This is a genomic window from Ruegeria sp. CE9 (assembly GCF_056537425.1).
Window position 1 is genome coordinate 168,131 of record NZ_JBQFRO010000004.1, and the last position, 57,671, is coordinate 225,801.

55 protein-coding genes (2 of these 55 running past the window's edge) are annotated in these 57,671 nt (G+C 55.6%); 28 read left to right on the plus strand and 27 right to left on the minus strand.

Going from position 1 to position 57,671, the window contains the following annotated elements; genetic code table 11:
- The 6 genes in view from ACR0B3_RS10170 to ACR0B3_RS10195 are tightly spaced (at most 59 nt apart) and all read left to right on the plus strand, a layout consistent with a single transcriptional unit that may run on beyond the window.
- Nucleotides 1-129, plus strand: the 3' portion of a protein-coding gene (locus tag ACR0B3_RS10170) for a DeoR/GlpR family DNA-binding transcription regulator (protein ID WP_480808955.1). 726 nt of this gene lie to the left of the window's left edge; 129 of the gene's 855 nt are visible here — the last part of the coding sequence; its start codon lies beyond the left edge, outside the window; it ends in the stop codon at nt 127-129.
- A 13-nt stretch (nt 130-142) separates the two neighbouring features.
- The gene (phnD, locus tag ACR0B3_RS10175) at nt 143-1,117 is read left to right on the plus strand and encodes a phosphate/phosphite/phosphonate ABC transporter substrate-binding protein (RefSeq protein WP_170686282.1); all 975 of its coding nucleotides are present in this window, start codon (nt 143-145) and stop codon (nt 1,115-1,117) included.
- A 59-nt stretch (nt 1,118-1,176) separates the two neighbouring features.
- A complete protein-coding gene (gene phnC / locus ACR0B3_RS10180; RefSeq protein ID WP_480808956.1) occupies nt 1,177-1,971 on the plus strand; it encodes a phosphonate ABC transporter ATP-binding protein in 795 nt (264 codons plus the stop codon).
- Nucleotides 1,968-2,783 carry a phosphonate ABC transporter, permease protein PhnE gene (gene phnE, locus ACR0B3_RS10185; protein WP_170686284.1) on the plus strand — a complete coding sequence of 272 codons (816 nt, stop codon included), beginning with the start codon at nt 1,968-1,970 and terminating at the stop codon, nt 2,781-2,783. The genes phnC and phnE (ACR0B3_RS10185) overlap by 4 nt, the downstream gene beginning before the upstream one ends.
- Nucleotides 2,783-3,598, plus strand: a complete 816-nt coding sequence (phnE, locus tag ACR0B3_RS10190) for a phosphonate ABC transporter, permease protein PhnE (RefSeq protein WP_170686285.1) — start codon at nt 2,783-2,785, stop codon at nt 3,596-3,598. The genes phnE (ACR0B3_RS10185) and phnE (ACR0B3_RS10190) overlap by 1 nt, the downstream gene beginning before the upstream one ends.
- Nucleotides 3,562-4,500 carry an HAD-IIA family hydrolase gene (locus tag ACR0B3_RS10195; RefSeq protein WP_480808957.1) on the plus strand — a complete coding sequence of 313 codons (939 nt, stop codon included), beginning with the start codon at nt 3,562-3,564 and terminating at the stop codon, nt 4,498-4,500. Before phnE (ACR0B3_RS10190) ends, ACR0B3_RS10195 begins: the two co-directional genes overlap by 37 nt.
- A 73-nt stretch (nt 4,501-4,573) precedes the next feature.
- Here ACR0B3_RS10195 and ACR0B3_RS10200 read toward each other — a convergent pair whose 3' ends face one another.
- The 9 genes from ACR0B3_RS10200 to ACR0B3_RS10240 form a co-directional block, all read right to left on the minus strand.
- Nucleotides 4,574-8,992, minus strand: coding sequence for a serine/threonine-protein kinase (locus ACR0B3_RS10200; protein WP_480808958.1), 4,419 nt, complete (start codon nt 8,990-8,992; stop codon nt 4,574-4,576).
- 15 nt (nt 8,993-9,007) lie between these two features.
- Complete coding sequence (locus ACR0B3_RS10205) at nt 9,008-9,472, minus strand: hypothetical protein (RefSeq protein WP_480808959.1); 465 nt, start codon at nt 9,470-9,472, stop codon at nt 9,008-9,010.
- A gap of 113 nt (nt 9,473-9,585) precedes the next feature.
- Entirely contained in the window at nt 9,586-10,476 is an 891-nt protein-coding gene (locus ACR0B3_RS10210) for an adenylate/guanylate cyclase domain-containing protein (RefSeq protein WP_480808960.1), read from the minus strand.
- 118 nt (nt 10,477-10,594) lie between these two features.
- Nucleotides 10,595-11,347 carry an ABC transporter ATP-binding protein gene (locus ACR0B3_RS10215; protein ID WP_480808961.1) on the minus strand — a complete coding sequence of 251 codons (753 nt, stop codon included), beginning with the start codon at nt 11,345-11,347 and terminating at the stop codon, nt 10,595-10,597.
- A 1-nt stretch (nt 11,348) separates the two neighbouring features.
- Complete coding sequence (locus tag ACR0B3_RS10220; protein WP_480808962.1) at nt 11,349-12,197, minus strand: ABC transporter ATP-binding protein; 849 nt, start codon at nt 12,195-12,197, stop codon at nt 11,349-11,351.
- Nucleotides 12,194-13,105 carry an ABC transporter permease gene (locus ACR0B3_RS10225; protein ID WP_170723951.1) on the minus strand — a complete coding sequence of 304 codons (912 nt, stop codon included), beginning with the start codon at nt 13,103-13,105 and terminating at the stop codon, nt 12,194-12,196. The genes ACR0B3_RS10220 and ACR0B3_RS10225 overlap by 4 nt, the downstream gene beginning before the upstream one ends.
- A complete protein-coding gene (locus ACR0B3_RS10230) occupies nt 13,102-14,160 on the minus strand; it encodes an ABC transporter permease (protein ID WP_170686290.1) in 1,059 nt (352 codons plus the stop codon). The genes ACR0B3_RS10225 and ACR0B3_RS10230 overlap by 4 nt, the downstream gene beginning before the upstream one ends.
- Complete coding sequence (locus ACR0B3_RS10235; RefSeq protein ID WP_480808963.1) at nt 14,161-15,756, minus strand: ABC transporter substrate-binding protein; 1,596 nt, start codon at nt 15,754-15,756, stop codon at nt 14,161-14,163.
- Between the two features lie 35 nt (nt 15,757-15,791).
- A complete protein-coding gene (locus tag ACR0B3_RS10240) occupies nt 15,792-16,847 on the minus strand; it encodes a dipeptidase (protein ID WP_480808964.1) in 1,056 nt (351 codons plus the stop codon).
- Nucleotides 16,848-16,962: 115 nt separating this feature from the next.
- On the opposite strand from ACR0B3_RS10240, the gene ACR0B3_RS10245 reads away from it, so the two are divergent.
- On the plus strand, nt 16,963-17,880 hold the full coding sequence (locus ACR0B3_RS10245; RefSeq protein ID WP_170686293.1) for a LysR family transcriptional regulator: 918 nt from the start codon (nt 16,963-16,965) through the stop codon (nt 17,878-17,880).
- Nucleotides 17,881-17,992: 112 nt separating this feature from the next.
- On the opposite strand, the gene ACR0B3_RS10250 is transcribed toward ACR0B3_RS10245, so the two are convergent.
- Together ACR0B3_RS10250 and ACR0B3_RS10255 are read right to left on the minus strand one after the other, a co-directional pair.
- Nucleotides 17,993-18,862 (minus strand): amidohydrolase family protein, encoded by an 870-nt coding sequence (locus ACR0B3_RS10250; RefSeq protein ID WP_480808965.1) that lies wholly within the window; start codon nt 18,860-18,862, stop codon nt 17,993-17,995.
- Entirely contained in the window at nt 18,859-19,872 is a 1,014-nt protein-coding gene (locus ACR0B3_RS10255) for an ester cyclase (protein ID WP_480808966.1), read from the minus strand. Before ACR0B3_RS10255 ends, ACR0B3_RS10250 begins: the two co-directional genes overlap by 4 nt.
- A gap of 155 nt (nt 19,873-20,027) precedes the next feature.
- Between ACR0B3_RS10255 and ACR0B3_RS10260 the strand changes: the two genes are divergently transcribed.
- The 15 genes from ACR0B3_RS10260 to ACR0B3_RS10330 all read left to right on the plus strand — a co-directional run bounded on the left by ACR0B3_RS10260 (nt 20,028) and on the right by ACR0B3_RS10330 (nt 34,679).
- Entirely contained in the window at nt 20,028-21,074 is a 1,047-nt protein-coding gene (locus ACR0B3_RS10260; RefSeq protein ID WP_170686296.1) for a sn-glycerol-3-phosphate ABC transporter ATP-binding protein UgpC, read from the plus strand.
- Nucleotides 21,075-21,147: 73 nt separating this feature from the next.
- Nucleotides 21,148-22,359: an ABC transporter substrate-binding protein gene (locus ACR0B3_RS10265; RefSeq protein ID WP_480808967.1), complete on the plus strand. Its 1,212-nt coding sequence runs from the start codon at nt 21,148-21,150 to the stop codon at nt 22,357-22,359.
- Between the two features lie 67 nt (nt 22,360-22,426).
- The gene (locus ACR0B3_RS10270; protein WP_480808968.1) at nt 22,427-23,449 is read left to right on the plus strand and encodes a carbohydrate ABC transporter permease; all 1,023 of its coding nucleotides are present in this window, start codon (nt 22,427-22,429) and stop codon (nt 23,447-23,449) included.
- A gap of 1 nt (nt 23,450) precedes the next feature.
- Nucleotides 23,451-24,605, plus strand: coding sequence for a carbohydrate ABC transporter permease (locus ACR0B3_RS10275; protein ID WP_480808969.1), 1,155 nt, complete (start codon nt 23,451-23,453; stop codon nt 24,603-24,605).
- Between the two features lie 128 nt (nt 24,606-24,733).
- Complete coding sequence (locus ACR0B3_RS10280) at nt 24,734-25,264, plus strand: ester cyclase (RefSeq protein WP_480808970.1); 531 nt, start codon at nt 24,734-24,736, stop codon at nt 25,262-25,264.
- 10 nt (nt 25,265-25,274) lie between these two features.
- A complete protein-coding gene (hisD, locus tag ACR0B3_RS10285) occupies nt 25,275-26,606 on the plus strand; it encodes a histidinol dehydrogenase (protein WP_480808971.1) in 1,332 nt (443 codons plus the stop codon).
- A complete protein-coding gene (locus ACR0B3_RS10290; RefSeq protein WP_480808972.1) occupies nt 26,603-27,655 on the plus strand; it encodes an ester cyclase in 1,053 nt (350 codons plus the stop codon). Before hisD ends, ACR0B3_RS10290 begins: the two co-directional genes overlap by 4 nt.
- Entirely contained in the window at nt 27,655-28,419 is a 765-nt protein-coding gene (locus tag ACR0B3_RS10295; protein WP_480808973.1) for an SDR family NAD(P)-dependent oxidoreductase, read from the plus strand. The genes ACR0B3_RS10290 and ACR0B3_RS10295 overlap by 1 nt, the downstream gene beginning before the upstream one ends.
- A complete protein-coding gene (locus ACR0B3_RS10300) occupies nt 28,419-29,459 on the plus strand; it encodes a LacI family DNA-binding transcriptional regulator (RefSeq protein ID WP_480808974.1) in 1,041 nt (346 codons plus the stop codon). The genes ACR0B3_RS10295 and ACR0B3_RS10300 overlap by 1 nt, the downstream gene beginning before the upstream one ends.
- On the plus strand, nt 29,459-30,448 hold the full coding sequence (locus ACR0B3_RS10305; RefSeq protein ID WP_480808975.1) for a nuclear transport factor 2 family protein: 990 nt from the start codon (nt 29,459-29,461) through the stop codon (nt 30,446-30,448). The genes ACR0B3_RS10300 and ACR0B3_RS10305 overlap by 1 nt, the downstream gene beginning before the upstream one ends.
- 154 nt (nt 30,449-30,602) lie before the next feature.
- Nucleotides 30,603-31,562, plus strand: a complete 960-nt coding sequence (locus ACR0B3_RS10310) for a cupin domain-containing protein (RefSeq protein ID WP_480808976.1) — start codon at nt 30,603-30,605, stop codon at nt 31,560-31,562.
- Nucleotides 31,559-32,161: a class I SAM-dependent methyltransferase gene (locus ACR0B3_RS10315; RefSeq protein ID WP_480808977.1), complete on the plus strand. Its 603-nt coding sequence runs from the start codon at nt 31,559-31,561 to the stop codon at nt 32,159-32,161. The genes ACR0B3_RS10310 and ACR0B3_RS10315 overlap by 4 nt, the downstream gene beginning before the upstream one ends.
- A 9-nt stretch (nt 32,162-32,170) precedes the next feature.
- Entirely contained in the window at nt 32,171-33,295 is a 1,125-nt protein-coding gene (locus ACR0B3_RS10320; protein ID WP_480808978.1) for a cobalamin-independent methionine synthase II family protein, read from the plus strand.
- Nucleotides 33,292-33,987 carry an alpha/beta fold hydrolase gene (locus tag ACR0B3_RS10325; RefSeq protein ID WP_480808979.1) on the plus strand — a complete coding sequence of 232 codons (696 nt, stop codon included), beginning with the start codon at nt 33,292-33,294 and terminating at the stop codon, nt 33,985-33,987. The genes ACR0B3_RS10320 and ACR0B3_RS10325 overlap by 4 nt, the downstream gene beginning before the upstream one ends.
- Nucleotides 33,984-34,679, plus strand: a complete 696-nt coding sequence (locus ACR0B3_RS10330; RefSeq protein WP_480808980.1) for an RraA family protein — start codon at nt 33,984-33,986, stop codon at nt 34,677-34,679. The genes ACR0B3_RS10325 and ACR0B3_RS10330 overlap by 4 nt, the downstream gene beginning before the upstream one ends.
- 85 nt (nt 34,680-34,764) lie before the next feature.
- Here ACR0B3_RS10330 and ACR0B3_RS10335 read toward each other — a convergent pair whose 3' ends face one another.
- The gene (locus tag ACR0B3_RS10335) at nt 34,765-35,478 is read right to left on the minus strand and encodes a response regulator (protein WP_480808981.1); all 714 of its coding nucleotides are present in this window, start codon (nt 35,476-35,478) and stop codon (nt 34,765-34,767) included.
- Nucleotides 35,471-37,702, minus strand: coding sequence for an ATP-binding protein (locus ACR0B3_RS10340; RefSeq protein WP_480808982.1), 2,232 nt, complete (start codon nt 37,700-37,702; stop codon nt 35,471-35,473). The genes ACR0B3_RS10335 and ACR0B3_RS10340 overlap by 8 nt, the downstream gene beginning before the upstream one ends.
- A gap of 260 nt (nt 37,703-37,962) precedes the next feature.
- Between ACR0B3_RS10340 and ACR0B3_RS10345 the strand changes: the two genes are divergently transcribed.
- The 4 genes from ACR0B3_RS10345 to ACR0B3_RS10360 all read left to right on the plus strand — a co-directional run bounded on the left by ACR0B3_RS10345 (nt 37,963) and on the right by ACR0B3_RS10360 (nt 41,214).
- Nucleotides 37,963-38,802, plus strand: a complete 840-nt coding sequence (locus ACR0B3_RS10345; protein ID WP_480808983.1) for an alpha/beta fold hydrolase — start codon at nt 37,963-37,965, stop codon at nt 38,800-38,802.
- 78 nt (nt 38,803-38,880) lie between these two features.
- Entirely contained in the window at nt 38,881-39,711 is an 831-nt protein-coding gene (locus ACR0B3_RS10350; protein ID WP_480808984.1) for a class I SAM-dependent methyltransferase, read from the plus strand.
- Between the two features lie 117 nt (nt 39,712-39,828).
- Nucleotides 39,829-40,188 carry a group I truncated hemoglobin gene (locus tag ACR0B3_RS10355; RefSeq protein ID WP_170723931.1) on the plus strand — a complete coding sequence of 120 codons (360 nt, stop codon included), beginning with the start codon at nt 39,829-39,831 and terminating at the stop codon, nt 40,186-40,188.
- A gap of 3 nt (nt 40,189-40,191) precedes the next feature.
- Nucleotides 40,192-41,214, plus strand: a complete 1,023-nt coding sequence (locus ACR0B3_RS10360) for an adenylate/guanylate cyclase domain-containing protein (protein WP_170686315.1) — start codon at nt 40,192-40,194, stop codon at nt 41,212-41,214.
- An 81-nt stretch (nt 41,215-41,295) separates the two neighbouring features.
- Here ACR0B3_RS10360 and ACR0B3_RS10365 read toward each other — a convergent pair whose 3' ends face one another.
- The 3 genes from ACR0B3_RS10365 to ACR0B3_RS10375 form a co-directional block, all read right to left on the minus strand.
- Nucleotides 41,296-42,927 carry an FAD-binding oxidoreductase gene (locus ACR0B3_RS10365; RefSeq protein WP_480808985.1) on the minus strand — a complete coding sequence of 544 codons (1,632 nt, stop codon included), beginning with the start codon at nt 42,925-42,927 and terminating at the stop codon, nt 41,296-41,298.
- A gap of 29 nt (nt 42,928-42,956) precedes the next feature.
- Complete coding sequence (locus ACR0B3_RS10370) at nt 42,957-43,433, minus strand: nuclear transport factor 2 family protein (RefSeq protein WP_480808986.1); 477 nt, start codon at nt 43,431-43,433, stop codon at nt 42,957-42,959.
- 81 nt (nt 43,434-43,514) lie between these two features.
- Nucleotides 43,515-44,135 carry a glutathione S-transferase family protein gene (locus tag ACR0B3_RS10375; protein WP_480808987.1) on the minus strand — a complete coding sequence of 207 codons (621 nt, stop codon included), beginning with the start codon at nt 44,133-44,135 and terminating at the stop codon, nt 43,515-43,517.
- Between the two features lie 115 nt (nt 44,136-44,250).
- Here ACR0B3_RS10375 and ACR0B3_RS10380 point away from each other — a divergent pair, with 115 nt between their 5' ends.
- Complete coding sequence (locus ACR0B3_RS10380; RefSeq protein WP_480808988.1) at nt 44,251-45,150, plus strand: LysR family transcriptional regulator; 900 nt, start codon at nt 44,251-44,253, stop codon at nt 45,148-45,150.
- Between the two features lie 7 nt (nt 45,151-45,157).
- On the opposite strand, the gene ACR0B3_RS10385 is transcribed toward ACR0B3_RS10380, so the two are convergent.
- From ACR0B3_RS10385 to ACR0B3_RS10425, 9 genes are all read right to left on the minus strand, one after another.
- The gene (locus ACR0B3_RS10385) at nt 45,158-46,261 is read right to left on the minus strand and encodes a Gfo/Idh/MocA family protein (protein WP_480808989.1); all 1,104 of its coding nucleotides are present in this window, start codon (nt 46,259-46,261) and stop codon (nt 45,158-45,160) included.
- The gene (locus ACR0B3_RS10390; protein WP_480808990.1) at nt 46,258-47,334 is read right to left on the minus strand and encodes a Gfo/Idh/MocA family protein; all 1,077 of its coding nucleotides are present in this window, start codon (nt 47,332-47,334) and stop codon (nt 46,258-46,260) included. Before ACR0B3_RS10390 ends, ACR0B3_RS10385 begins: the two co-directional genes overlap by 4 nt.
- A 15-nt stretch (nt 47,335-47,349) precedes the next feature.
- Entirely contained in the window at nt 47,350-48,357 is a 1,008-nt protein-coding gene (locus tag ACR0B3_RS10395) for an ABC transporter permease (RefSeq protein WP_480808991.1), read from the minus strand.
- The gene (locus ACR0B3_RS10400; protein ID WP_480808992.1) at nt 48,354-49,292 is read right to left on the minus strand and encodes an ABC transporter permease; all 939 of its coding nucleotides are present in this window, start codon (nt 49,290-49,292) and stop codon (nt 48,354-48,356) included. The genes ACR0B3_RS10395 and ACR0B3_RS10400 overlap by 4 nt, the downstream gene beginning before the upstream one ends.
- On the minus strand, nt 49,289-50,773 hold the full coding sequence (locus ACR0B3_RS10405; protein WP_480808993.1) for a sugar ABC transporter ATP-binding protein: 1,485 nt from the start codon (nt 50,771-50,773) through the stop codon (nt 49,289-49,291). Before ACR0B3_RS10405 ends, ACR0B3_RS10400 begins: the two co-directional genes overlap by 4 nt.
- Nucleotides 50,774-50,848: 75 nt before the next feature.
- On the minus strand, nt 50,849-51,877 hold the full coding sequence (locus tag ACR0B3_RS10410; protein WP_480808994.1) for an ABC transporter substrate-binding protein: 1,029 nt from the start codon (nt 51,875-51,877) through the stop codon (nt 50,849-50,851).
- A gap of 53 nt (nt 51,878-51,930) precedes the next feature.
- Entirely contained in the window at nt 51,931-52,845 is a 915-nt protein-coding gene (locus ACR0B3_RS10415) for a sugar phosphate isomerase/epimerase family protein (protein ID WP_480808995.1), read from the minus strand.
- Nucleotides 52,846-52,855: 10 nt separating this feature from the next.
- Nucleotides 52,856-54,010: a Gfo/Idh/MocA family protein gene (locus tag ACR0B3_RS10420; protein WP_480808996.1), complete on the minus strand. Its 1,155-nt coding sequence runs from the start codon at nt 54,008-54,010 to the stop codon at nt 52,856-52,858.
- A 12-nt stretch (nt 54,011-54,022) separates the two neighbouring features.
- Complete coding sequence (locus ACR0B3_RS10425; RefSeq protein ID WP_480808997.1) at nt 54,023-54,751, minus strand: SDR family NAD(P)-dependent oxidoreductase; 729 nt, start codon at nt 54,749-54,751, stop codon at nt 54,023-54,025.
- A 21-nt stretch (nt 54,752-54,772) separates the two neighbouring features.
- Here ACR0B3_RS10425 and ACR0B3_RS10430 point away from each other — a divergent pair, with 21 nt between their 5' ends.
- Nucleotides 54,773-55,981, plus strand: coding sequence for a LacI family DNA-binding transcriptional regulator (locus ACR0B3_RS10430; protein ID WP_480808998.1), 1,209 nt, complete (start codon nt 54,773-54,775; stop codon nt 55,979-55,981).
- Between the two features lies 1 nt (nt 55,982).
- On the opposite strand, the gene ACR0B3_RS10435 is transcribed toward ACR0B3_RS10430, so the two are convergent.
- Both ACR0B3_RS10435 and ACR0B3_RS10440 read right to left on the minus strand, forming a co-directional pair.
- On the minus strand, nt 55,983-56,762 hold the full coding sequence (locus ACR0B3_RS10435) for an SDR family oxidoreductase (protein ID WP_480808999.1): 780 nt from the start codon (nt 56,760-56,762) through the stop codon (nt 55,983-55,985).
- Nucleotides 56,759-57,671, minus strand: the 3' portion of a protein-coding gene (locus ACR0B3_RS10440) for a LacI family DNA-binding transcriptional regulator (RefSeq protein WP_480809000.1). Its footprint extends 125 nt past the window's final position; 913 of the gene's 1,038 nt are visible here — the last part of the coding sequence; its start codon lies off the right edge, out of view; it ends in the stop codon at nt 56,759-56,761. Before ACR0B3_RS10440 ends, ACR0B3_RS10435 begins: the two co-directional genes overlap by 4 nt.

Genomic DNA, 57,671 nt, shown 5'->3' on the forward strand with positions numbered 1-57,671 from the left:
TCGATTTTGACAGATACCGAACCAACAGGCGACCTGTTGCGCGCGATCAGTAGTGCCGGAGTGAAGATCGACGTCGCCAAGCAATCCTTACAAAGAATTACGAACCGTGGACAGGTTAGCCACGCATGACTGGGAGGAAGAAATGAATTTGGATATCAAACTACTAATCGGGGCTTCGGCCATCGCGCTTTTGTCACTCTCTGGAACGGCATCAGCGCAGGATTGCCCGCGCGGTGATCTGGATGAGCGGTTTTGTGATGCAGATGGCGATCTGATCGCGGACATCCCCACCGATCCTTCTGAACAGATTGATCCTGACACGTTGATCTTCGCTTATACCCCGGTTGAAGACCCTGCCGTTTATAAGACGGCCTGGTCTGATTTCCTGGATCACCTGAAGGCGGAAACCGGCAAGGACGTTGTCTTCTTTCCGGTTCAGAACAACGCAGCCCAGATCGAGGCCATGCGTTCGGGGCGGTTGCACATCGCGGGTTTCAATACTGGTTCCAACCCGCTGGCCGTAAACTGTGCCGGTTTCCGGCCGTTCACGATCATGGCCTCAAAGGATGGCAATTTCGGGTATGAGATGGAGATCATCACCTATCCCGGCTCTGGCATCGAAAAGGTCGAGGATATCAAGGGCAAGCAACTGGCCTTCACCTCTCCGACGTCGAACTCTGGCTTCAAGGCGCCTTCTGCCATTCTGAAAAGCGACTTTGATCTGCTTCCAGAGCGCGATTTTGAACCAGTTTACTCTGGCAAGCACGACAACTCGATCCTTGGTGTCGCCAACAAGGACTATCTAGCGGCTTCAATTGCGAACTCGGTCAAATCCCGGATGATCTCGCGCGATGTGATCAACGAAGACGACGTGATTACGATATACAAATCGCAGACCTTCCCAACCACGGGCTTTGGCACCGTGTACAATCTGACACCAGAGCTGCAGGAGAAAATTCGCAATGCGTTCTTCAGTTTCGATTGGGAAGGAACTACGCTTGAGGCTGAATTCTCAAAATCGAATGAGGGTCAGTTCCTTGAGATGACCTACCAGGAATTCTGGGACGTCATCCGCAAGATTGACGCAGCAAACGGTGTTTCTTACGCCTGCCAGTAATCGATCCCTTATCCAACGGGCCCTGAGGGGCCCGTTACCACCCGAACCAGGGGCATTAAATGCTGCGGCTTCAAAAGCTTACAAAAACTTATAAAACTGGCGATCAGGCCCTGAAGGCAATCGATCTTGAGGTTCCCAAAGGTCAGGTTCTGGCGCTGATCGGCCCGTCCGGCGCGGGCAAATCCACTATGATACGGTGTATCAATCGTTTGGTTGAACCGACCAGCGGCGAAGTTCTTCTGGGCGATGTGGACTTGGTCAAACTCGGCTCGGGCGCGCTGCGGAAAGCACGTCGTGAAATGGGGATGATCTTTCAGGAATACGCACTGGTCGAACGGCTGACGGTTATGGAAAACGTGCTGTCCGGGCGATTGGGCTATGTCGGGTTCTGGCGCAGCTTTCTGCGGCGCTATCCGCAATCCGATGTGGACGAAGCATTCCGCCTGCTGGATCGCGTCGGGCTGTTGCACATGGCCGACAAACGCGCGGACGAGTTGTCAGGTGGCCAACGTCAACGCGTCGGTATCTGCCGCGCCTTGATCCAGAATCCCAAGCTTTTGTTGGTGGACGAGCCGACCGCCTCGCTGGACCCGAAGACTAGCCGTCAGATCATGCGGTTGATCACAGAACTCTGCCAAGAACGCGGACTGGCCGCGATTATTAACATTCATGACGTGGCGCTTGCGCAGATGTTCGTACCACGTGTCGTTGGCCTGCGCTTCGGCGAGATCGTATTTGACGGCCTGCCCTCGGGTCTAACACCCGACAAGCTGACCGAGATTTACGGCGAAGAAGATTGGGAAGCGACCATCGAGAAAGTCGATGAAGACGAAGAGATCGAGGCCGCAGAATGAGCCATCCCGAACTTGACGACCTGCTGGGCAAAGGCTGGCGCAAACCTGCCTTTGTCAAGAACCCAGTGCTCCGCTGGACATTGATCTTTGGGTTCGTCGCCTACTTGGTCGCAGCTTTCATGACAATCACAGTCGATTGGGGCCGGGTCTATGAAGGGCTGGACCGTGGCTGGGCCTTTGTCCTTGCCTTCACCAGCCCTGATTTCACATCGCGCTGGAGCGATATCTGGAGCGGTCTTTTGGAAAGCATCGTGATGACGGTCGCCGCCTCTGTCGTGGGCATTCTGATATCTATCCCTATCGGTCTTGGGGCTGCACGCAACATTGCACCGCTTCCCGTGTATGTCATCTGCCGGGGCATCGTCGCCATCAGCCGCGCCTTGCAAGAGATTATCGTCGCCATTCTATTGGTGGCCATCTTCGGCTTTGGGCCTTTGGCTGGTTTCTTGACGCTCTCCTTTGCGACCATCGGCTTCCTCTCCAAGCTTTTGGCGGAAGACATCGAAGCCATGGACAAAGTGCAGGCCGAGGCGATCAAAGCCTCGGGCGCGCGTTGGATGCAATGGATCAACTATGGTGTGCAGCCGCAGGTCATGCCCCGACTGGTCGGGCTGTCAATGTACAGGATCGACATCAACTTTCGCGAAAGTGCAATTCTTGGACTTGTTGGAGCTGGAGGCATTGGGGCGACGTTGAATACGGCGTTTGACCGCTATGAGTACGATACCGCAGCAGCCATTCTGATCCTGATCATCGGGATTGTTATGGCGCTTGAATACCTCTCGGGCATTATCCGCGCGAGGGTTCAGTAATGCCGGTCATCGAAACAGATAATGCTCCGATCTGGCGCAAACGGACGACTGGTCAAAGTCTGGTGCGCTGGTTCTGCTGGCTTTTAGGAGTCGCGGTCTTTGTCTATTGCTGGCAAATCATTTCAGCCTCGACCACATGGTTCTTTGTCTGGGATGCGCCCCGCATAGCGAACGATATCTGGACCCGGGCAACACCGCCGAAATGGGATTACATCACCCAACTAGGACGCCCGATCTGGGATACGCTAAACATCGCCACATTGGGGACGATCATCGCGCTCATTCTTGCGGTTCCGGTTGCTTTTCTGGCGGCGCGCAATACGACACCATCTGCTTTGCTGGTTCGTCCGATCGCTTTGTTGATTATCGTTTCGACCCGGTCGATCAACTCGTTGATCTGGGCCCTTCTTTTGATCGCAATCATCGGCCCCGGAGTGTTCGCGGGCGTCATTGCCATCGCGATCCGTTCAATCGGATTTTGCGCCAAGCTTCTGTATGAAGCCATCGAGGAAATCGATCACACTCAGGTCGAAGCAATCACCGCCACGGGCGCATCACGCTGGCAGGTCATGGCCTACGGTATCGTGCCACAAATCTTGCCTGCCTTTGCGGGCATCGCGGTCTTCCGCTGGGATATCAACATTCGCGAGTCCACGGTACTGGGACTTGTGGGCGCAGGCGGCATCGGGCTGCAACTATCAGCCTCGCTGAACGTTCTGGCCTGGCCGCAGGTCAGCCTGATCCTGATCGTCATTCTGATTGCTGTCATGATCAGCGAATGGGTCTCTGCCAAAGTGCGAGGGGCAATCATTTGACCGGCTTCTCGGCCCAAGAGGCGTTCGAGGCTTACGAGGCCGTTCGTCATCGGCTTCCGGTCGCAGACGCGGACGCTCAACCCTATCGTTTTGCGGAAACGCTTGAGCAAATTGCTGAAGGCTTTGATGTCTTCCTTCTAGATGCCTTTGGTGTTCTCAATATCGGTGAAACAGCAATCCCCGGCACGGCTGATCGTATCAAGGCCTTGAAAGCCATGGGCAAGCGGGTCCTCGTTGTCTCGAACGCCGCGGGCAAGTCGCATGACGCGCTTGTCGAGAAATACAGTCGGCTAGGTTACGATTTCGAGCCCGAAGACGTTATTACAAGCCGCGCAACGCTTTTGGCGGGTCTGAATAGTAAACCTGAAATGCATTGGGGATTGATGGCTGCACCCAGCGCAGGTCTTCGCGATTTCGAAGACTTGAAACTAACCTATCTAGAAGAGGATTCCGCGCCCTACGCTAACGTAGATGGGTTTTTAATGATTGGTTCTTCAACGTGGACCGGGCCGCGTCAGGCCCTTCTGGAAGCCGCCCTGCAAAAGCGCCCGCGACCTGTGTTTGTTGGAAACCCTGACATTGTTGCACCTCGTGAGCACGGGTTTTCGACTGAACCTGGGCAATTCGCCCATCGCCTTGCTGATCGAACCGGAATAGTTCCTCAGTTCTTTGGGAAACCATTCGGAAACATCTTTGACCTCGCCTTTGCGCGCCTTGGTCATGTCGACAAATCTCGGGTTCTTATGGTCGGCGACAGCCTGCACACTGACATCCTGGGCGCGCAGGCTGCTGGGATCGCGTCTGCGCTGATTTCAGGCTATGGTTTTTTCGCAGGTCAAGACGTCGAAACGGCGATCGCTCGCGCAAAGATCATACCGGACTTTGTGGTAAATCGACCATGAATTTTGGAACGCTCAAACGCTATTACTAAAGCAGTTGCATCGCCACAGAGCCTCTCTGAGAAACCCCCAGTGTTCAGTCGGCAAATGCGTCGCAAGTCGACGTCGGCTCGCCACTCCCCAAGTACTGAACCCGACGACCTTCATCGAAGGTCGGGCTGCCCAGCGCGCAAGCTATTTCCAAGCTTAGCCCAGTCCAGACCCGAACGTCCCCAGCTTCGCTTGAGGTTGCAAAAGACCTGCGATCAGGCGCAAGCGCGATGCGCCAGGTTGGGGCTTGGTGTATCTTTTCAACGGGCATGAGCCGACGATTTGTGGCCGTATCCCACCAATGCAATTGCCCAGACCGGTCAATCGCGACCAAAGTTGCTTCGTCTGCCATAAAGGCAATATCCGTGGCTCCACCTTTGTGCCCACCATAAGCGGCCAATTCTTTGCCACTCTCGATATCCCAGACTTTGACCACCTCGTCGCTCGATGCTGATGCGACGCGTTTACCATCGCTGCTGAAGGCCACGCTCCAAAGCGTATTATCATCCGCCGAAATCTGCCTGATCAACTGACCATCAGCAATCGACCAAACATAAACTTTGCCATCTGCGGTGGCCGCTGCCAACAATCGTCGATCATCAGAGATCGCTATCCGGTTTGCTGCAATAACTGCGGGCTCAAAATGTCTGACCACATCTGCGTCTGAAGTACTGAATTGGTATACCCCGTCACCGGTCGCCACAAAAAACTCTGACGCTCCCCCTTGGATGATGGACCAAACAGGTGTCCGACCCAGATCGAGCTGGCTTTTCAGTTGCATGGAATCCATGTTCCAGATTTTGATTTGGCCTTCTCGATCACCCGTTACCAAAAGGCTTCCGTCCTGTGAGAAGGCGATGGCCCAGATTTGGCTACCGTGCCCCTGCAACAGCGTGGGTTTCATGATCGAACCCAGCTTCCGAACCCAGATGTTTCCTTCGCTGTCGCCTACAGCGATGGATTTACCATCTGGGGCATAAGCAATCCCAAGCGCTTTTGCATCGGCCGGTATCGTAAACCTGTCCTTGTCGCTGGTATCCGGTCCGATCCGCCACAGTCTTACCTGCTGATCTCGGCCCAAAGTCGCAAGTAGCGGGGATTGTCTAGCAGGTTCCAGATCAACAATTCTTTGACTGTGCGCCTGCACAACCTCGCCGATTTGTTCCAAATCCGAACCCTCCATTCTGAGCGTCCCATCGGCCCCAGCCCCAACAAGGATGTTGTCTGGTCCTGCAAATGTCGCAGCTACAATATCCGGGCTGGCAGCAAAGCGATCGACAATCGGAAAGCCCGCGGGAAAGCCAATGGTTGTTATTCTTCCATTCGAGTGAGAAACAGCGATCGCATTGCTGTCACTGCTGAATGACAAATGATCAGGGTCCGGCCCTAACGGTCCACCCGGTATCAGCGAAAAGGCAGGCGTCGCTTTGGAATCGATCCACCCAAATATGGCGCCGTCGACATTCGCGGCGATCAGTCCTTCGGAAGCCGGCGAAAATGTCACTTTCTTGAAGCCAAGTGGCGTCGTCACCAGTGGATCTCCGATTTGCATTCCGTTCGACACGCTCCAAAGGCGCACAGTCCCGTCCCCTGTCGCTGAGGCAATGCGCTCTCCTGTGGCATCGAAAGCCACACCAAAGGCCACGTCATTATCTGAAAACAACGTCGTGATCGGGCCATAGTGACCTGGGTCAACATTCCAGAGCCGAACATCGCCATCAGTCGCCGCAGACGCCAGAAGCTCACCGTCAGGAGAGAAGGCGACATCCCTGATACCGCCTGTGTGACCAATCAACTGGGCCAGAATGGCACCACCGGGTTCGGTACTGTGAACCATGATGCGCCCATCGCGCAACCCGACTGCAATCCGCGAACCAGACCCATCGATCGCCATCGTCTGGGCATCCCCAACATTAAAAGGACTTCCCAAAGGGATAAGTCCGCCCTCACCCAGCTTTTGCCGCGCCAGAAGCATCGCCGACCGCGCCTCTGATGTGGAACCTGCAGATTCTGCGCGTACGATTGCTTCGGCACTTAGGGACAAGGCGAGCAATGGGTCCGTGCTCGATAAACCATTTGCTGCAGCGCCAAGCGCCCTCGCAAACCTTTCGTTGGCTTCAGCAGTTGCAGCCACGGCGAGCAGGCGGTTTTTCTCAGCCATGCCCGATGCGCGTATTGCCAAAAACGACGCAACAGTCGCTCCTATGGCCAGTAAGGCAAGGGCGGCGACGGCAACTTGGTTGACATGGCGGCGGCGGCGGCGGCGCAAATTGGAGGCCGCCTTTGCCTGATCTCGCGCGCTCCGTGCCGCACCCAGAAATTCTCGCTCAAGTTCACCCAGTATGTTTTCGTTCTTCGCCGACCACTCTTCGGCAGCCAAAAGCCGTGTGCCGCGATACAATAAATCCTGTTCACAATTTTCAACATCCCACTCTGCGGCATCATGCTGGATGCGCTGACGCATGCGCAAATCATCCCGGCTCGCTTCAATCCATGATTTGAGACGTGGCCAGGTTCTTAGCAGCGCTTCATGTGCGATCTGGACATTTTTGTCATCCAACGTCAGCAGCCGCGCATCCGTCAAAGCGTCGACAACCCGCCGCGTTGTGGTCGGGTCGGTATCGCGCTCGATCTCATCAATGGGCAACAGGCGTCGTGTGTCAGGTGTTCCCTCGCCGGGAGTAACCAAACGCAGGAACAATCGCCGGGTTGCTTCTTGCTGATCATCGTCGAAAGCATCCGTAAAAAGTGTTTCAGCCGTCTGGCTGATGGCCCCTGCGACGCCGCCAGACTGGCGATACCCATCCAGTGACATAACGGCCCCTTTGCGGCGGCTCCATGTTTCATAGAGAGCGTGCGCAACAAGAGGAAGCGAACCTGCTTCGCGGCCTGCTTCATCAACGATCGCATCGATGAGCGATCTATCCATATGCAAGCCGGCGGTATGGGCCGGCTCGCTGATTGCACGGCGAAGTTCGGGCCGCGTCATCGGCCCGACCAGAAACTGGTTTTCCGTGATCCGGTCTGCAAGCCAAGGTATTTCCGCGCAGGACGCATAAAAATCCGCCCGGATTGTCAGAACGATGCGCACGCGGCTATCCGCCGGATCGGTCATGGCAGACAAAGCCTCGATAAATTTGCTCCTGCGTTCCTGTTTGACCAGCGTGAAAAGCTCTTCAAACTGGTCGATGCAAATCAGCAACTCTCCTTCATTCGCGGTGGCTAAACGCCGCGCCGCGCTTGGATAAGCGATAAAATCATTCAGTGAGACCTGAGCGGTAAGATGGGAATTGTCGCCTATCAGCTGAAAGTACAAATCAGTCATCGGGTCACGGCCAGGCGTGAACACACAGACGCGCCAGTCCTCGCTGCCGGATATCGCATTCGCAGCAATCGCTGGGAGCAGACCAGCACGCAAAACGGACGATTTACCACTGCCGGAAGATCCACCCAAAACCAGTATCCGGCTCTGCTGAAGCCGCGATACAAGCCCTTCAACCAGATCTTCACGGCCAAAGAAGTAGTCGGCATCCTCAGGTTGGAACGCCGCAAGCCCTTTGTAAGGGCATTCCACTCGGCTTTCCGAGATTTGTGTCACCGCCTCGGATGCCGCCTCACGCCGGTCGCGATCCAGTGCGTCATTCATCGCACTGCGCCAAGATACCATATCCAGAAAACGCGCCTGCGGGTCCAATGCCATACCGTGTTCTATGCAGTCGCGCCACATCTCCGGAAGTCCGGCAAGATATTCAGTCACACGGTGAAACGGAGGTGGCGCCTTGCCGGTCAATACGTGCCACATCAACGCGCTGGCTGAATATATGTCGGTCATCGGTGTCACGGGTTGCCCGTGCTCAGATTGCTCCGGCGCCTGATACAGCGGTGTGCCGGCCATCATGGTCGCGCCAGTGACACCGATCGCCAGATCCTTTGCAATCCCCAGATCGGCCAGAAAGACACGCTCATCCAACCCGACCAAAGCGTCCGGGTGAGCCATGCTTTCACTGTCTTTCGATCGCTTTACACGTTGCAAAAGGATATTCGCGGGTTTGACGTCCCGATGCACAACATTGGCCTCGTGCACAGCAGTCAGGCCATCTGCCAGCGCATCGATCAAGATTTCCACACCTTCTCGTTTGGCCAATGCAGAGGGACTCAAACGCTTCAAACGGTCCGCCAATGTGCCTCTGTCAGCATAGTCCATAACAAAATAGGGTCGCCCGTCTTCCAACCGCCCGACATCATGAACCGACACAACGCGCGGAGACCGAATACGCCGCAATAAGCGCGCTTCCTCAAGAAAATGGCTGATGACCTTTTCGTTGCTCACAAGGTTCGAATGAAGGATTTTCAGCGTTACCGGAACTTCCAGTTCATCATCTCGCGCCAAGACAACCGCCGCGAACCCACCGCTCGCGATTTCACGCTCGACAGCGTAACGACCGATGAACGCGGGAAAGCTCATGTTGGTCTTTGCGCTTTAGAAGTGTTCTTGCACATCCACGCAATGATACTTGGTTGCATCCAGTATGTTGTGATCCCTATCTGCAGCTGTCACGCACAGTGTTGTGCCACCGTCGCGCGCTGCGGTAGAGGCCGCCTCCTTCGTCACATAGCTTGGGTAATCAGCATGCCTGTGCCACCGGCCTTGAACGACATTGAAGTCACTTTGGGCATTCTTGCCGACTTGTTCGACCGAATAGCTTTCGCCCCACCACGCGTGGAAATGGTTCTTCGATACATCTGGTGTGAAATTCGATTCATATGTCACGATCAGTTCGTCGCCATCTTTGGCAACCGAAGAGATCTGAACTTCGCACCCATCCACCGGGCAAGCATTGGGCATCTCTGACTGTGCAGACGCGTTAGCTCCAAACATCAGTGAAGCCGTCCCGAGGATCAGAACGCCCCGACGCCATTGGTTTGCCGAAAATTTCAATAACATCATTCCCTCCCAATCTTGGTTGAAATCCACAATTGGCGCCGATTCTAGCACAATCATGTGTTTCTTTCTGAGACTTTCGCCACAGAAGCTAAAATCCAAGGTTTCGATAGGGCCTATCGACGGACGACTTCAAACTCCAAAGGCCGCGCATCAGCGTGCAATATAGGAAGCGCGGGCGAGATAAGACCGCTATCAGCAAGCATAATGTTTTCGCGCTTAAGCTGGATCTCGCGTGCATTCTCGAATTGCACGTAAGTCCCTGACGAGCTGCGATCTGCCAGCATCAGTTTTCCGCCCTTCAAGCTGAGAACTGCATGCAGCCGCGAAACCCACGGCTCTGGCAGGATCACATCGCACTGACTGGATCTGCCGATCTTCAGCTGGCCACCTTCTCTGCATCGCCATGTCTGATCATCATGATAGAGGATTAAAGCAAAGTTTTCGTTCTGATGCCCATCTTGCGCACCGCTGGCCGTTTGAGTCGGTAGTTGCATCACGGTGCTCAACCCCTCCGTCGAGGCCACGATTGAATAGGCTTTAACAGGTTCACTGACACCTTTCAGGCGCAGAGATCCAATCGGTGTGAGCATCTGGTGCCTCCCAGAACTCAGGTCTTTGAAGACACTTTCACTCACGCACGCTTCGCCCGGATTGGCCGCTGCCGCCAAGCGCGCCGTCAGATTAACTGTTTCGCCAAATATCCCATTCTCACCTACGACGGCCGGTCCTCGGTGAACGCCAGCATGGACCGACAGCAGCGTACCCGGTGGCTTTTGGATCATCTCCACCACTGTATCTATCGCGGCCTCAGAATCACTAAAATAGCTTAAGACGTCGTCACCCTTTTGCCCCACGGGAATTCCGCCAAACCCAAGCAAGGCTTCACGCAATCGGTCGATTTCATATTGAATCAGTTGTTGCGCCTGATCGTCCCCCATTTCTTCATAAAACGGAGTGCTGTCCGATATGTCGGCGATTATAGTTGTGACAAGCTTGGTCTCCACGGCGCCACTCGCAATACGGTTGATGGGAATTGCGGTTTAGGAATAGTCCAAGAGTAGAATAGCGACATCGCTGAAATCAAGCGGCCGCTGAGCCGACCACATACCACCGTATGGCCTGCTATTGGGTAGCGACTGAAGCCATCAGAAGTTCTTGCGAATACGCGTGTTTGGGATTGCCCGCGCGGAGAGTATCAGACGACATCACTTCGACGATCTCGCCGTTCCGCATGACCGCCAGTTGGTCACACATATGCGCAATGACAGGCAAATCGTGAGAGACCATCAGATAGGTTAACCCTCTCTGCGCACGCAGATCGGTCAGCAAGTTCAGCACCTCAGCCTGAACGCTGACATCCAGGGCTGAGGTCGGTTCATCCAGCAGCAATATGTCCGGCTCACCTGCAAGTGCGCGTGCAATTGCCACCCGCTGACGTTGACCACCCGAAAGCTGATGCGGGTAACGAAACCTGAACCGATGCCCAAGGCCAACATCATTCAGCAGCCCAGTTACACGTTTGTCGATCTGGTCAAGCCCGTGCAAATGCAGTGTTTCGCTTAGCACCTGATCAACTGTGTGGCGTGGGTGAAGCGACGCGTATGGATCCTGAAAAACCATCTGCACAGTTCTGAAGAAATTTCGATTTCGCTTCGCCCCCGAAAGCGCCTCGCCTTCGACTTGAATGGTGCCTGACCATTGCGAAGCCAGACCGGTTATGGCTCGCAATATGGTCGACTTTCCCGATCCGCTTTCGCCGACCAATCCGAAACTCTCACCCTGCTTAACGCTAAGACTAGCATCCTTGACCGCATCCACGCGATCATGCGCGTAACCAAACCATACGTTCAGGTGGTTGATCTCCAATGCGGTCATTTCACCCCCTCACGCTCGGCGCTTGTGACCAATTGGGATCGCGGGTGAGAACACTGAGATGCGAGCACTTCTCGTCAAGGCGCGGCAGCGAGTTCAGCAGCCCTTGGGTGTACGGATGTTGCGCCTGATGTAGCTTGTCCGCTTCACAGACTTCAACGATCCGGCCTGCGTACATAATGAGGACACGATCACAAAACTCGGACACCAGATTCAGGTCATGACTGATAAAAATCAGGCCCATCCCCCGTTCTTTGACCAATCCGTCCATGATGTTCAGCACTTGACGCTGGACACTGACATCCAATGCCGAGGTCGGCTCATCCGCGATCAGAATCTTGGGGTTCGGGATCAGCATCATGGCAATCATGATACGCTGCCCCATACCACCTGACACTTCATGCGGGTAAGCCCGCATTACCCGTTCGGGATCACGGATCGAGACATTATCGAGCATCTCGATCGCCATCTTTTTGGCCCGCGGTTTTGAGCCGGAATTGTGCTGAAGGTATGCCTCCATGAGTTGCTCGCCAACTGTGACCACGGGATTCAAAGAAAACTTTGGGTCCTGCATGACCATCGAAATCTGCTTGCCCCGCACGCTGCGCATTTCGCGCTCTGTAAACTGCAAAAGGTCGCGACCTTCCAGATTGATGTGGTTTGCCTCGACAATACCCGGTTTGCGGATCAGGCGCAGAATGGCCCGCCCCGTCATCGACTTCCCGGACCCGCTTTCGCCCACGATCCCCAGACGTTCACGCCCCAATGAGAACGAGACACCGCGTACAGCATCGAACACGCCCTGACGGGTTGGGAAGCGGACCCAAAGGTCTTCGATGTCGAGTAACTTCATTGCCCACCATCCTTTGGGTCCAGAGCATCTCGCAGCCCATCGCCCAATAGGTTGAAGGCCAGAGAAACTGTGAAAATTGCAAGCCCAGGCACAGTGGCAACCCACCAATGGTCAAGGATGAACCTTCGACCTTCGGATATCATCGCCCCCCATTCGGGGCTCGGAGGTTGCGCCCCCAGCCCCAGAAACCCAAGACCGGCTGCCGCCAGAATGATCCCGGCCATGTCGAGTGTGACCCGCACGATCAGTGATGAAATACAAAGCGGCCAGATGTGTCGGGTGATGATCCGCAGTGGCCCGGCCCCTTGAAGGCGGATCGCGTTGATATAGTCGGTCGACCTGATCGTAAGTGTTTCCGCCCGCGCCATGCGCGCGTATGGTGGCCAGGCTGTTAGCGAGATTGCCAGAACCGCGTTTTCAATCCCTGCTCCGAGTGCAGCAACAAAAGCCAAGGCCAGAACCAGCCGTGGGAAGGCGAGAAATATATCGGTGATCCGCATGAGGATCACATCTGTCCATCCCCCCGCATACCCCGCAACCGTACCAACCAACAGCCCAGCAATCGGCGCAATGATCGCGACCAGTGCAACGATATAAAGGGTGATCCGTGCCCCATAGATCAGACGTGATAGAAGATCGCGTCCCAGACTATCAGTTCCCAGCAAATGTCCTTCGGACCCGAGAGGAAGCAGTCGGCTGGACAGATCCTGAACAAAGGGATCATGTGGTGCGAGGATCGGAGCAAAAACTGCAGTCAGAACAAGGATAACAAGGATCGCCAACCCAACCATCGCCATCGAGTTTGATCGCAAGGTCAGCCATCCTTTGTACAAGCTGGCCAATCTGGCATGGCGGCGCGATGTGGGTTCGTCGGTCAGCAGCCACTGACGCAAAGTCATGTCGCTCATTTCGACCTCGGATCAAAGAAGCGGTAGAGAAGGTCGGAGAATATGTTCAGGCAGATGAAAATCAGCCCAACTACAACGGTTCCTCCGAGAACGGCATTCATATCAGCACTCAGCAAAGCCGTCGTGATATAGCTACCGATCCCCGGCCAGCTAAAGATGATCTCGGTCAGAACCGACCCTTCCAGCAAATTGGCGTAGCTTAGTGCGATGACTGTAATGAGCTGCACGCGAATATTCTTGAAGGCATGGCGCCAAATAACCTGTCGCTCTGACAGGCCTTTGACGCGAGCGGTGATGACATATTCCGCCGATAACTGCTCCAACATGAAGGATCGCGTCATCCGGCTGATGTAGGCCAGTGAGTAATATCCCAACAAAGCGGCAGGCAGGATGATGTGTGACAGTGCATTGCGGAAGACGTTCCAGTCTCGGGCGATGGCACTGTCGACCAGGATCATCCCAGTACGCGTAGGCACAATATCTTCGTAGAAAATATCCAGCCGACCCGGCCCGCCGACCCAGCCAAGAATGCCGTAAAAGACTAAAAGCCCCATGAGCCCCAGCCAAAAGATCGGCATTGAGTAACCAACAAGGGCAACGACACGCGCAATCTGGTCGATCCAGGACCCGCGCTTAACGGCAGCAATCACTCCCAAAGGAACTCCTAGAAAGATGCCGATCATTACACCCAGTGTCGCCAGTTCCAGCGTCGCTGGAAAAACGCGTGCAATATCTTCTGACACCGGACGCGCATTCAGCAGCGAGTCTCCAAAGTCTCCGTGCAAAACGTCCCAAAGGTAATACCCGAACTGCACCAGCAGCGGCTTATCCAAACCAAGTTCCTGGTAGACTGCGTCGTAAGTCGATTGCGAGGCGCGTTCACCCACGATCGCCAAGACCGGGTCGATCGGCATGACGCGTCCGATGATAAAGGTCACGAACAATAGTCCGAGCATCGTAATTGCAATGGTGCCAAGAGTTTTCAGGATACTCTTGATCCAATGGATAAGAGGCGCCGCGCGGCGCCCCTCAGTTGGTCTTTCGGCCAGAGCCATTTACTTGGTCACCTGCCAATACGACGCCGATGTGATCGCCTGACCGGTTGAGAAATCCGTCACATTCTCGCGCATTGCCGATTGTTCGATTTGCTGGAACATCACGACAAATGGTGATGTCTCACGGAACTCGGCCTGGATTTCCTTGTACATATCTGCACGCTTCAAAGTGTCGTTCTCAACCACTGCTGCAGCCGTTTTCTCCGTCAATCCGCCGGTATCCCACGAATTCCGCCATGCCAACAATCCGGTCGCATTGGCCGCATCCGAGTTGTCCGGATTATAGGCAAACGTTCCTGCGTTGGTCTGCGGGTCAGGATAATCCGGCCCCCATGCGCCAAGATAGACGTCCAACTCCCGTGCACGATAGCGCGCCAGAATTTGTTTCGCGGTACCAACGGTGATGTTCATCGTGATACCAACCTGACCCAGTGCATTTTGAAGTGACTGAGCGATCTCAATACGTTCCTGCGCTTCGCGCACGCCGACTTCGATTTCTAGCCCACTTACCCCGGCTTCATCCAGCAGCGCTTTGGCTTTTTCAACATCGAAGCTGAACGGATTCTCATCAGATGCGCCAAGATAGGTTTGAGGCAGGAAATTCTGATGAATTGTGTACTGACCTTTCAGGAAACTATCGCGCATCCCTTCATAGTCGATCAGATATTTGAAAGCCTGGCGGACCTGAGGTTTGCTGAGCTCAGGGTGTTTCTGGTTCAGCGAGACATACATCAGACGGCCTTTCAGCTCGTCCGCGATCTTGACGCCAGCGACCGATGACACACCTGCAACGTCTTCGGGGTTCAGGTTGCGGGCAACGTCGATATCACCACGCTCCAACAGCAAGCGCTGGCTGGCGCTTTCCTGAACGTGACGGACAACGACGCGCTCCATCGATGGGGCACCCAGATAGAAATTGGGGTTGGACTGCAGGGTCACACTTTCATTGGGCTTCCAGCTTACCAAACTGTAAGCGCCGGAACCCGCCGTGTTGGTCTTGAGCCATTCGTTCCCCAGATCCCCGTCCTTGTCGTGTTCCATCACCGTCTTCTTGTCGACGATACCGCCGATCGTGGCCGTTAGGCAGTTCAGAACGAAGGATGTCGCGTAGGGTTTGTCTGTCGTGATCGTCAGAGTGTTGCCATCGGCAACAATCGTTTGCTCGACGTTTTCCGGCGTGAAGCCAAACTGGGTCAGGATAAATGCCGGAGTTTTGTTCAAAATGATCGCGCGGCGCAGCGAAAACTGAACATCCTCAGCAGTCACGGGGTTACCGGAATGAAAGGTCAGCCCTTCTCTGATTTTGAAGGTTATCGATTTACCGTCATCCGATACATCCCAGCTTTCAGCAACGTCCGGCTGATACCCCGCATCCAGTTCCAGCGGATCAAAATTAACGAGCTTTTGGTACACATTCCGGCTGACATCCGACCCGGCAAATTCAAAACTTTCAGCAGGATCCAGTGTTGTAATGTCGTCAATACGGTTCGCAATCACCAGCATGTTCGGCGGCGTTTCCGCCATCGCCGAAGTCGAGGTCACGGCCAGCGCCAGCCCTAGCGCCGCACCGGTAAGCAATCTATTAAATGCGTTCATTTTGTCCTCTCTGTCATCAAGTTGTTCAATAACGGTTACGATCCCCAGGTTTTCTCAAGTACACGCAACCAGTTTTCGTGGCAGAGCTTCTTGATGAGCTCTTCGCCATATCCATGGATTTCCATGGCATCTCTCAATCGGGGCAGCATCGAGACGTCAGTCACATCATCGGGAACCACTGCCCCGTCATAATCTGATCCAAGTCCTACGCGGTCCTCTCCTATTATCCCAATCATGTGGTCGAGGTGCCGTAGAACTTGGGTCAACGGCACGTCGGACAGCATCCGCCCATCTTCGCGCAAAAACGCCGCTGCGAAGTTCAGACCAACCATCCCATCGCTTTCCGCGATGGTGCGCAGCTGGTCATCCGTCAGATTTCGGGCGTGCGGGCATATCGCATGCGCATTTGAATGCGTGGCCACCAGTGGTGCATCGGAATGCCGCGCCACGTCCCAGAACCCTTTTTCATTGAGGTGAGACAGATCAAGCATGATGCCCAGGGCGTTGCAGCGCTGCACAAGTCGCAACCCATGATCCGTTAACCCCGGCCCGGTATCCGTCCCGGATGGATATCTGAACGGCACACCATGGCCAAAAATGTTAGGCCGACTCCAGACGAGCCCTAGTGACCGCAACCCTGCTGCATGGAAAACATCAAGTGAATGCAGATCAGCATCAATCGCTTCGGCGCCCTCAATATGGAAAATGGCAGCCATGCGACCATGCGCAATACAGTCCCGGATATCGGCAACAGACCGAACCACCTTCAATGCACCCAACCGTTCCAGCTCAAGCAATATTGCAATCTGGCTCAGAGCGGCAGGCAACGCGTCTTCGGCATCAATTGGACCAGGAAGCGGGAGGTCATAGCTCGGCTGAACCATTTCTTCCATCTTTGCGTCGGCATCCATTGGCGATGGAACCCAGATCGCAAAGAAGCCACCGCCGAACCCACCGTGCTGGGCTTTGACCAGATCAATCGCGCCATCGAGGCCGGTTAGAAAGCGGCCAGCCTCAGGCAGGCCCCCTGAGGACGACAATTTCGACAGAACGTCGTTATGTCCGTCAAAGATAGAAGGGGAAGTATTCAACCTCGCGCCACCCAAGCTAGTATCATTTCGATACACGTTAGCAGGAGGTATCATCATGATTGTAAAAAAATTCGATGAGTTTTACTCATAGAGCTAGTCAAATTTGAGAGGGTGCATGGAACCCAAAAAACCACGCAATTGGCACTCGTTACCGGAATATCAGGCGTTGCGTGCACTCATGCAGGCCGGAACGACCGCGGCAGCCGCTCGGCAGCTCGGATTGTCTCAGTCTGCGGTAAGCCGATCTGTCGGCAGCTTGGAATCCCGGCTAGGCAAAACCCTGTTCGAGCGGGATGCGGGCAGGTTACGACCGACACAGGAGGCTGTAAGGCTCAATATGCGTTTGGATCCGTTGTTCGAGGCCTTGGACAGGATAGACGGACCGGGTGAGACCGTGCAGGAGACGCTGCGACTTGTCGCCCCGCCCAGCTATGCCCACCGTTACATCGTTTCACTGATCGCAAGCTTTTTGCGGGGAAATCCCGGTTTTTTTGTCAATCTGGAGGTGACGACGTCAGATATGGTGACGCTTGGGGTGTTGGAAAATCGCTTTGATCTGGCGGTAACCGGCATTGAACAAAGCCGTGCAGGTATAAAACTAATTCCCTTCAGGGAATCCCCCGCTGTCTGCGTGATGCGGCCAGAGCATCCGCTGGCAAATCGCAGCAAACTTTCTCCATTGGATCTGCACGAGCAGGATTTGATCGCATTAACCTATCGCCACGGCAGGCGCGGTCAGCTTGACCGCTTGCTCCATCAGGTGCGGGCTGAACCAAAGATAGTCGCCGAAGTTTCAACGTCGTTTGCCGCCGCCGACATGGCGCGCGAAGGATTGGGGCTGGCAATCATCAACCCCTTTCCGGTCTACATGTATCGCTCACCAGACCTGACCTTCATCCCGTTTGAATCACCGATGAGATATCGTGGTCACTTTGTGGTATCAGACCAGAGGCCGGTTCCAAGAATTGCGCGCGCTTTCATGCGTCATCTTCGCTTGAACACGCCGCCAGATCCGTTCTCTGAGAAAGCCTAGCTATACAGCTCATAAAGCCGGGTTAACCTAATGGTGTCAGGCTGCTGCAGCCGCTAATAACAGATGTTTATGCACCGCCTTTGGGCGTCAAACTACGCGCCAAACGTCGCCGTTAAATACGGTAGAACCGTTTCGCCGTATTGTAGAAAACATCGTCCTGACTGGGAAGCGGCACAAGTTCCAGATTCCGCAAGACGGTCTCTTCATACGTAGCACTCAGGCTGTCGACAGGGAAATTCGAACCAAACATGCAGCGATTGGCTTCGAACTGCGACAGACATGTTGATACGATTGGCGCGACGCTTTCGGCACTCCAGCCGTGATCGAACATTCCTAGACCCGAGAGCTTGCAATGGACGTGCGGCAAGTTCGAAAGCGTCTTCAGGGCATCCGCCCATTTCTGCAGGCCTTCTGGCGTTCGATCATGCGGAGATCCAGCGTGACACAGCGCGACCTGAGTGTTCGCTGCTTGCGCCAGAACACCCGCCGCTTGATCCATCAGTTCGGGCAAGAGCTGAAGGTCAAAAGACAGGCCACGTTCGCCCAGCTGCCTGAGGCCAGACAAGAATTTTGGGTCCTCAAGCAACGCGTTAGTGCCCGTTGCGGCATCCTCACCCGGAGCGCGGCCGATGATCTGACGAACCCCGCGTAGGGACGGCAAACTCTGAAGCCGGTCGAGTTCTTCGCTCAGATTGCCCGCCGTCAAGTCGCAGAAAGCGACCTGAACCAGAGGCCAGTCCGGGGATTTGTCAACCACAGACTGGACCCACTGCGCCTCGGCCCATGGGTCGGCAGCACCGACCTGAATATGGACCGAAGCGGTAAAACCTTGAGCCTCAGCATCAGCACGAAATTCAGGCAGTAAATAGTCCCGCTGGATCGGAGCGGGATCGCCGAAAAAACGGACAATGCCTTTCTCGCTGAGCCATGGGTAGTCTACGGCACTAAGATCCCATAGGTGATGATGCGCATCTATTCTCATAGGGTTTCAATCCCTGTGGTACGTTCCAGGATATCGATGCCCTGCCCCTTCCAGAAATGCAGCAGGTCGATGAAAATCCAGTTTTCAGCCAGCTTGTCGCCCTCGCGGCGATAGATATCGATCACGCGGAATTCACCGGCTTTACCTGTCGCTGGCATGCCCATGAACCCTCCAGCCGGAACTGCGGTGAAATTGGGCCAGCCAAAGAAGCCTCCATAGTGTCCTTCGGCCAGACGACAGATATGTTTTGTCTTCGCGCGTTCGGTAAACCCGGCGCGGAACGGGCCAGAGTGCTGTTTGGCATATCGCTCAATCGTGTAGGTCGCACCAATCCCCTCCGGGCCCCACCAGATCATATCCTTGTGCCAAGTTCGCGCCAGTTCATCCTCAAGCGACAGCCCGCTATTCCATTGCCCAAGGTCTGCGATCATCGCGTTGATAAGGTCGAGCGTCTTTCTGCTCGCTTCCTCGGGCTGGTCGTAGAACAAAAGGCCATCATGGGTCGCAGGTCCGGGCTGCACCAGATGCGCTGCGGTCTGCGGAGGGAACGGGTTCTGCCCTGCCTGCACCATCAGATGCGGAATGTCGAAGTACATCGCAGTCTCGACTATTCTGCCATCAACAATTTTGTAGAACGCGCTATAGCGCAGGAAGGACATTTTCCCGGTCGGTCGAATCCCCAACCAAGAGTGGTCAAACAGACCCATCAGATGTCCCATGGTCACAACCCAGACATCGGCGTCTTCAGACAGTGAATTCTTACCGGCAAACAGAATATCCGTGCGATTGTGCAAGCTAGTCAGACTGTTTTTGAGCGGTTGCCAGAATTCCTGCGCGACCTGCTTGGCACCGGTGATTTTGTTAAAGGGATGAAATCCGTGCCACTCCAATTCCGGCGCGCAGAATCGGTTCATGACATCTGGAATTTCTTGCTCGCCCGCTGTCTCCAAGGCCTGATGGAAAGCGGCGATTAGTTTTTTTTCTGCTTGGAAGGTCACGATATTTGCCATTGTGGTCAGTTGTTTACGATTGGCGAAGGGCCGGTTTGAGTCGGTGCTTTTCCAGATATTTGCATACGTATGCAAAAATGTCTTGCCTGATTTGATACATGCGAATTACAGTTTTGCAATCGTATGCAAAATAGTGATTCCTTGCAGGGGGCTCCATGGCGGAAATTCAGTTACGGAACGTCGGAAAGCGGTGGGGCTCATTTATTGGGGTCCATAACTTTGATCTGACCATTGCGGATCGCGAATTTCTGGTGCTGTTAGGCCCCTCGGGCTGTGGCAAGACCACAACAATGCGCATGATAGCAGGCCTTGAAGATGTAACCGAAGGCGAAATCCTCGTCGATGGCAAAGTGGTCAACGACCTTGAACCCAAGGATCGCGACGTTGCGATGGTGTTCCAGAGCTACGCGCTCTACCCCAATATGAACGTCTATGAGAATATCCGCTTCCCACTGAAAGTGCGTGGCATCGACCCATCGACACATGACGAAAAGGTTCGTCGTGCCAGTGCAATGGTTGAACTGGATGACTTCTTGCATCGCAAACCCGCCGAATTGTCGGGTGGTCAGCGGCAGCGTGTTGCGCTGGCGCGGGCAATCGTTCGGGAACCCAATGTGTTCCTGATGGACGAGCCGCTGTCGAACCTTGACGCCAAGCTGCGCGTTTCGACAAGGGCGCAGATCAAGAACCTCAGCCACGAACTGGCGGTGACAACGATCTACGTGACCCATGACCAGATCGAGGCGATGACACTGGCCGACCGCGTTGTCGTGATGAAACAGGGTGTGGTGCAGCAAGTGGGCAGCCCGACCGAAATCTATGACCGTCCTGCCAATACATTTGTTGCCAGCTTCATCGGCTCGCCTGCGATGAACCTGATGGATGGCGAAGTGTCTGGCGGCGTATTCCGCGCTGAAAACGTGGCGATCCCGGTCGATGCCGCAGACGGTCCGATGACCCTGGGGTTCCGCGCCGAAGATGCCAGCCTTGCAGAAGGTCAAGGCGAAATCACTGCTCCAATTTATACGCTGGAGCTGTTGGGCGACGCGACCATGATCTCGGTTCGGGTCGGCGGTGCGCTGGTTTCCGTCAAAGCTGACAAAGCATTCCGCGCCGAAATCGGCGAGCCTGTCTCGTTCTCGGTGCCAAAAGAAATCTGTCACCTCTTCGAAGCTGGAAGCGGTGCGCGGATCGGGGGCTAACCCCATCACGCCCAACCGGGCAAATCACCGGTCCGGACGTCGACGACGGACCGATCCTGACAGGGAGACATTTATGAAACTCAAGACAATCCTCATGGCTGGCGCCATGTCCATCGCCTCAAGCGTCGCTTGGGCGGACTGTGCATATGACAATACAGTCGATATCAAATCACTAACAGCCAGTTTCGAAGCCTGGAAGGCGGTCACCGATGCGATGGCCGAATGCGGTAACTTCAGCGCTTCGCTGGACAATGAATTCCGCGAAAAGCAGCCCGAAGCGTTTGCGGCCAGCCCGGCACTCTACCAGATCGGTGGTGTATCGAATGCGACCATTATTCCGTTGCTGAACGCAGGCACCATCCGCCCGCTGGACGATCTGATCGAGAAATATGGCCAGAATTTGCTGCCGAACCAGCTTATCAAAGTTGACGGTCAGACCATGGCGGTCGCGTTCATGGTGAACGCTCAGCACATGATGTATCGCGACGACGTTCTTGCCGAGCTGGGCATTGAAGAGCCAAAGACCTATGCCGATGTTCTGGCTGCAGCGGCCAAGATCAAAGAAGCCGGTGTCATGGACTACCCAATCGGTGGAACGTTCAAGACCGGTTGGAACCTGGGTCAGGAATTCGTGAACATGTACCTGGGTGAAGGCGGCTCGTTCTTTACCGACGGCAACATGCCCGCGATCAACAACCCCCAAGGTGTTGCGGCGCTTGAGACCATGAAAGCGATGACCGAGTTCATGGACCCAGAATACCTGGTCTCGGATTCAACCTATGTTCAGCAGCAGTTCCAGCAGGGCAAAATCGCTATGGCGAACCTATGGGCCAGCCGCGCCGCTGCGATGAATGATGAGGCCGAAAGCCAAGTTGTAGGCAAGGTCACAATGTCTGCAGCGCCCATGGGCTCGGCGGCACCAGCTACGACCATCTGGTGGGACGGCATCGTCCTGGCGTCGAACATCAGCGACGAAGAGGCTGAAGCTGCATTCCAGGTCGCGATGGAAGGGATCGACGGTGAAATGGTTGCAGCCAATAACGACACAGCCGTTTGGTTGAACACAGCCTACACACCCGGCGACCTGGCTGCTGGTGCTGCGGCGTCGGCTCAGAACGGCGCGGGTGCTTATCCGTCCTCTGGTCCGATGGGCATCATGCACACCGAACTGGGCAATGGTCTGGCGGACTATCTGACCGGTGCCAAGGATGCCGAGACCACACTGGCAGATATCGAAGCGGCCTATATCACCGCCGCGAAAGAAGCTGGTCTGATCAACAACTAACACTCCCCTGCGGGAGGGCCTCGGCCCTCCTGCTCCTTTTTTCGAGAACCATGAGAAAGGCAGAGCCATGAATTTCAGGACATTTGCCGCCTTTGTAGGCCCCTCTGTCTTTATGATGCTTCTCTTTATCGCGTTCCCTCTGGTGAGCGTTTTTCAGCAGAGTTTCTATATTACTCAACCGGTTTACGAGACGGTTGAAAAGGAAACCTGTACACCGGGCTTCCTGACCCAGACCTGCGTGACCGAGGAAGTTTCGCAGCCCGTGCTGGATGAGCATGGCGAAATTGTCACCCGAACCGAATATGTCGGGCTGCAGAGCTATCGGAACGTGCTTGAGCCCGAGCGTGCCTGGCGCGCGGTGACGGAAGGCAATTGGAGCGTTCTGTCCACGATCAACTTCTGGAAGGCGCTGCGGTTTACATTGACCTTCACGCTGATCACCCTACCCCTGGTGATAGTCTGTGGCCTGGGGATCGCGGTGTTGATCAACAATGCGGCGAAATCAATTCGAGGGCCGGTGATCTTTATTTCGCTGCTTCCGTTCATCATCACGCCTGTTATTGGCGCCCTTTCGATCAACTGGTTGTTCCGGGGCGACGGTATCATGACGGCCTTCCTTGAATGGTGGCTGCAACGCGATATCGCATTGTTCGCTCAGGCCTGGACCATCGAAGTGCTGATGATGTTCTACCGCGTCTGGCACGTAGCGCCTTTTGCCGCCATCGTCTTCTATGCTGGCCTGCAGACCGTCAATCAGGACAGCTTGGAAAGTGCTGTCATTGACGGGGCAACCCGTTGGCAGCGCATGAAATACATCGTGATCCCGCACCTGATGCCACTGATCATCTTCATCTCGATGATCCACCTGATGGACTCGTATCGGGTATTCGAAGAAGTCGTCGGCTTCTCGAGCCAGGGCTACGTCATCTCGCTGCAGTGGCTGACCTTTGATTTCCTTGTGCCGGATCAGGCTGGAAACCGGTCAATCAGCCGGGCCTCGGCCAGCGCGATGCTGACCATGATCGGTATCGTCATTCTGCTTATCCTTCCGCTGCGCCGGACCTGGCGCGATCACAAAGGAGGTCACTAACATGTCCTCGCGCGCCCTTCGCCAACCCCTTAGCCTGCGGCTGACCTCGAACATCTTCCTCGTGATCTGGTGTCTGATTGCCGCCTTCCCGATCGTGTGGATCACGGTGATGAGCTTTAAGTCTCCGGTTGATGCTTACGACAGCAACGCGCTCAACGTGATCCTGGGCCCTGCGACGCTTGCGACGGGCAATGGGTTATCGATACTCGACATCATCATAGGCATCGCGGCGATCTGGGCAGCCGCGCTTCTGGTCATGAAAAAGCTGCCATCGATGATCAAATCCTACAGCAAACCCGGGCAAGAGTGGTTGGGTTGGGTTATCGGTGTCTTGGTCACGTTGATCGCGCTGTTGCTGGTCTTCGTCGTACTTTTGCCCACTGCACTCAACATTCTAAACCCCCTGTTGGGACCGCTTGGTCGTGACGTATTGGGCCTGACGACCGAACACTACGAAACCGTATGGATTGATCGCGGGTTTACGAACAACTTTAAGAACTCTCTGATCGTGACGACTGGAGTTGTGACTGTATCACTGACTGTGGGTACTCTGGCGGGCTATGGCCTTGCGCGGTCGGGTTCGACGCTGGCATTCTGGCTGTTGATCGTCGCGTTGATCTTCCGCGCGCTGCCGCATTCGGTTCTGGTTGCAGGCTACCTGCCGGTTTTCATCAACTCGGCCGAATGGCTGTCGCCGATCCTAGGCGAAAATGCACCAACTCTGTACGGAAAACCCTTTGCCGTAATTGCGGTTCTGGTTGCGATCAATCAGCCTTTCACGATCTGGATGCTGCGTTCGTTCTTCCAGAACATTCCTGCCGAACTTGATGAGGCCGCCCGAGTTGATGGCTGCAACCACTTCCAGGCGTTCCGCCGTGTAATTATGCCAGTCATGTGGCCGGGTGTGATCACCACGGGTCTGTTCAGCTTCTTGCTGGCTTATAACGACTTCCTCGTGACCTCGTTGCTCTTGGATGCGCAGAACCAGACCATGGTTCCGGCCATCGTCGGTATGTTCAACCGTGAAACCACCACCACAGACCAGGTTGTCGCTGTTGCCGCAGCTGTGTCGATCATTGCACCTCTGTTCTTCCTTGTGATGATCTTCCAGCGCCAGATTGTCAGCGGTCTGACCGCCGGTGCGGTGAAAGGTTGATGAGCAATCACGCGCGCCATAACGCCATGTCGCGCCATCCGGCGCTGAACAGGATGCCCAGGGATTTTCTGAGCGTTGGGGGACCACTCCCCCAATCTCTTCCCTGGAAATCCTGAAAGGACATAGACATGAAAGGTTCCCGTCCCGAACAGGCGGTACTGACCCGCGATACGGACCTGAGCAAGACTGACGATACGCGCCGCGTTATCGAGACCATGGTGGACGGTCTGAACGACCACCGGATTGACGACATCGGTGAGTTTTTTTCGCAAGGCTTTCGCTGGATAGGCAATCAAGGCTGCGGTACCAAAACCGGCCTGAAGGAATTTCAGGACAACTGGCAGCGCCCATTTCAAGCGGCGTTTTCAGACAAGACCTGCATCGATGAGGCACGTCTTTACATGGGCGAATGGGCGGCCGCGTTTGGCCGTCAGGAAGCTACCCATTCAGGCGAATTTCTGGGTATCGCCCCCACCGGCAAGCGCGTCGAGATCCGCTATATGGATTTTTGGAAAGTGGTCGACGGCAAGATCGTCGACAATTGGGTGAATGTCGATTTCGCCCATGTCGCCGCTCAGCTGGGTGTCGACCTGTTTAACGGTGAAGGCTGGGAAGCATTTGACCGGGGGGAAAAGGTTCCGCCCCGGCCCGAAAACTGAGGATTGAAAAATGACGATCGAGTATCTGAAACGCGGTAAGTCTGACGCTGACCGGGCTGAAGATGACGCCAAAACCCGTGCAGTGGTCGAAGCAACGCTGAAGGACATTGAAACGCGTGGCGACGCAGCCGTGCGCGAGCTGAGCGAGAAGTTCGACAACTATTCGCCCGAGGCGTTTCGCCTGTCTCAGGAACAGATTGATGAGCTGATCGGTCAGCTGACTGACCGGGAACTGGCTGATATCAAATTCGCGCAGGAACAGGTGCGCAACTTTGCACAGGCACAGCGCGATTCGATGCTGGATATCGAGGTCGAAACCCTGCCCGGTGTCATTCTGGGCCATAAGAACATCCCGGTGCAGTCGGTTGGCTGCTATGTGCCCGGGGGCAAGTTCCCAATGGTGGCCTCGGCACACATGTCTGTGGCGACAGCCTCGGTTGCCGGTGTTCCGCGTATCATCGCCTGCACCCCTCCGTTCAACGGCAAGCCCAACGCAGCCGTGATCGCGGCGATGCATCTGGGTGGAGCGCATGAGATTTACGTCATGGGCGGCATTCAGGCCATCGGTGCCATGGCTCTGGGAACCGAGACGATCGATCCCGTGCATATGCTGGTCGGTCCCGGCAATGCGTTCGTTGCCGAGGCCAAGCGCCAGTTGTTTGGCCGCGTGGGCATCGATCTGTTTGCGGGCCCAACCGAGACGATGGTGATCGCTGACGAGACCGCCGCTGATGCTGAGCTTTGTGCCACCGACCTGCTGGGACAGGCCGAGCATGGGTACAACAGCCCCTGCGTTCTGCTGACCAACTCGCGTAAACTGGCCGAGGACACACTGTCCGAAGTCGACCGCATTCTGGGCATTCTGCCGACTGCTGGGACCGCGAAAGTGTCGTGGGAAGAATACGGTGAAGTCATCGTCTGCGATACTTATGATGAGATGCTGCAAGTCGCCGACGACATCGCGTCTGAACATGTCCAGGTCATGACGGATCGCGACGATTGGTTCCTTGAAAACATGACGTGTTACGGCGCGTTGTTCCTTGGGCCACGCACCAATGTCTCGAACGGTGATAAAGTGATTGGCACAAATCACACCCTGCCGACGAAGAAAGCGGGCCGCTATACTGGTGGCCTTTGGGTTGGAAAATACCTGAAAACGCATAGTTATCAGAAGGTTCTGACGGACGAAGCCGCGACAATGATCGGCGAGTACGGCTCGCGCCTGTGCATGTTGGAAGGCTTTGTGGGTCACGCCGAACAATGCAATGTCCGCGTGCGTCGCTATGGCGGTATCAATGTACCCTATGGCGAACCCGCGCCATATAGGGACGCCGCTGAATGACTGACAGGAACACGCAGCACAAGGCCCTGATCGCTCCGCTCAGGGCCGCCATGTATGACTTCTCAGAGGCCGGCGTTCGTAAGACGCTGGCCGGGTTGACTGAACCGGACGCTGTGTTTCACCTATGTCACCCGTTCGGGGACAGCACAGGCAGCGATGCCTATTATAACAGCACCTACAAAGACCTTTTGACTGCCTGGCCCGATCTGGAGCGCCGCGATTACATCGTCATGGCTGGCCCGGACGAGGCTGGTGCGGACTGGGTCGGCGCCGGTGGCTATTACACAGGCACCTTTACAGGACCATGGCTGGACATTCCGCCAACAGGTCATCAGGTGACGATGCGCTTCCACGAGTTCTATCGATTTGTGGACGGCAAAGTAGTCGAGATGCAGGCGCTTTGGGACATTCCCGAAGTGATGATGCAAGCCAACGCATGGCCGATGGCACCCAGTCTGGGGAGCGAATGGCATGTCCCCGGCCCTGCAACGCAGGATGGGATCGTACCCGGGCCATATGATGCTGCGAAAGGCAAAGCGACCTGCCAGCACATCATCGACATGTTGGAACACCTAAAGAAACACCCGTCACAAGGCGGTCCCGAAGTGATGGAGATGGAGCGGTTCTGGCATCCGCGCATGAATTGGTACGGCCCATCGGGGATCGGAACCGGGCGCGGCTATACAGGTTTTCGCAACTGGCACCAGATCCCATTCCTGAGCGGGATGCCTGATCGCGGTCAGTATGTGGATGAGATCGCCTATCACTTCTTCGGTGATGGTGAATATGCCGCTGTGACCGGCTGGCCCAACATGATTCAGACCGTCACACATGACGGCTGGATGGGCATCGCACCATCGGGCAAGAAAATCACCATGCGCAGCCTCGATTTCTGGCGGCTGGAGAATGGCAGAATCCGCGAAAACTGGGTTCTGGTCGATTTGCTGGACGCCTATCGGCAGCTTGGTGTTGACGTGTTTGCCCGCCTGCGGGAATTCAACAAGGCCCGAAACCTGGGCCGCATTGAAATACCGGATGGAATGAGCTGATGACCGACCTTCCGCGCACACCCTCGTTTTCCCTGAAAGGGAAATGCGCACTTGTGACTGGGGCGTCTTCAGGCATTGGGCAAGGCTGTGCCGTTGCGTTGGCCGAAGCTGGGGCACATGTGGTCTGTGCCGCGCGTGGTGCTGATCGCTTGAACGAAACTGTTTCTGCGTTGCAAGCGCAGGGCTGGTCGGCCGAGGCGCAAGTTCTGGATCAAGTCAATCTGGATGCCATGCAAGCCCTGTTCGACAGTCGTGCCTTCGAGGTCGTGGTGAACTCAGCCGGTCTGGCGCGCCATGGCCCAGCTGTCGAAACAACACCCGAAGACTTTGACGCGGTAACGACGGTTAACCTTCGATCCGCCTATTTCCTGTCGTCTTATGCGGCCAAAGCACTGATGGCGGCGGGCAAGCGGGGCTCGATCATCCATATCTCAAGCCAAATGGGCCATGTGGGTGGCATCGACCGCGCGGTTTATTGCGCCACAAAGCACGGGCTTGAGGGGATGGTCAAAGCCATGGCGATCGAATGGGGAAAGCAAGGCGTGCGGATCAATACCGTTTGCCCGACATTCATTCGCACACCGCTCACACAATCCACCTTCGACAATCCCGAACGGGCCGCGTGGATAATGGAGAAAATCAAGCTGGATCGCGTCGGTGAGGTCGAGGATATCATGGGCGCAGTCGCGTATCTGGCCTCGGACGCCTCTGCCCTGGTCACTGGCACTTCGATGCTTATCGACGGGGGATGGACGGCGGACTGATGGCTGAAAAAGTCACCTCTCTTCAAGTTGCGCAACTGGCTGGCGTCAGCCAGTCGGCGGTCAGCCGGGTGTTTACGCCCGGCGCATCGGTCAGCAAGAAGACCGAAGAGAAAGTACGCAAAGCAGCCGTTAAGCTGGGCTATCGCCCCAATGTTCTGGCAAGGGCGATGGTATCGGGCAAAAGCCGGATCATTGGCCTGGTGGTCGGCTATCTGGATAACTACTTCTACCCCGAAGCGCTTGAGAAGCTTTCGAACGCGCTGCAGGTACAAGGGTATCATGTGTTGATCTTCATGGCCTCACGCTCTGCCGGGAATATCGACGACGTGATGGACGAGATTTTGGATTATCAGGTCGATGGGGTCATCCTGGCCTCGGTCCCGATGTCATCTGATATTGCGATGCGCTGCCAACAGGCGGGCGTGCCGGTTGTTCTGTTCAACCGTAGCCAGGACATCGAAGGCATTACCACGGTGACCTCAGACAACTATGCAGGCGGTCGCAAGGTCGCTGAATTTCTGGTCGCTGGTGGGCATAAGCGGATAGCTTATATTGCGGGTTGGCAGGGCGCTTCGACCCAGCGCGATCGCGAAGCAGGCTTTAGGGCTGCATTAGAAGAGGCCGGGCAGACCCTCTTTGCCCATGATGTCGGAGAGTTCCACACCGAAAATGCACGTGCCGCCGCGCGCCGCATGTTCGACGTCGCACCTGATGATCGACCCGATGCTGTGCTGGTCGCAAACGACCACATGGCCCTTGCGGTGATGGATGTTCTCCGTTTTGAGTTGGGCCTGCAGGTGCCCGAGGATGTCTCGGTCGTGGGATACGACGATGTGCCACCTGCCGCGTGGCCTGCCTATAATCTGACAACGATCCGCCAGCGTGCAAACCTGATGGTGGCGGAAACCGTTGCAGCACTTTTTGAACATATCGACACCCCTGAGACAGCCGAACCGCGCAAAGTGGCCATTGATGGGCCGCTGATCGTGCGCACATCCGCTCGGTTACCAAAGGGCTGGACACCACAAAGGACAAGGTGATGAGAGGCTTTTCCAACAAATTCAAAGACTTTCCCGACTACATCATCGGGATCACCAAAGAGATCTGGGAAGACCGCGGAATTTCGACGCTGCACGAATACTATGCCCCGGAAATAGTCGTGCGCATGCCAGGCAGCGTGTCCACCGGAAACTTGGGTGTCATCGGCTCAACCATGGCGACCTTGGCTGAGTTTCCAGACCGTACGCTTCTGGGGGAAGATGTGATTTGGTCTGGCACGCCCGAAGACGGGATGCTGTCGAGCCATCGCATCATGTCCACCGCAACGCATCTGGGCGATGGCGCATTCGGGCAGGCAACAGGCGCAAAGCTGCACTACCGAATTCTGGCCGACTGCCACGCCGTCAACAACGCGATTGATGACGAATGGCTGATCCGAGACAATGGTGCAATCGTGCGGCAGATGGGATGGGATCCGAAAGAGTATGCCCGCGATCTGATTGCGCGCGAAGGTGGCCCAGAGAGTTGCGTCAAGCCTCTGACGCCGGCCAATGATATCGCGGGCCCCTATTCGGGTCGTGGCAATGATAACGAATGGGGGCAACGTCATGCCGAATTGCTGACGGCCATGATGGAGGCCGACATGGCCACTGTTGAGCGGTCCTATGACCGCGCCGTGCAATCGGAGTATCCCGGAGGCGCAACCGGATATGGGCGCGAGCCAGTGGACAAGTTCTGGATGTCTCTGCGTTCGGCTCTTCCAAGTGCGACATTCACCATCCACCACCAGATTGGCCGTGACGATCCCAATATGCCACCGCGGTCCGCGATCCGTTGGAGCCTGCACGGCAAGCACGACGGATGGGGCGCATTTGGGGCACCAACCGGGGCTGAGCTGTATGTGCTGGGCATCAGTCATGCCGAATGGGGCGAGCTGATCGGCGGTGACATCAGGCTGCGCCGCGAATGGACGCTGTTTGATGAAACCGCGATCTGGAAACAACTTGCGCTGGCAACCGGAGACGTTTGATGCCTTCGGTGCCTCACTTTCTTGACGCCCGTGAAGCGACCCGCCGGTATCATTGCCACCGGGCGTCGCTGCGGGCCAAACGTTTGAACAATCGTCCTCCCGGTGCGCGATAGGTCAATTCCTTATCGCATGCACCAAATCAATGGAGAGATTTATGAGCACTATCCAACAACGCATCGTCCGCTACGGTGAGCTTAAGCCCTGTAAAACCGCGTTTATCGACGCCCACACACCGGGCAGCGATCAGAAAGAGAACTTTACCATCGTCGGTGGTGGCGTGTCGGAATCACCCGACCAACACGTGCACATCACTGACAAGATCGGCTTTAACATCGGCGCGGCGGGTCAGCCTCCGAAATGCCGCAACTCACTGCACAGCCACACAACTGCCGAGGTCTTCTTTGTCGCCAAGGGCCGCTGGCGGTTCTTCTGGGGCCGTTATGGCACAGCAGGTGAGTTCATCGCTGAAGAGGGTGATATCTTTAATATCCCGACCGGTATCTTCCGGGGTTTCGAGAATGTTGGTCAGGACTACGGCATGATCATGTCGATCCTTGGCGGAGATGACGCAGGCGGCGGCGTGACCTGGGCACCGCAGGTGATCGAGGACGCGCAGGCGCATGGTCTGATGCTGGGTGACAATGGCGTTCTTTATGATTCCAAAAAAGGTCAGGAACTGCCACATAACGTGCGCCCTATGCCGCTGCTGACTGAAGAGCAGTTGAAAGACTACCCTGAGGTTCCGGTTGAGGATGTGGTGGGCAAGTACGTCGCACGTTACTGGGACCTGATGGCTCTGTCAGCCAACAAACCGGCCGTGGTGATCGGCGAAACTGGCATGATCAAAGACAAACCGGGGTTTGAGGTCGACTTTCTCGGGCGCGGCTCGAGCGTGACCGAGGCGGTCAAGGCCGAAAAGCCGGTGGTTCTGATGCCCGCCAGCGGTCATTGGCTAGTGTCGGTCGACGGGTTTGAGACTACCCTGTCCAATGGCGATACGGCCGTGGTTATGCCGGGTGAATCCTACAGTGTCCAACCTTCGATGACAGGACAGGCAGGTCTATACCGGATCACTGCAACCGATGATCCTGCCGGGGCAACCTGGACAGGATGAGCGCAGGTCCTGACGATACGCACGGTGTCTATGAGCGGCAGGCGTCAGAGTATGACAAACGTCGCTCGAAGGCTTTGTTCGAAGCGCGCTGGTTGGCGCGCTTTACCGCCAGCCTTACACCGGGTGACCACGTGCTGGACCTTGGATGTGGCACGGGCGATCCGATCGCCCGCTGGTTCATGGCCGAGGGTTTTACTGTCACCGGTGTCGATTTTTCGGAAGCGATGCTAAAGATCGCGCGCGACCGTTGGCCGGACGGGGATTGGCGCAAAGTGGATATGCGGGAATTTGAACTGGATCAGCAATTCGACGGGATCATTGCCTGGAACAGTTTCTTCCATCTGACGGCAGATGAACAACAGGTCTGTATCGCACGGATGGCGCGTCATCTGCGGCCCGGTGGTATGCTGATGCTGACTGTTGGTCCTCGCGCCGGTGAGGTTACCGGCACTGTTGGCACAGAGCCTGTTTATCACGCCTCGTTGTCCCCTGCTGGCTATGCCATGTGTCTGGAAGAAAACGGGCTGCATATGACTGGCTTTCTGGCCGAAGACCCTGAAACACAAAGCCATACGATCCTGATGGCAAGAAAGAACTAAGGTACCCTTATGACCATAAAAACCACACATGTTGGGTCTCTTCCCAGAACGCAAGAGGTCGTGGATTTCATCTTTGCCCGCGAAAACGAAGAAGCCTTCGACGCCGACGCATTTGATGCTTGTATGGCCGATGCCGTCACTGAAACCGTCCGCAAACAAGCCGAGGCCGGGGTCGATATCGTGAGCGATGGCGAGACCTCAAAGATCTCATATGCGACTTACGTCAAGGACCGCTATACCGGATTCTCGGGTGATAGCCCACGCAACGCACCTGCGGACCTGAAGATGTTTCCCGGTTTCTTGCAGCGGCTGGCAGACGATGGTGGCACACCCCAATATGCCCGCCCAATGTGTACCGGCGAGGTCCGCTCGAAAGGGCAAGGTGAGCTGGAGAAGGATATCGCCAACCTCAAAGCAGCTATGGCACAGCATGGGGTTGAACGCGGCTTTATGAATGCCGCATCGCCCGGCGTGATCTCTCTGTTTCTGCAGAATGATTTTTACCCCACGCGCGAGGCTTATCTGGCCGCCTTGGCCGATGCGATGAAAGAGGAATACGAAACAATCGTAGCCACCGGGCTGGATCTCCAGCTTGATTGCCCGGATTTGGCTCTCTCACGCCATATGCTGTTTACCGATCTGTCTGATGATGAATTCCTCAAGATCGCCGACATGCATGTCGAGGCCCTGAACCATGCGCTACAGAACGTCCCGCAGGATCGGGTCCGGGTACATATCTGCTGGGGTAACTACGAAGGCCCACATTGCTGCGATATCGCGATGGACAAAGTGTTCAGCACCCTGATGGCGACCAAGTCGCGCTATGTTTTGTTCGAGACCTCAAACCCTCGCCATGCCCATGAATGGACCGTGTTTCGAGACCGCAAGGCCGAAATACCTGATGACAAAGTATTGGTGCCCGGCGTGGTCGATACCACTACCAATTTCGTCGAGCACCCTGAACTGGTGGCGCAGCGGATTGAACGGTTTGCCGGGATTGTGGGCGCCGATCGCGTGATTGCAGGCAGCGATTGCGGGTTTGGTACCTTTGCGGGCTTCGGTGCGGTCGATCCGCAGATTGCCTACGCCAAACTGGCAAGCTTGTCCGAAGGGGCAAAACTGGCATCGGCATGACACCCCTCATCCTTCTGCCCGGCATGATGTGCGATGCGCGGCTGTTTGGCCCCCAGATAAACGCGCTGTCAAACAGCCGACCTTTGATGACCTTTCCGCTAAGCCAGCATGACAGCGTTGAGGCAATGGCTGACGACATCCTGCGAAATGCCCCGCCATCGTTCGCTATCGCGGGTCTGTCGATGGGCGGTATCATCGCCATGGAGGTGCTGCGTCAGGCGCCTGACCGAGTCTCACACCTTGCGTTGCTTGACACCAATCCGCTGGCGGAAACGCCCGAGGTAAAGGCACGCCGCCTACCCCAAATGGCCGCAGTGTGCGAGGGGCGTTTGCGGCATGTCATGCGCGACGAGATGAAGCCCAACTATCTGGCTGATGGGCCGCGGCAGGGCGCAATTCTGGACCTTTGCATGGAAATGGCGACCGATCTGGGCCCCGAGGTTTTCCTGCGCCAGTCGCAGGCCCTCATGAACCGTCCCGACCAGTGTGAAACCTTGGCGGCCTACTCTAGCAAAGCGCTAGTCTTATGCGGGCGCGACGATGGGTTGTGCCCGGTTACACGCCACGAGCTGATGCACGACCTACTATCCAACAGCACGCTCGAGATTATCGAAGGGGCGGGCCACCTGCCCACACTTGAACAACCCAATGAAACGACAGCGGCGCTGTTCCGCTGGCTGGAGGACACATGACCCCGTCCCTTTTAACCCTGCTCCGCAAAGTCGATACACCAACCGTCTGCAACGCCATCGAAGTGGCGCAAGGCAAGCGTGGGTTTGACCGGTTTACGCGCGGCACAATGCTATGCTCGGCCCCAGAAGAGCCCGCAATCGTCGGCTATGCGCGCACCGCCAAAATTGCTGCGGTCAACCCGCCGACCGAAGCCGCAGATGTCATCAAGGCCCGTCGCATGGCGTACTATAAATACATGGCCGAGGCCCCCAGCCCATCGGTCGCCGTGATCGAGGATCTGGATTTCCCCGATTGCATCGGCGCTTATTGGGGTGAGATCAACACAACGGTCCACAAAGGGTTCGGCATGTCCGGCGCATTGACCAATGGCGTCATGCGTGATCTCGGGGACGTACCCGAAGGCTTCCCCGTTGTCGCCGGTTCTGTGGGGCCAAGTCATGGTTTCGTGCATATCCGCGAGATTGACACGCCGGTTTCTTTGTTCGGCCTGACCGTCCAACCAGGCGAGCTGATCCATGCCGACCGTCACGGCGCGCTGGTGATGCCCAAAGACTTCATTGATCAACTGGAAGGCGCGATTCAAAAGCTCTTGTCGACCGAGCGGATCGTTCTGGACGCGGCCAGAAAGCCCGGCTTTGATTTCAATGCTTTCGAACAGGCGTGGACAGCGTTTGAAAAAGCACGCGTCTGACGACTGCATCTGAAGCGATTGCTGCAGCTAGCCATCAAACTGATAGAAATAGCGGTTCCCGGCCAAACCGAGTCGGGAACCACACCTATTTCGGATCATACAGGTATCCAATTCCGCGCACTGTTCTGATGATCTCGGGCTTTTCCGGGTTGCTTTCAAGTTTCCGGCGCAACCGGGAAATCCTGATATCGATGCTGCGATCAAATGGGTCCCAGGACCGATCATGCGCTTGTTCAAGAAGCTGGTCGCGATTCAACACGCGCCCTTTGTTTTCGGCAAAAACCTTGAGCAAACTGTATTCCATCGCCGTCAGCGGGACTTCGGAGCCGTCGGACGCAAGGAGTTTTGCTGCCTCCTTGTCCAGCGTGTAGTCGCCGAAACTTGCCTGATCGCCGCCAGAGCTGTCGCCTGACCCCTGATCGTTGATCGCCCCGCGGCGCAGGATTGCCTTGATCCGTGCTTCCAGTTCACGAAGGTCCACTGGTTTACCCAGATAATCATCGGCCCCCATCTCTAACCCGATGATCCGGTCAACCACATCCCCTGCTGCAGTCAGCATGATCACTGGCGTTGTGTTTTCCGGGCGCAGAGACCTGAGAATGGAAAGCCCGTCCTCTTTTGGCATATTGATGTCCATGATCATAACGTCGACCACAGTCGACGAAATGATGGACCTGAGCTCATCTCCGCCAGAAGCAGCCGAGACTTTGTAACCGCGCTTATTCAGGTATTCCTGAAGCATCTCACGCACGTCGACCTCATCGTCGCAGACCAAAATATGGGTCTGTTGATTATCCATCTGCTTGGTCCTTCTGGTCGGCGAGAAGTTTTGCGACAAGACTTCTGAGTTCGGATGGCGATACCGGCTTTTCCAGATAAGGAAGGCCAGATTCCTTGAGTAAGCCCAAAGAGCTTTCGCCCATTGTGTCGCCCGTGATGTAAGCGGTTCGTTGCAACATGCTCGGGAAGCGCGTGGTCAACGCTTCGTAGATTTTGCGCCCGTCGACACCGGGCATGTTCATGTCACTCAGAAACACGTCATAAGTGTTGGATTGCAGGCAATTCAGCGCCTCTTCGCCCGACGAGACGAAATCAACGTGAAAACCATCTCTCCTGAGAATCTCGGCATTGATCTCACCCACTTCGATCTCATCATCGACCACCAGAGCCCGGTGTGTGCTTTGTGTCACGACTGGCTCGGGCGCCTCTTCCGTTACGCCGTTTTGCGGCACAGCAACCGGCAAGGTGATACGGAAACAGGTGCCCGATTTCGCGGTCTGATCAAGCCTGATGTGCCCACCATGAGACAGAATGATCCGGTGGCAAAACGCTAGGCCGATCCCGGTTCCATCACCAACTTCTTTCGTGGTGAAAAACGGCTCGAAAATACGGGGGCGTATAGCTTTGGGAATTCCCGGCCCATTGTCTTCAACCGCGATCTCAACCAGGCCCTTGTCAATCTTGGCTTCGGCCGAGATTCGGATGTGATCGCCAATTCCAGATGACGCCATCGCCTGTTCAGCGTTGAAAATAAGGTTCAACACGACTTGCGTAAGTTGGTCAGTATCCCCCTCAACAGGCGGCAAATCATCAGGCAAATCTCGTTTGATTTGAATTTCGCCCGACGTACTTCCATACCCTGCCACATCGGCTGCTGTCTCGATCATGCCGGTCACGTCAACTTGTTCGATCTTGCTGGGTTGCTGGCGCGCCATCGCAAGGAAGGTTTTGACGATCTTCGCACAGCGCTCTGCCGCATTACCGATCTTTTCGATCCTCGTCGTTAGCTCGGGATCGGTAATCTCTTCTTTCAACATCAACGAATGACCGACAACCACAGACAAAGGGTTGTTGAGCTCATGTGCCACCCCAGCTAGCAATTCACCCAGCGCCGACATCTTTTCGTTCTGAAACAGAAGCTCGCGCTGCTTCTCCAACTCAGCTTCGATGGCCAATTCATCTGTCAGGTCACGTGTATTGGACACGATGACCTCTTCGCCGTTAAACTCGATCAACCGGGACGAATCCGCGCCCCAGAACTTACGCCCATTTGCGTCGACGAACTCCATCCGCCGATCCTTTAGCGCACCGGCTTGCCGAAGGTCCCTTAGATACCGTTCGCGTTCATTCGGGTCCGCGTAATATGATTTTGAACTCTCGGCCTCGCCAAAAAGTGCCTTTATCTCAGGCGTCGCAAACAGCACCTTGCCTGTATTAGCGTGCGTCATGTTGATGGCAGCAGGATAGGCCTCCATCACTTGCCGGATCAGGGCGTCAGCTTCTTTCTGGACCGTCAAATCGATGACGCTGGTAACGATCACCTCTTCACCTTTGTAGTCAATCAGCTGTGATGAAATCGTTGCTGGAAAAGGAGTTCCATCCGCTCTTAACAGATCAAGTTTGTAGTCGTCGACGCGACCATCGGCCAATAGCTGGGTTACAAAATCCGCCCGCTCTTCGGGATTCAGATAGTGCTGTCGTGCCGATTTGGATGGACCGAACATCTGCAACGCAGCCGGCGTACGATACAATATCTGGCCATCGCCGATCCGCGCCATCGTCACGATTGCCGAACTGGCATCCAGCACCTTGCGGATCAGAAGGTCGCCATCACGCTCTTCAACTTCGGCCTGTTTGCGTTCGGTTATGTCTTCTCGTGTTACAACGAAACCACCGAATTTGGTTGGATGCACAGAAACCAGATAGGTGCGCCCGTCCGTTTCAGTCAGTTCAAAATCCTGAATGAACTCGACCCCATTGGCCAACCTGTCTGAAACCCATTTCTGTTCATTGCCGATGGCGTCCGCGTATATCCCGCGGCGTGCCGTCTCACGCATCAGGATTTCCCAGTCCAGCCCCGGTTCCAGAAGGTCGGCAACCCCCTTGTTCATTTCGGCATATCGTTGATTGAACAGGACAAGGCGGCGGTCGTCATCATAGAGGGCGAACCCTTCTTTGAGAGACTCGATCGCATCACGAAGAAGGTTCCTCGCCTTCTCGATTTCTTCAAGATCGTTCGCCATGCCCATCGTCATCCTGAATTTTTAAGATATCATTGTTTCAATGCCATTTCAAAATCGGTGTCGTGTGTTTCAATTGTTTCAGTAAGTGCCAAATCCGCCAAGCACCGGTCTAAATTCCTGTTTGTTTTCGAACCCCATAGCGCGTTGTGTAACCTGCTTCACAGAGCAACAACTGAAACACTGGGCACCGCTTCCAGACATCACAATGAAACATAGAAAGGTCAGTTATTACCCATCTTAAATACGAGTGGGTAAGAACGATGACTATTTCTTTTAAAATTACTGAGATGACCAACGCACCTATTTTTGCGTTGCATTCTTCGGCGTCCAATAGCGGACAATGGGACCAACTGATTAATGATCTTGAAGGTCGTTTTGAGGTTCATGCTGTCGATATGCCCGGTTACGGTCGCGCACCGTTGAATGGTGACATGTCCCAAAAAGGTGCTGCAATTTCCGCAGTTGCTGTTATCCGGGAAATCGAGGCTTTCGGACGTCCAGTACATCTGGTCGGGCATTCCAACGGCGGCGGTGTTGCCATCAAGGTCGCGCTGATGCGCCCCGATCTTATCAAAAGCCTGACAGTCTACGAGCCTGCAGCGTTTCATTTCCTCAAAGACGGCAACAATGTCAGCCAAAAGCTGTTCCAGCAAATCCAACTCCTCTCGGGTGTGGTGACTGCGGCGGCAGCGGACGGCAATGCCGCCGCAGGGATGCAGCAATTTCTGGACTTCTGGAACGAAGATGGTTTCTGGGATTCACTGCCCGCGCAGGTTCAGGATCGGTTCGCTGAAATGATCCCCTCGGTCATGTCCGATTTTGCCAATGGCTTTGCTGAAAGCTGGCGCCTGAAGGATTTGTCCGAGCTCGAAATTCCGACTCTGGTGATGACCGGTTTGGAGTCGCCTGAGATCGCTCAGCACGTTTCAGTCGAGATCGCAAAAGCGATGCCAAATGCTCGGATCGCGCTTCTGCCAGAGCTTGGCCACATGGCGCCGGTTTTCCAGCCCGAGTGGGTCAACGCGCGAATTTTCGAACATGTGGCCAATGTCGAACGGCCCATCGAAGCCGTCAGCTGGCCACAGCAGCAAGCTGCGTAATCCTACCCGCATTTCGCGATGCGGCACTTCATCAAACCACTGGTGTTGAACCAGAACTACATCAAAAGGAGCAAGAACATGGGTATTCAAACATCGATCAATACCACCACAGACTTTGCCGCGATCAAAGCAAAGCAAAATGTCGCCTGGGGGTCCGGAGATTACAGCAAGGTTGGCGTGACATTGCAAATCACCGGCGAAGAACTGGCCGAGGCCATGGATATGATGCCCGGCGCCAAAGTGCTTGACGTGGCCGCCGGGAATGGCAACGCCACGCTGGCCTTCGCCCGCCGGTTTTGCGACGTCACCTCGACCGATTACGTCGAGGCTCTGCTGGATGCCAGCAGCCAACGTGCCAAAGCAGAAGGCCTTTTCGTCTCTTACAAGGTTGCCGATGCCGAGGACCTGCCGTTCGAGGATCAGTCGTTTGACGCGGTTGTCTCCACATTCGGGGTGATGTTCACGCCGAACCAACAGCAATCTGCAGCAGAACTGCAGCGTGTGGTGAAATCTGGCGGCAAGATTGGCATGGCCAACTGGACGCCAGACAGTTTCATTGGCCTGCTGTTTAAGACGATTGGCAAGCATGTGCCTCCGCCGGCTGGCGTGAGCTCTCCGGCACAGTGGGGTAGTCGGGATTGGGTAGAAGATACCTTCGGTGCTGAGTGCGATATCGTTTCGTTCCGGCGCAAAAACTTTATGTTCCGCTACCGGTCTGCTGAACACTTCCTGGATTATTTCCGGACGTTCTATGGCCCGATGCAAAAGGCCTTCGACGCACTGGATAATGCGGGGCAAGAGGCGCTGCGCAGCGATATCATGGCATTGATCGAGAAATTTGACATTTCGACCAATGACACGCTTTGCATTTCATCCGAATATGCAGAAATAACACTGCGACGTGGTTGATACCGCAACTAACCCGCTCATCGTTCTTTGACCTTGATGGCAGAGAACGATGAGAGATGCCGAGTGTAGGCGATCCACCATTTTCTTGTTATTAATTGGTTTAAGGGGGATTTTGTTATGGCTGAACGCACACTTTACGAAAAATACGGTGGGTTTTCACAGATCAGCAAGATCGTGTTCTCATTCTATGACATCCTTCTGGACAATGATGAGGTTGGCCCTTTCTTCGACGACGTGGACATGAGCCGCATGGTCGATCATCAGACCAAATTCATTGCCTCGTTGCTGGGTGGACCCGCCTCCTACACAGACAATCAGCTGCGCCAGCTACACTCGCATCTCACAATCACAGATGACCATTTCGACGAGTTGGAAGTAGTACTCCGCGATGCGCTGGAGAAACACAGCGTGGATGCCGAGGATATTGATGTCGTCGTCGCGGAATTCAGCAAACGCCGTCCCCTGATTGTTAGGTAAACCATGACCATCGAAGCCATTAATGAACAGCTCCTTCGTGCAATTGGCGTGGGCGTTGCCCTTCTGGATCGCCAGTCGCTAAAATTCGGGTTTCGCAATGACACCTTTGATGAATGGTTCAGCGCTGATGGCCCTGCGGATCAATTGCAGCAGCTTTTCCCCGATCTCGAAATCGATACTGTTCAGACAAGCCTATCCAGCACAGGCAGACACACATCCGAAATCACATTCAAAAAGAAACGCCGAACGCTGGTGATCGCACTCGATTTCACGGTCGCGCATGATGATGTGCTTGTACTGGTGTGCCAGAACATCACCCGCATCAAAGAGCTGGAGTCCATGATCGATTCATATTCGATGATGGTCGAGCGGAACACACGCGAGCTAAAGCGGGAGAAAGAGCAAGTTGAAAAACTGCTGCTCAACCTGATGCCGCGATCTGTGTACGAAGAGTACAAGACATTTGGCGTCGTCACACCTCAGCTCTATGATCCGGTCTCCGTCCTGATGCTGGATTTCGTCGGTTTTACCGAGATGGTTGCCTCGCAAGATCCAAGCGTCACCGTCACCGAGTTGAATGACATCTACAGCGCGTTTGATCGCATTGGTGAGCAATTCGGCTGCGAACGCATCAAGACCATCGGTGATGCCTACATCACGGTTGCAGGTCTACCCGATCCGACGCCGGATCACGCCAAATCGATTGCGAATACAGCCATTCGCTTCGTGCGCTATCTGAACCGCCGCAACCTGAGCCATCCGCATCAGTGGCGTTGCAGAATTGGATTGGCCACCGGGTCTGTTGTCGGATCAGTCGTGGGCATCCAGAAATACGTTTACGATATCTTCGGACCGGCAGTGAACTTGGCGTCAAGGCTTCAGGAATTCTCTGATCCGATGAACATCACGGTCCAAGACGAAGTTGCGCAGGTTCTCAAGGATCAGTTTGACCTTGAGCACGTCGGCCCACGCGAGATTCGAGGATTTGGTGAACAAGAGGTTTGGAGTCTGACCGACAAGAGCTAGAGCGACCGGCCCTGCTCACTTAGATCGCCCGAAACAGTCCGCCTCAAAAGCCATGCTCGTCAGGGAATAAACCGTTCCTTGTCATGCTGTTGCGCCGAAGGTTTCAAAAGCTATTCGGTCTCTGCTGATCCCAGCCGTTTCCAATCCTGTTGCCAATTCGGTCAAAAAGCCTGATGGGCCGCACAACAAATAATGGACCCTGACACCGGCGTTCAAACCCAACAGATATTCCGCCGAAATCCGGCCTTCAACGTCGAAGTCCTGCCCAGCAATATCACTGTCATCAGGCCGACTGAAAAAGACCCGTTTCATTACATTCGAACTGGCTGCGATCAGTCCACTAACCTCATCGCTCAAGACATGATGGCGTCCATTGCGGGTTCCATGAACAAACCAAACCGGGCGATCAGGATCGTGATCCGCAATCTGGTGGAGCATCGCAAGCATCGGAGTAAGACCAACACCTGCGCTGACAAGAACTAATGGTTCATCCCCAGCGGGGACCACGAAATCACCTGCAGGCGGCTTGGCCTCAATTACATCCCCAACTTTGATCTGATCGTGCAGATAGCGCGACGCGAGACCACGGGCTTCGCGCTTTACAGTGATCCGATAGTGATCCGCGCCTGACTTCCCAGACAATGAATATGTCCGCCTCACTTTCGTGGCCTGCGCGGGAATATCAAGCGCGATTGGCAAATGCTGGCCTGCCTTGAATGATGCCAGCGCGTTGCCCTGGAACGGGGCCAGGAGAAACGATGTAATACCTTCGGCTTCTACAACTTTCTTGGCGACGACCAACCTGGTCGATGGCGTCGGATCGGTTGACCATCTGAGTGAAAGCGCCTCGTTCCGCTCGACCACGGCGTCGATTTCGACGTCGATCACACGAAAAATGTTTGGATCACGGGCCTCTGGCGGTGTCCAATCAATCTTGGCGCGCCCGGTCAGGTGCAACAGCCCTCCGGTTGCGAAATCGATGAAAAGAAGCCCGATGCGCGGATCTTCGATGATGTTACCGATCGTATTGAAAAAATTGTTGCCCGAATAATCAGGTATGCGCAGCCTGGATGGGCTCATGACACGAACAAACCCCGCCTCGCCCCCCCGATGCGAGGCATCATATCCATTCGATGCGGCCCCTTTCGCCCCATGTCGACCGGACCCGACAAACATCGTATCCGCCGCGCTGATGCGCGCGATCTGCTCCGGGCTCAGACGGTCAGACACCACCGGTTGAGCTTGAGGTATATGACTGACCCGCCACCAATCCCGTTCGCTGATGTGTTGCGGGCAGTTCCCGAATGATTGCTGAATGTCGATAGAGATTCCGCTTTCCGTTCGCCGCGCTCTGCCGTTCAGGCGATTGCGGCGCCGGGTTGCCAGCTCGATCCCGATGACGCCGATATCAGCGTCTTCGTCAAAGGTCTGCGCCAACGGGTCAGTGGGATCGATCTTGGTGTCCAGGGTCAGTCGACGCGGATCGGGGGACTGAATGAAGCCATCAGCCCCTTCAAGTATTGTCGTCCACACCCGACCGTCCGCGTCGCTGGAGGACACAACCAAAAATGGCTGATCCTGATAGAATTGGCGATGCTGATCGGGCATGAAATCGCGAATGAAGGGGGCAATCTTGGCAGCAACTTCCCCTACACCGGCGCGGTGCTGCGCGGCAAGTTCACCTGAATGGAATGGGTTATCTCGGGTCGACATCGCCCTGCCCTCTCTAAATTTCTAAAACGTCACAGATCAAGATCGCTGAGACCTGGGTGATCGTCCGGGCGCCGACCCAAGGGCCAGCGGAACTTTCGTTCGTTTTCGGTGATCGGGTGTTCGTTGATGCTGGCAAAGCGATAGGCCATATACCCTTGTGCATCGAACTCCCAATTCTCGTTGCCATAGGCCCGGAACCAGTTGCTGCTATCGTCGTGATATTCATAGGCGTAACGCACCGCGATCCGGTTGCCTTCGAAGGCCCACAATTCTTTGATCAGGCGATAATCCAACTCTTTGGCCCATTTGCGGGTCAGAAACGCCTGAATCTCGGCACGCCCCTTGGGGAACTCGGCCCGATTACGCCACTGACTGTCCGGTGTGTAGGCCAGCGTGACCTTGGCTGGATCACGGCTGTTCCAGCCATCTTCGGCCAGTCTGACCTTCTGGATGGCTGTCTCACGCGTGAATGAAGGAACGGGATGCCGAGGCGCTTCGGATGTCATGGGGGGCCTCCTAACGGCCTAAGAACGATGGAGAGTGGAGAGCTTGGAGGCCGGGAAAGCCGACCTCCGGTCAATATGGCGCTAGGCGACCAGACCAGCGGCAGTGGCGGGCATCGGTTCGAACCCATCCAATGCCTCGAAGCGAGCAATCCAGGCGCGCACATTGGGATATGGATCAAGCGAAACATTCCCTTCGGGCGCATGTGCCGTATAGGAATAGGCCGCAACATCCGCGATGGTCGGACGCTCACCTACAAGCCATTCGCGCCCCTCCAGCCCCATCTCAAGCTTCTGCATGGCCTTGGCCGCAGTCGCTGCCGTAAATTCAGGGCTCAGAGGTGCACCAAATACTGTGATAAGCCGCGCCGCCGCTGAGCCAAACGCAATTTCCCCTGCGGCGAGGGTCAGCCACCGCTGAATCTCGGCTTCACCAACCGGATCATTGGCGATCCAATCCGGCGCGTATTTCCGCGCGAGATAAACAAGAATGGCGTTCGAATCCGATACAACGACATCACCGTCTTCCAGAACGGGCACCTGCCCATTTGGGTTCATTGCCAGAAACTCGGGCGTTTTATGCGCTCCGGCAGCCAGATCGACAAAGATGGGCTCATGCGCGATCCCGGCGAGCTTGGCAAAAACCAAGGCACGATGGGCATGGCCGGATTTTGGGAAGTGGTGGATACGAACTGCGGTGGACATTGTTGAGCTCCTGTCATTTTCGAACTGCGATCTGCCGCCACAGATATCGCTTGCCAACATAGATGATAATTGCCACTTTTGGCGGATCATTAAGCCCTGAAAGGGCGTAATTGCCATGGATAAAATTGACCGCATGCGCGCCTTTGCGCTGGTTGCAAAACACGCTTCGTTCACCCTGGCTGCCCGGCGGCTGGGTCGGTCAGCACGCCTGATCAGCAAATATGTCGCCGATCTAGAGGACTCGTTGGGCGTTCAACTACTAAACCGCACGACGCGCAGCGTGTCCCTGACAGACGCAGGCGCCACCTATCTGGCGATGTGCGAACCACTTCTCGACGGGTTTGATGAACTGGAAGAGACGGTTAAAAACGCGCAAAAATCATTGCGCGGTGTCATCCGAATATCCGCTCCAACTGGATTTGGGTCGGTGCGGCTGGCCCCATCCCTTGCTGCCTTCGCAACGAAACACCCAGAGGTCGAGATCGACCTCAACCTGTCGGACCGGCGTGTATCGATTATTGACGAGGGTCTGGACCTTGCGATCCGAATCGGCCCGATGCGCGATAGCTCGCTCAAAGTTCGCCAATTCGGTCCGATGCCTTTGGCTATCTGTGCTTCACCTGCCTATTTGGCGCGTGCAGGTACACCCGAACACCCGAGTGCCTTAGCAACGCATGAGTGCATTTTGGACGGCAACGCCACTGAGCCGACGATCTGGCGTTTCAACATCGAGGGCAAGGAATTGGCGGTTCCGGTAAACGGGCGGCTTCAGGGAAACGCACCTGCAGCATCGGCTCGTCTTGCGGCGGCCGGAGTGGCGATAGCCAGATGTCCCGCTTATACCGTCGCTGATGCTCTGAAATCAGGAGAATTGGTCGAGCTTTTCGCCGAGCACCGCGTCACCCCCTACGTCGTAGCCGCGCTGTTTCCCCAGAACCGTCGACTGACCACACGGGTGCGCGCGCTTATTGATCATCTGGCGGGAGATGATCTGATCTGCTCCGCTGGCGCATGACCTGAGCTTATGCCTGAGTATCAACCGCTGCCGGTTGTCCACAGCGCTGTGATTTGAGCGCGGTAAAGGTAAGCGCCAAAGATTGCAGGTTTTTCCTTGCCGAATTGTCGGGTGAGCGATCTTCTTCGATGGCGCAGAGCAATTCACCCATTGCACCCTGAAATCCATCGTTGAACCACTTTCCTTGGAGCGCGGGCCGGGCAACTCCGTTTGCGGTTGTCAGAGTAATGGTTTGCTGCCCCAAGTCGGGTCCTTGAGAAACTATACTTCCGTCGGTTCCGGAAATATATGTAGTATCCATTGGCCCATGTTTCGTGCTGCCGTCAAAGACAAGGCTTGCCTGCCCGCCGTCCAGTTGAACCATGGCTTGCGCCAAGAGTGGCACCTTGTTGGATTGGTCCAAGGCATGCGATGCGCTTGCGAAAACCGATTTCGTCCGCTTGCCGGCGATCGACGAAACAAAATCAAACCAATGAATCCCAAAGTCGTAAAGTATCAAATCTTCGATTTCATCGAAAGGTGTTCCTGCCGTCCAACCATGATCCCAATGAATGGCCGTATGGATGGTTTGAACCTTTCCAACATGGCCTGCACGACAAGCTTCACGCATCCATGCCATGTGAGGAGACCACCGCCCATTTTGGTTAACGGCGAGCTTTACACCTTGGGAATCCGCCAATTCGACCAATGCTCGCCCGGTTTCCAGATCGGACACGAATGGCTTCTGGCTGAGCACATGCTTTCCAGCCTTCAACGCAGCTTTGATTATGGGCACACGAATTTCGGTTGGCAGAGTAATGTCCACTACGTCGATCTCGGGATCATCCAGTAGGTCCTGAAATTCTTCTTCGATGCGAGCGTCAGGATAGAATTCAGCGGCCTTCTCTTCGGCCTTCGTACGGCTGCGATTCCACAGCGCCGCAACCTCCCATCCGGCAGTGCGGTAGGCATCAAGATGACTGTTAGAAATCCCGCCAGTTCCTATCATCCCGATGCGTGGCCGATAGGTCGTTGGGTTTGGGGGAAAATAGTCGACATCTGGAGCAGGAATTTCAGCCAGTTCTTTCGACTTCAATGCATAGGTGTCGGTATCGGCGGCGTCCTCACTCATGGCAACAGCTCCAGAGTGCGTTTCTGAGCGGATGACCGAACCGCCGTATCGACGATCCTCTGAGCCGTTAAGCATAATTGCGGATGCAGCGGGCCAGCCACCGGCTCACCACGTTCGATACATCCCAATACATACTCGATCGTATTGGTCTGACCCTTTGGCAGCGGATCAGCAGGAATCTCGTGCCGCTCGGGCCGCGCCCGTGTCTGGACAGTGATGTGGTCAGCGTAGTCGGGTGAAGCGATCGTTCCGTCTGTCCCGACGAATACAAAGCCGCAGGTGGGTTGTGGTTGCGTGGTCCAGGGATCAGTGAAAGTTCCCCAGCGGGTCTCCATCTTCGACAATCCGCGCGCATAGCGACACACGGCGATGGCATGTTGATCAACTTCGATGCCCTGAGTTTCATCAACCGTACAGGTCACCTCGATCGGGGCTTCGCCATTCATGTACCAGGTTCCCAGAGTCGCCCCGTACCCCAGGTAGTCCAGCAGCGAGCCGCCCCCCGAAGATTTCTTGTACCACCAAGAAGTTGGTTTTTGTTGTTCAACCTCTTCAGGGCTGACCTCAACCTTGTCGGCCAGATGGAACAATGGCCCCCGGTTGCCGTCGTAGAAATGAACCTCTCGCAGTTCCCCGATCATTCCTTCGTCGATCAAACGCTTGGCTGTGACATGGCTTTCCACCCATCGCAGCGGCCAGTTGATGATCAGTTGCCTGCCCGTCCCTTCCATGGCCGCTATCATGCGGCGGGCCTCATCCGCCGACGCCGCGAATGGTTTCTCGACGAAGACATGCAGGTTATGAGCTGCCAGCTTTTCAGTGTAGTCGGCGTGGGACGCGGTGGCGACGCAGAGTATGGCCATGTCGTACGGTCCGGCTGCCATGCAGGCATCAAAACCGGTGAACACGCGGTCGCTTGATATGTCAAATGTCTCGATTGCCGATGCCATCTTGGACATGTCTGGATCAAATATCCCGGCAATCTCGGCGTCGGGATGGTCGTGCACCATGCGAAGCAGGTCGCCCATGTGCATGTGATCAAAGCTTATTCCAACAATTCGAAACCTGGACATGGGCCCTCCTCCCTTTTACCGGTTTCCAGTGATCCTGACATAGATGGCAGTGACCGCCAAAATGATCAGGCCAAACAGCGCGGTTCTTGCGCCTTCGGGCATTTGCATCAACGTCAGCATTGTATCCAATACCCTGATAATCAACGCGCCCACGATGGCACCCGCAAAGCTTCCACGCCCTCCAAAAATCGAGGTTCCGCCGATCACCGCTGCGGCCACAGAGGGCAGCAAGAGCGGATTGGCAAGGCTAAGCGAAGTTTGCCGGATCATGCCAAGATACAGCAAACCGGCGACCGCCGCGATCACGCCCGAAAGCGCGTACAAAGCAAGGTACACTTGCCAGGATTTGACCCCCGACAGCTTGGCGGCATTTTCGTTCGAACCGAGCGCGAACAGCAACCTGCCAAATCCAGTGAACCGCATTAGCCAGAAGATGAACAAGGCGAAGGGAACGAACAGAAACAGGCCGTTGGGCATAGACATAGTGCGCCCGGTTCCAAGCCAGGCCAGAAAGGCTGGTATCTCGGACCCCGCGTTGATCACCATTCGCTGATACACCTGCAGACACCCGGTGGCGATTAGGCCAGTGCCCAAGGTCATGATCAACGGGTGCACCCGTACCAACCCGACGCCCAGGCCATTGACGATCCCAACGAGCAAACCGGATGCCAGAGCGATCAGCACCGCCGGGGCGACACCCCAAATCGAACTTAAGGTCGCACAGACGAAGGCCGCCACAGTCGCGACGATGCCTGCCGACAAGTCGATACCGGCAGTTAGCATGGTCAGCACCTGACAGGCTGACAGCATCGCCAGCGGGATCGCAAACTTGATCAGGTTACCGACCCAGAAGGTTGAGACCAGCCCATCGCGCCCGGCACGAAATGGGGTGACAATGCCGGGTCGCATGATCTCTAGAACAGCGATCAACAACACCAGAAAGGCGATCAGCGGGATCACAGGGTTATCCCGCAGATATCGGCCAATGCGCACCATGGACGGGTCGTTTGCAGCCATACTCATCGCCTTGCTCCTCGCATGGTTGCTGCTGTTCCAAGCAACACGACTGCCACCATGATCGTACCTTCGATGATTGTGGTGACATTGGGATCGACGGCCAGAAAGGTCAGGATCGTTCTGACGATCCGAAGAATGAAAACAGCGACGATTGGACCAAGCAAGCCACCACGTCCCCCGCCCAGAACAACGCCGCCCAAAACGACTGCCGCGACCGAGGCAAGAAGGTAGGGGCCTGGCACCGGCTCGCCGATCCCTGTCAAGGCGGCAAGGCTTAGCCCGCCGAAGGCACAGAATACTCCGCAGATCCCATAGGCCGCGATTTTCACGCGCCCGACGGATACGCCCGAGCGGAAGGCCGCAAGCTCATCTGATCCTGTGGCGTAGATCGAAATGCCCAGTTTGGATCGCCGCAAAGGAAGCCAGATCAGGGCGGTGCAAGCAATCATGATGGCCAGCGCACTCGGCAATCCGGGCACTATCCTGCCGCGAATGCTCTGCTGTACCCAATCGGTCGTCGATCCGCCTGGCGTCTCAAGGATCAACAGGGCGATCCCTTCCCAAACAAACAGCATGGCCAGTGTCACCACAATGTCAGGGACCCGCGTCAATACAATGAGAGCGCCATTTATCAGGCCCATGGCCAACCCGATACCCAGCACGATCACAATTGCCGGCAACCCGGACAGCCTCTCCATGAGCACTGCTGCAGAGACCGCACACACCGCCATCATAGACGCGACTGACAGGTCAATCCCACCGACGATAACAACAACGGCCATACCCGCCGTTGCAAAAGCAAAGGGCAATGCGGAGCGTGCGATGCTTTCAAGCCCGGATGCTCCAAAAGAAGGCTGTATGAGTTTAGTGATCGCCAAAAGAACGAGCAGCAGTGCAACCAAACCAATTAGCCACGCGTGTTTACGTAAAGCTTCAGTCACGCTGCACTCTCGTTCTCTGTTAGCCCATAGGCCGCGCGCAATAAGGTTTGTTCGTCAGCGTCTGTTGCTTCGATGACATCCACAACGCGGCCATTGAAAATGACCAATGCACGGTCGCAGGCTAGCGGAACCTCTTCCAATTCGGAGGTGTAGAACAGTACCGAGGCCCCGTTCTGGGCCAATTCGCGTACAAGCGGGTAGATCTGGCGCTTGGTGCGCACGTCGATTCCTCGGGTCGGGTCGAACAGTAAAAGCGTCTCGACGCCGGTGGCAAGCCATCTGCCGATGGTCACTTTTTGCTGGTTACCCCCAGACAAACGCTGCACCTCGCCCTGCGCACGCGTGTCGATCTGCAACTTTTCGATGGCATAATCGACCCGCTCACGCTCGCGCCGCAGATTTAGTTGACCCCAATTCCGCAGCCGCGCTGAAAACGGCAGGGCAATGTTCTCGCGTACCGAACGTTGCGCCAGCAATGCTTCGGCCCGATCACCCGGCACAAAGGTCAGCCCGGCGGCAATTGCATCGGCGGGATGCCGAAATTCTGCGGGCGATCCGTTGACTTTGATCTCACCCGAAGTCGGCGGCAGAAATCCGGCCAGACATTCGAAGAGCTCGTCCTGGCCCTGCCCCTCAAGCGCCACAACACCAAGAACTTCGCCGGGATACAACTGGAACGAGATGTTTGAAACTTTCGGCGCTATCGCCAGCTTCTTCGCGGACAGACGCGGGCGTTCTTTTGCGATGGAGTGTGCCGCCCTGTCTTCACGGTCGCCCAGGTCCAGCTTTTGTCCAAGCATAAGCTCAACTGCTTTTTCTTCGACGCCGGGCTCAATCATTAGGTCACCAACGGTCATCCCGTCACGTAAAACCGAGGCGCGGTCGCAAAGCTCTGAGATTTCGCTGAACCGATGCGAGACATAGATGACGCCCATGCCTTTGTTCGCTTGCTCGCGCACGACTTTGAGAACCCGCTCGACAAGATCGGTGGGCAGAGCGGCCGTCATCTCGTCCAGTAAAACCACGTCGGGCTTGGACGCCAGAGCGCGCGCGAGATCAAGAATACGCAGCGTGGCCAGCGGGAGGTCGGCGATCATGTCCGAAAGGTTCAGCTCGCCAATTCCAAGTTCGCTGACCCAATGCCTGAACGGCTCAGTCGGTGTATTTGTAAGGCGAAGATTGTCGGCCACATCCAGATCGGGGATCAGCGAGGGTTCCTGATACACTGGCACAAGACCCGATTTTCGCGCCTCTCCCGGGCTTCCGACCCGCGCCACTTGCCCCCGGATCAGCACCTGACCGCTATCTGGCTTTAAGGCACCAGTGATGATTTTCACGAAGGTGGATTTGCCAGCCCCGTTTGCCCCCATCAAAGCGACAACCTCGCCTTCTGAGACGCGAAGACTGGCTTTAGTCAATGCACGGACGGCGCCGAAACTTTTGGCAATACCCGAAGCATCGAGGAGGATTGTCACTGTCATCGGCACGCATTATTCCACATTAGCCGTTCCCCGCCCGAATTGGGCAGGGAGACGTTTTACAGGTTTCACAATGGCTTAGCTGTCGCCTGGACCTTTGCAGTCGATGATCTGTTCCATTGAATAGTCAGTCCAACCTGGCACCGTGACCGAGACGGGCCATTCAGGATCAAGGTTCGGGTTCTGGGCGGCGGTAATCGTTGCGACACCGTCATCGGTGGCGTTTTCCCAAAGCACCGGGTCCACCAGAACGGTTTTATCGCCAGGTGCGTTGCCATTCAGAATGTCGACTGCCAAGGCAATACCAGCCCCGCCTACGGATCCCGGATTGGTTACCGCAGCCCCCTGCAAACCATCGACTTCGGTCAAATATTGCACAAATCCGGCATTATCCGCACCGACGATGGGCACCAACGGCGCGCCGGATTCCACGAAAGCATCCACAATGACGTTATCTATGCCGCTGGTCCAAACACCATCGAACGGAATACCCGTCGCCAGAAAGTCAAACATCTGCTGCTTGCCCTGATCTTGCTGCCAGCCTGTGAAAACTTCGTGAACCACATTGATGCCGTCATATTCGGCCAAGGCGCGCTTGAATCCGTTATCGCGGTCGGTATCGGCGGACACACCGGCAATACCGCGCATATAGACTACATCGCCGGAACCGCCCAGCTGCTCGAACAACCATTTGGCACCAAGATAGGCGTATTCTTCCTGATTGTTGGATAGAATGTAAGCTCCGTCCGCGGTCACGCCTGCGTCAACGGCAACGACCACGATGCCCTTTTCCATCGCCGCATCTAATGCGGAATTCAGCGCATCCGGGTTTGACGGGTTCAAAACGATGGCGTCCACACCGGCTTCGATCAGGTTGTTGATATCTTCCAGCTGCCCCGCTGAATCGGTATTGCGGTGAGCGACGATCAGATTTGAAACATCCGCTTCGACCAGAGCCTGCGCGCGCATCGCGCAGATCATCTGTTCGCGCCATCCATTCCCCTGAACGGTGTTGGACACGCCGATCGTGTAATCAGCGGCAAACGCCGCCGGAGTAAACGCCGCAGCAACAGCTATCGCCGCCGCACCTGTGAGTAGCTTTTTCATGTTAGTACCTCCCATTTGAACAGTCTTTGCTATGTTCCAAGCCTTTCGACCTTCTACTTGATGAACGGTTGCAGCACGTCGCGCGCCAGCAGAAATCCGCGCTTTACCTTTTCGTCGGTTCCTTCAAACAGCCTGTCTTCGTGTTCGATGATGATTGGGCCGTCATAGCCAGCGCGATAAAGGCCTGAGAAGAAATCAGACCAATCAACATCGCCCAACCCGCACAGGCGTGGCACCTGCCAGCCCATGCCCGCCGACATAATCCCGTGTTCATAAAGCCCATCGCGATCTACCATCAGATCTTTCGCATGGACATGTGCTATGTGCGGGCCGAACTCCTTGATGAACCGGGTTTGATCGATGAACTGCCAGATCAGATGGGACGGGTCAAAATTCATCCCGACGTCATGCTCCCATTGATCAAAAATCCTGCGCCAGATTTTTGGGGAGTAGGCTATGTTGTGTCCCCCAGGCCATTCATCATAGCTGAAGATCATCGGGCAGTTTTCAAAGCACAACCGAACACCCTGCCCACGGGCATGATCTACGACCGGAGATAAGATGTCTGTCGCACGCGCCCAGTTTTCGTCGATGTTCAACGTCCGGTCGCCACCAACGAAAGTGTTGACAATGGAAAGACCCATCGCCCCTGCGGCCGTGATCACTTTCTTGAGGTGCTCGATCACCTCATCCCTGTGCGATGCATCCGCGTGCAGCGGGTTAGGATAGTAACCCAGACCTGAAATCTCGATGCCCTTGTCGTGTAATTCGTCAACGATGTCTTTTCCCTGCACCGCTGTCAGACCGTCGACATTGATGTGGCTGGTCCCTGCATAGCGCCGCTTTTCACCACCCGCATACGGCCAGCATGCAATCTCAAGAGCTGAGAATCCGTTGTGAGCAGCCCAACTGGCAACCTCGGTCAGTTCGGTATCCTCAAATGGCGCAGTTAACAGCCCAAGTTTCATCGCAAACCCCCTACACCTCGTCCAATTCGACCCAGCGGCTTTCGCGGGCAGATTTCACAACCGCATCGCAGAACCGCATTTCATAGTGACCATCTTCAAAGCTGGCCCAAGTGCTGTCAGGACCGCGATGTCCGGCGCAAATATCGGTGTAGACGGCGCGAAAGAAATTCAGAAAGCTGTCGGCGAACCCTTCGACATGACCGGGTGGCAAGGTCGCCGCCCGTGTCCCGGTGGGGTTCATGAGGGTGAAATCGCGCATCAGCACCTGATTGGCGGCGTCACGATGACCGACAAACAGGTGATCTGGCGTTTCGCTATCCCATGCAGCACTTGCTTTGCTTCCAGCAACATCCCAGACAAGCGAATTTTTACGCCCTACGTTGATCTGAGATGTGGTCATCACCCCTTTCGCCCCGCCTTCGTAGCGTAGCATGATGGCGGCGGCATCATCAGTATCTACAGCGACCGGCTCGGTCGTTCCTTCTGCGCTTGAAAACGTCTCGACCGGACCCTTGGGGCGCTGCCGCGTAGGCAGGAAAGTCGTGAGATCGGCAAAAACGGACTTGGCCTTCAGCCCGGTGACAAAGCTGGTCAGATCCACCCAATGGGTTCCAATATCCCCAACTGAACGCAAGGTGCCACCGATCTCGGATTGTAGACGCCAGTTCCAATCGGTTGGCTTCGCGAGCCAATCTTGGTGGTAGCGACCTGTGACAAACAGGATGTCTCCCAGCTCTCCCTGCTGAACCATACCGTGAGCCTGCTGGTTCAGAGGATAGAACCGGATGTTGTAGCACACAGCGCATACCTTGCCTGACGCCTTTGACATCTCGACCATTTCAGCCGATTCCGTGCTGGTCATGGCCAGGGGCTTCTCGCAAATTACATGCTTGCCTGCCTTAAGGATCGCCATGACCTGCGGGTAATGCGCATGGTTCGGAGATGTCACATGCACGACGTCGATACTGTCATCCTCCAACATGTCCTCCAATGTCGGATAGGCTTTGGTTACGCCGATTTCACCGGCGCGCTTTGATCCACGCTCGGCGGATGAACCAAGAACGCCGACCACCTGGACACCCAAACGACGCAATGCCTGAATGTGTACCGTCCCAATGAATCCGGTTCCGATGACTGCGGCGCGGATTTGTGTGAAATCAGTCATGTGAAACCACCCTCAAACAACCGAATATCCTCCGTCTACGGGGATACAGACACCTGTGACAAAAGCGGCCGCATCAGAGGCCAGAAAGAGAGCCGCGCCCACAATGTCATCAGGCACCCCCCACCGCGCCATGGGTGTTCGGGTTTCGATCGCCTTTGTGAATTCCGGGTCCTGTCTGGCCCGGGCGGATTGCTCGGTGATGACGAAGCCCGGAGCGATTGCATTGACGCGTATACCTTCCGAAGCCCATGCAGCAGCCAGAGACTTGGTCAGTTGCGCCACCCCAGCCTTGGACGACCCGTAAGCCGGGTTTTGCGGTGAGCCAAAGAAAGCATACATGGATGCGATATTGATCACGCGGCCACGACGCGATGACAAGGCTGAGTGCAAAGCCTGAGCGCAACGCATTGTCCCTGCAAGGTTCACATCCAGAACGTGACTGAAAAAACTCGGCTCCATCTCCTCGCCACGCCGCGTGATGGATGCGCAATTCACCAGAACGTCCAATTCGTCACGCTCCTGACCAAAGGCCTGAACCGCTTGGGTGTCGACAATATCGAGCTGTGTGTATGGAAATCGCGCCGCATCTTCGGGCAGGCAGCTTTCCTCGACGCCGGTAATCTCAACCTCGGCTCCTGCGTCTTGGAACGCGCGCGAGATTGCTGCCCCGATACCACCACGACTTGCACCAATCACGGTGACCTTTGCGCCGGAATAGTCAAACTGAGCGGCAGCCGTCAAACCTTTTCCCCCGTCGTCAATGTGCAATTCGCAGCGATTGCAGCATCAATCACCACACTCCCCAGATTGCAGCAGAAACAAGCTGCAAACGATTACATTTTGAAAAATTCATCCTTTTCACGAAATGAAATCGATTACATAATCGACAACACCAGAGATTCGAGTCAACTAAAATCTCATTCTGCGACCAGGGACATGATTCAGAAAGCAGCAACCATTCAGGACGTCGCCCGAGAGGCTCGCGTATCCACGGCCACGGTCAGCCGGGTTTTGTCCAGCCCCGATCTTGTCAAAAAATCCACGAAAGAGGCTGTTTTACAGGCCATCCAAAGTACCGGCTACAGGGTCAATCAAGCGGCTAGAAACCTAAGAATGCAGCGGGCGAATGCCGTTCTTGTCCTGGTCCCGAATCTTGGCAAGCCTTTCTATTCCGGCATCCTTGCAGGCATCAGCGAGGCTTTTTCAGGCACGGGCTATGCTGTGTTGATCACCGATACCGAAAGCAACCCCATCCAAGATTCAGCATTGGCCGAATATTTCCTTGATGGGCGCATTGATGGTGCTATCTCGTTGGATGGTCAGCTTTCCAATGCCGTGCTGAGCACATGCATCCAAGCCGGGGCGAAAGATCGGATTGTCTTTTTGTGTGAATGGGTTGAAGATCATTCCTTTCCTGTCATCAAAAGCGACAATGTCGAAGGCGCGCGCTTGGCCATTCGCCACCTATACGATCTAGGACACCGAAAAGTCGCCCATGTCACTGGGCCGCAGGGCAATGTTCTAACAGCTGCGCGTCGCGAAGGAATGGTATCGGAACGCACTCGCCTCGGGCTGCCGGCTCCACCCGAATGGATCATCCGCGGTGATTTTTCCCTCGAATCCGGCTTTGAGGCCGCAACGAAGATTTTGGCTATGCAAAGCCGGCCCACGGCTGTTTTTTGTTCGGCTGATATGGTGGCCTTTGGTTTGATCTCTGGATTGCAGGCTGGCGGTGTGCGTGTTCCTGAAGATATCTCTGTTGTCGGATTCGACGATATCGAGATGTCGGAATATTACGTACCCGCTCTGACAACCATCCGGCAGGATAGGCATCTGTTAGGCCAACGCGCAGCAAAACTGTTGCTCGACCGCCTGTCTTCGGGGCTGAGCACGCATGAGTCAGAAGCACCAATACCAGTCGAACTCATCAAGCGCGCCAGCACGGCAGCGCCCAAGCCAAGCAATAATTAGGCTATCGCGGCGCCCCCACGACCGCCTGTTCAAGGTCGATGTTTGCGCCCGTCATAGGAAATGATGCGGGGCTCAATAGAAAGACAGCCAAACGCGCCGCTTCCTCTGGCATCAACAGGCGCCCCAGCGGACGGCTCTGCCCTGCCCTTTCCGCCCAATCCTTTCCCTGCCTCAGTGACTTGGTCTGAGTTTCATGTTCTGACTCCGTTAGGACCCAGCCCAAGTTGATACCGTTTACCCGAATGCCATCGTATAAATGTGCATTGGCAGCATTCCTGGTCAGAGTTTGCAGCGCACCTTTTGAAGCAGCGTAGACCGCCAAGTCAGGTTCGCCACAATGGGCATTCATTGACTGGATGTTCACGATCCCACCACTCGCACCACGCGCTTTCATATCTCGAATTGCTTCGCTCATCAGCAGAAATGGCGCGCGGGTGTTGGTCGAGAAAATCTTGTCAAAGTCTTCAGCACTCCCATCAATGAACCCAGCCCTGGTCGTGATACCTGCGGCATTCACCAACCCGTCGATCCGCCCAAATGCCTTTCGTGCGGCGGATGCGATGTCGGCACACGCGTCAACCTCGGCCAGATCCACAACAACGGCTTCAACACACGCAACGCCAGACAATTCCTGTGCAAGTTTTTGCAGTCCGGCACCATCTTTGTCACTTATTACAATCTCACGAACCCCTTGTCGGGAAGCTTCTTGAGCGATTGCCCGACCGATGCCCTTGGCCGCCCCGGTGACGACAACAGACATATTTTCCAGTTGCTCATTCACACGGACACCCGACCAACAGGTATATTCTCTCTCAGGATAATTCTTGGCTCGACATGTTCCATCGGCAATTGAACTGGACCCGATGCTATTGCGCCCAACAGTCTTATAACCGCTTGTTCACCGATAAGATGAGCGTTCTGGTCAATTACCGCATGGATCAAACCATCAGCAAGCCATCGCCGCGATTCCTCAGTCAAATCATGCGTTACGACAAAGGGCCTTTCTGGTTGAGGCACCTCTTCAAGCGCTTGCACCAGCCCTTTCCGACCGGCGCCCACGCAATATACACCGACCAGATTGGCAGTCGTCCGACGCAAACGGGTCAGCTCCCGCTTCAATCGCTCTCCCTTTTCACCGGTTTCGACCGAGGGCAACGCATGTAGGTTCGGGGCGTAAGTGGGCAGACATGATCGAAATCCAGCCTCGCGTTCGCTGTGACCGTGATAGGCAGGGCTCCCGAAAAAGATTGCCACCTCACCTGCCCTACCCCCGGCGAACATGCCAAGGATCTGAGCGGCTGTCCGCCCGGCCACCAAGTTGTCGACGCCAACATAGCCCGATCTGGGGGTTGCCAGCACATCCGAGGCCAGCGTGACCACGCAAATCCCAGATTCACAGACCCGGCGCAAAGCATCACGACTTCGCGGATCGTCGGTTGCCACTACGCCAAGCCCATCTGTGTCGGGTGGAAGGCCATCCAGCGCCTCCATCAACGCATCAGGGCCTATGCCTTTGACGGCCAAGACGGTGCAACGCGCGACCAAGGGCTGCGTTTCGGAGAACCGCATTATCGCATCTGCGAGATCTTGCAGGAAAGCATTCCCGGCTGAGGGGATCAAAAAAGTCAGGCGCGCTGGTCGCGAGGGTAATGCGAGCAAACCCTCGGACGGTAGATATCCTAAAAGCCGC

Coding starts and splice junctions, on each gene's coding strand:
- ACR0B3_RS10360 (WP_170686315.1), top strand. CDS start 40,192: ATGACCATCGAAGCCATTAATGAACAGCTCCTTCGTGCAATTGGCGTG.
- ACR0B3_RS10320 (WP_480808978.1), top strand. CDS start 32,171: ATGACCATAAAAACCACACATGTTGGGTCTCTTCCCAGAACGCAAGAG.
- ACR0B3_RS10250 (WP_480808965.1), bottom strand. CDS start 18,862: ATGAGAATAGATGCGCATCATCACCTATGGGATCTTAGTGCCGTAGAC.
- ACR0B3_RS10245 (WP_170686293.1), top strand. CDS start 16,963: ATGGAACCCAAAAAACCACGCAATTGGCACTCGTTACCGGAATATCAG.
- ACR0B3_RS10305 (WP_480808975.1), top strand. CDS start 29,459: ATGAGAGGCTTTTCCAACAAATTCAAAGACTTTCCCGACTACATCATC.
- ACR0B3_RS10260 (WP_170686296.1), top strand. CDS start 20,028: ATGGCGGAAATTCAGTTACGGAACGTCGGAAAGCGGTGGGGCTCATTT.
- ACR0B3_RS10230 (WP_170686290.1), bottom strand. CDS start 14,160: ATGGCTCTGGCCGAAAGACCAACTGAGGGGCGCCGCGCGGCGCCTCTT.
- ACR0B3_RS10390 (WP_480808990.1), bottom strand. CDS start 47,334: ATGTCCAGGTTTCGAATTGTTGGAATAAGCTTTGATCACATGCACATG.
- ACR0B3_RS10385 (WP_480808989.1), bottom strand. CDS start 46,261: ATGAGTGAGGACGCCGCCGATACCGACACCTATGCATTGAAGTCGAAA.
- ACR0B3_RS10370 (WP_480808986.1), bottom strand. CDS start 43,433: ATGACATCCGAAGCGCCTCGGCATCCCGTTCCTTCATTCACGCGTGAG.
- ACR0B3_RS10195 (WP_480808957.1), top strand. CDS start 3,562: ATGGGTCTCTGCCAAAGTGCGAGGGGCAATCATTTGACCGGCTTCTCG.
- ACR0B3_RS10315 (WP_480808977.1), top strand. CDS start 31,559: ATGAGCGCAGGTCCTGACGATACGCACGGTGTCTATGAGCGGCAGGCG.
- ACR0B3_RS10335 (WP_480808981.1), bottom strand. CDS start 35,478: ATGGATAATCAACAGACCCATATTTTGGTCTGCGACGATGAGGTCGAC.
- hisD (WP_480808971.1), top strand. CDS start 25,275: ATGACGATCGAGTATCTGAAACGCGGTAAGTCTGACGCTGACCGGGCT.
- ACR0B3_RS10405 (WP_480808993.1), bottom strand. CDS start 50,773: ATGACAGTGACAATCCTCCTCGATGCTTCGGGTATTGCCAAAAGTTTC.
- ACR0B3_RS10410 (WP_480808994.1), bottom strand. CDS start 51,877: ATGAAAAAGCTACTCACAGGTGCGGCGGCGATAGCTGTTGCTGCGGCG.
- ACR0B3_RS10265 (WP_480808967.1), top strand. CDS start 21,148: ATGAAACTCAAGACAATCCTCATGGCTGGCGCCATGTCCATCGCCTCA.
- ACR0B3_RS10420 (WP_480808996.1), bottom strand. CDS start 54,010: ATGACTGATTTCACACAAATCCGCGCCGCAGTCATCGGAACCGGATTC.
- ACR0B3_RS10415 (WP_480808995.1), bottom strand. CDS start 52,845: ATGAAACTTGGGCTGTTAACTGCGCCATTTGAGGATACCGAACTGACC.
- ACR0B3_RS10355 (WP_170723931.1), top strand. CDS start 39,829: ATGGCTGAACGCACACTTTACGAAAAATACGGTGGGTTTTCACAGATC.
- phnC (WP_480808956.1), top strand. CDS start 1,177: ATGCTGCGGCTTCAAAAGCTTACAAAAACTTATAAAACTGGCGATCAG.
- ACR0B3_RS10350 (WP_480808984.1), top strand. CDS start 38,881: ATGGGTATTCAAACATCGATCAATACCACCACAGACTTTGCCGCGATC.
- ACR0B3_RS10290 (WP_480808972.1), top strand. CDS start 26,603: ATGACTGACAGGAACACGCAGCACAAGGCCCTGATCGCTCCGCTCAGG.
- ACR0B3_RS10205 (WP_480808959.1), bottom strand. CDS start 9,472: ATGTTATTGAAATTTTCGGCAAACCAATGGCGTCGGGGCGTTCTGATC.
- ACR0B3_RS10225 (WP_170723951.1), bottom strand. CDS start 13,105: ATGAGCGACATGACTTTGCGTCAGTGGCTGCTGACCGACGAACCCACA.
- ACR0B3_RS10395 (WP_480808991.1), bottom strand. CDS start 48,357: ATGAGTATGGCTGCAAACGACCCGTCCATGGTGCGCATTGGCCGATAT.
- ACR0B3_RS10325 (WP_480808979.1), top strand. CDS start 33,292: ATGACACCCCTCATCCTTCTGCCCGGCATGATGTGCGATGCGCGGCTG.
- ACR0B3_RS10295 (WP_480808973.1), top strand. CDS start 27,655: ATGACCGACCTTCCGCGCACACCCTCGTTTTCCCTGAAAGGGAAATGC.
- ACR0B3_RS10280 (WP_480808970.1), top strand. CDS start 24,734: ATGAAAGGTTCCCGTCCCGAACAGGCGGTACTGACCCGCGATACGGAC.
- phnD (WP_170686282.1), top strand. CDS start 143: ATGAATTTGGATATCAAACTACTAATCGGGGCTTCGGCCATCGCGCTT.
- ACR0B3_RS10300 (WP_480808974.1), top strand. CDS start 28,419: ATGGCTGAAAAAGTCACCTCTCTTCAAGTTGCGCAACTGGCTGGCGTC.
- ACR0B3_RS10330 (WP_480808980.1), top strand. CDS start 33,984: ATGACCCCGTCCCTTTTAACCCTGCTCCGCAAAGTCGATACACCAACC.
- ACR0B3_RS10215 (WP_480808961.1), bottom strand. CDS start 11,347: ATGACCGCATTGGAGATCAACCACCTGAACGTATGGTTTGGTTACGCG.
- ACR0B3_RS10375 (WP_480808987.1), bottom strand. CDS start 44,135: ATGTCCACCGCAGTTCGTATCCACCACTTCCCAAAATCCGGCCATGCC.
- ACR0B3_RS10380 (WP_480808988.1), top strand. CDS start 44,251: ATGGATAAAATTGACCGCATGCGCGCCTTTGCGCTGGTTGCAAAACAC.
- ACR0B3_RS10270 (WP_480808968.1), top strand. CDS start 22,427: ATGAATTTCAGGACATTTGCCGCCTTTGTAGGCCCCTCTGTCTTTATG.
- ACR0B3_RS10365 (WP_480808985.1), bottom strand. CDS start 42,927: ATGTCGACCCGAGATAACCCATTCCATTCAGGTGAACTTGCCGCGCAG.
- ACR0B3_RS10310 (WP_480808976.1), top strand. CDS start 30,603: ATGAGCACTATCCAACAACGCATCGTCCGCTACGGTGAGCTTAAGCCC.
- ACR0B3_RS10275 (WP_480808969.1), top strand. CDS start 23,451: ATGTCCTCGCGCGCCCTTCGCCAACCCCTTAGCCTGCGGCTGACCTCG.
- ACR0B3_RS10200 (WP_480808958.1), bottom strand. CDS start 8,992: ATGAGCTTTCCCGCGTTCATCGGTCGTTACGCTGTCGAGCGTGAAATC.
- ACR0B3_RS10345 (WP_480808983.1), top strand. CDS start 37,963: ATGACTATTTCTTTTAAAATTACTGAGATGACCAACGCACCTATTTTT.
- ACR0B3_RS10235 (WP_480808963.1), bottom strand. CDS start 15,756: ATGAACGCATTTAATAGATTGCTTACCGGTGCGGCGCTAGGGCTGGCG.
- ACR0B3_RS10340 (WP_480808982.1), bottom strand. CDS start 37,702: ATGGCGAACGATCTTGAAGAAATCGAGAAGGCGAGGAACCTTCTTCGT.
- ACR0B3_RS10220 (WP_480808962.1), bottom strand. CDS start 12,197: ATGAAGTTACTCGACATCGAAGACCTTTGGGTCCGCTTCCCAACCCGT.
- phnE (WP_170686284.1), top strand. CDS start 1,968: ATGAGCCATCCCGAACTTGACGACCTGCTGGGCAAAGGCTGGCGCAAA.
- ACR0B3_RS10255 (WP_480808966.1), bottom strand. CDS start 19,872: ATGGCAAATATCGTGACCTTCCAAGCAGAAAAAAAACTAATCGCCGCT.
- phnE (WP_170686285.1), top strand. CDS start 2,783: ATGCCGGTCATCGAAACAGATAATGCTCCGATCTGGCGCAAACGGACG.